Below are 46,000 nucleotides of genomic sequence, written 5' to 3'. Positions count from 1 at the left end.
CTACGATGTAACTTCTTAAAAAGCAACAATCTTCTTCAACCTATCTTGGTTAGAAGATTGCTGCTTTAGTTGATGCTCTAAGAGAGACGTATCATATTTTCTAAGATCTTTTTATTATCACGAACCTCTAATTCCTTCACGATATGTAAATAAGTCTGTTGAGTAGTGATAGTATTGGCGTGTCCTAGTCTCTTGGCCACACTTGGAATTGAAACCCCATCATAAATTAAAAGAGAGGCATGTGTGTGTCGTAATCCATGGATCGAGATTGGTTCAATCCCTGCTTTTATACAATGCGTCCTTAAACGATAGTTAACAGTTGAAATATAAACTCGCCTATCAAGAGGAACAAATATCGGTCTCTTTGGATCTTTTCCCTCTACTAATTTTTGTAACTGTTCAGAAACAATCGGGTCAATTCCAATCGTGCGATTTGATGACTTATTTTTAGTTGGTTGAAACTTTCCAACAGGTGATTTATAGTCCCAAGTCTTATTAATAGTTACTGTATGATTAGAGAAATCAAAGTCTTCTGGAGTCAATCCTAAAGCTTCAGCGCACCGCATACCTGTTTTAGCTATTAATAAGATCATCCAATCATAACTGATTTCTGGGCCGAGATTAAGTTGATTAATTAAACGTTTTAAATCCAATAGATTTAGGTACTTAGCTTTTTTCTTACGTGGTTGTTTGCCCTTTAATATAAGATGCCTAGTTGGATCATGTTCAAGCAATCCATCCTCAATGGCATCCATAATAGCTGCTTTACAGTGGTGATGAAAAACCTTAACAGTTAGATACTCATGATCCTCCGCATACTCATTAATAAACTTCTGGTAAATATAATGATTTAGCTCGTTTACTCTCACGTTAGGCAATCGACGCTGAATTTCTCGATGAGTTAAATAATACTTAGCTAAGGTAATGGGTCTGACCGAACCCTCCTTATACATGTGAATCCATTTGTAGTAATATTTCTCAAATAGCATTGAACTTGAGTACATAAAATTATCCTCTTTCATCATAGTTTACTTCGTATTGAAGCTGACCATATGAAAACAAAAAAGAGAACATCTGGCAACGTTCTCCTCTAATTTTTGCTACTCCGTAATAAATTTACTTAAAAGAGCTACTACTTCTTGATCAGGATTATTATTATATGTTTTATAAATTTGCACTATTTGATAGTTTTTTCTCTTCAATTGAACCTCAACAGTATATCTATCACCATTATTGTGTTTATAGTCAAAAATAAATGCCTTCCCATGCATAACTAAATTATAGTAAGCTGCAACACAATTATGTTGCTCCTGTCCTTCATTCACTAATTGACGATATGTTAATAATGGAGTAATGGCTAATTCAGATTCCCTAATTTTCTCTAATAGAAACTTCCACTTATTCTGATTATTACATAAAGGCTTATTGGGATTAACTCCGATCTGTTGATGCCACCATTTCAAATTTACTTTTTCTATCATTTCTTGTTCTAACTTGTGTAAGCGATTAGTGGATCTTATATTACAAGGTAAAGGCTTTACCTTAAGAATCTTAAATTGCTCATAAATATCTTCTAGCGAGCTTATAATTTGGGAAACAATAAATTGTTCATTATTGGGTTTAACATTCTTAATAATTTGACGATATAAATATGCTAAGTAAAAACTCACGAACTGACGATTTACATTATTATTGTGCCAAATAATTTTGTTAAATATAGCATAATAGTTCTTACGATTACCAAGAAAATCATTATAAATTCGATAAAAATCTTTTTCGGCGACTTTTGGTTCTAGATTCATAAAGTTAATGTTTTCCCAAAGAGATAACTTGTTATAGTTAATTTTTCTTTCTAGATATCTGTGCTTTTGCTTGTAATGATTTTTTAAAAGATCAAAGTGCTTAGAACTGCCAATTGTTAATACTTCACTATAAGTAAAAGGTACTTTAAAGGGATTATAGTCAAAAGTAGTTTCGGTTGAGCTAGTTAGGTATCTCTTTACAGAATTCTCTTTTTCACGATAAAGATCATTTGCTAATCTCAATTCCGGATAGCCTTGTAAAATATGTTCCCCATTCTCTTTAGTAAAATCAATACTACGAGAAACAGGTAAATCACAGTAACCTGATTTTGTCTCAGTTTTAACTACACCATTAGGAAACCAGATAATTGAGGGTTGATTGGAACTAATAGCAAATTGAGGGCCATCAGAAATAAAGGAAACTTTGTGATTTTTAATGGCTATATATGAATTATAGCCATTAAAAACAAATGTAATTTGAATTAACCAAAATGGTGAAGTACTAATAGCAATTTTATTTACAATTTCTTTATTATTTCTTGAATTAAAGTAAGTAATCAATTCTCTAAATTGTACATTTAAAAAATCCTCCGCTTCTTTATTGCGTAAAATCTTTTTGTTTCTTGGGTCATAGAAAAAAACATAGTTTACATCATTCTCGTATAATTCATCTACTATGCTATTCCCATCATATGAGTTAAGTGGCTTTATCCCCGAATATTGTGAATACAATACTGAGTTTAAAAGAGAACCATTACTCGGTTCCTTGATAAATTTATCTTGCTGATTTAGCCATGTTCCAACATTATCTAACTTTTCTCTTATCTCATCTTTACCTAAGCTTTCAACCAATCTTATTTATGCCTCCTGCCTAATAAATTATTAATTTATCTATCAGCTTATCTGATAATTGATTTAAGACAACTTTTGCCTTGAATAATAAAAAAGAGAACACTTAAACATGTTCTCATAATTAGGTAATATTTCATCATTACTCATGAGAGTAAATGAAGTGATCAACTATACGCTAAAATGATTTTCATTAAGGCTGAGAAGCCAATGACTATGCACCTGATTTAGTTAGAATTACAATACACCGATTTAAATAAATTTATTCATATTATTAATGTATGTAGACTCAATTTTAGTTACTATTATATAGGCATTTGTTTCCCTGGCAACAGGAAAATAAAACTTTTAAAGTCCATGGAAGTTCATAAAAGTATTTAAATTTGTTGCATTTAAAACCCGACACCTCAAATGAAGTGCCGGGTTATTTTGTCCCACTCCAAAAATCAGTATAGCATATTTTATTGGTGCAATTTATCGTGATTTTGCACTGATAGCAAAAAGTGAAAATGACAAATTAGTAAATTTCCCCTGCAAAGACTTTTATTTTATCGATTGTATCAGCAATATCTGGATATGACTGCTTCAAATCAGTCAATTCTTCCTCGGTAAAAACTTTTGGCTCTCCATATACAAATGATAGACCATCATCATCATTTTTGATGCTTTCGACGTATTTAGGCATACCATCATCACTGCCGTCCATTAGCAACCTATACTTTTCAGTAGGGTTAGTTCTATCTTTGATTTCAGTTTTTAGGTACTCAGTAATAATTTTTTCGAGAAGCTCACGCTCATAATCATCCAGAACGAATTCGGGCTGCATACAGTTCCACGTTATATCAAAAAAGCTTCTTGCATCTTTTGGAATCGTAAAAATAAGGTCGTCATGTTTACCCTCACAATTATATACTTTTACATAATCTTCAGATTCATCTACATATAAATCACTTTCACGGTTAATGTCATTAATCAATTCATTTGCTGTCATTTTCATTACCTTCCTTTGCTTCTAATTTTTGGCCAAGTTTACCATCGATTTGGGTATGAATATCCTTAATCGGACCTCCTTCACTAACATCACCATCGTGCCAAGTTACACCAAGAGAATATTGCTAGATAGAAATGGTGATACCGATGGATTCTAATAGGTTTAATTAAACTTACGCAAGCCAAGAAGTCCAGCGAAAGCTGAGACTAAACCTAAACCAACAATAGCAACAGAGTTATTATTACCAGTTTGTGGCAAGGCCTTTGCGTTAGTACTCTTCTTAGTAGAAGATTGTTGACTAGCTTCGACAGAACTATCAACACTAGTACCATTTTTACCATCTACCAAATCGTTAATTGTTGAACCATTATTAGTAGCAACTTGACCAGCTAATTGACTGTCATTACCTGGGGTTACGAATGATGCAGCATTCTTAGCAACAACCTTTACATTAGCCTTAACAATAGCTGATGAACCATCTGGGAAGGTTACCAATACATCTTCAGTGTAATTACCGGGAGTTTGAATATCAGTAAGCACTTGGGCCCGATTATTCCAAGTTACCGTAGTACCAGCTGGCAGGTCTGAAGCTAATCCATTACCAGTAGCAGCTAAAACCATCATAGTCTTATTAGCAGCACTGTGAAGGTTAACTGGAATTACAAGGCTGTTAGCCATTTGTGGTTCTGGCAATTTATCCCCTTCAGTCAGGTTAATTGGATTAATAACAACCTTGGTAGCATACTTTTCAGCATCAGACTTCAGAGCTTCCTTAGCAGCGGCTAAATTAGCTTCAGCAGTTTTTTGCTTTGTCTTTGCACTAGCAAGCTTTTGTTGAGCAGCAGCTAAAGCATCGTTAGCTGATTGAACTGCACTTGCCAATGGAGCAAGCTTTGCCTTAGCGTCTGCTAATGCTTGGTTAGCACTATCAACTTGGGATTGAGCATCCTTCACTGCTTGTTGTGCCTTTGCCAAAAGTACCGGAGCATTTTGCAAATCAAGTAAGTTTTGCTTCAAACCAGTTAGCTTATTAGTATCCTTATCAACTTGGGATTGAGCATCCTTTACTGCTTGTTGCTTAGTAGCTAAGTCAGCAGCATAGCTATCAACGTTCTTCTGTGCTTCTTCTTGAGACTTTTGGTCATTAGCCAACTTAGCTTGGTCATTAGTAAGCTTGTTTTGAGCATTAGTTAATGCAGTAGTAGCAGAGTCAAGATTATCTTGAGCGGTCTTTACGTTAGCATTAGCTTGGTCTAGTGCTGTTTGAGCATCGGTAACGGCTTGATTCTTAGCATCAAGATCACTTTGAGCTTGAGTTAAAGCAGCGGTTTCAGTAGATAACTCACCTTCAGCTTCTGAGACAGCAGTTTGAGCGTTATCTAAAGCCTTCTTTGCATTATCAACATTTACTTGCTTAGTCTTAAGATCGGCTTGGTAAGCATCAAGATTTTGCTTAGCTTGACTTTGAGTAGTCTTAGCATCATTCAACTTAGTAGTAGCTTGGTCAAGTGCTGTTTGAGCAGTACCCAAGTCATTCTGCGCATCTGTAACAGCTTGTTGAGTTGCACTAGCAGCATTTTGAGCATCAGTTAAAGTGCTCTTAGCAGTTACTAAATCTTGTTGAGCTTGATCATAAGCAGTCTTTGCTTGATCATAAGCAGATTGCTTGGCAGTTAAATCTTGTTGAGCAGTCGTCAATTGACTCTTTAATGCTTCAACATCAGGAACAGTGTAGGAATTGTCACCAAGACCATTACTTGAAGTAGCCCCAGCAAAATCAAAGTGTGAGTAACCATACTTATCAAAGCCTACACCCATTACTTCATTATCTTTAGTTGAGACAACGTTACCTGGGAAGTTAACAAAGTTTTTTGCATGTCCCCAGCCAGAATCAGCATCATCAAACATCATTTGAGTGATTGTATCATAAATAGCTTCTTTAATTGAATCCATAGTCTGAGCAGGAATTGGTTCTGAAATAAGTTTATTACTTCCATCTTCAGCAAATTGGTAATTATGAAGAGAGGATCCCATATTTTCACCAACACCGTTTGCCTGATAATCATCCATCGCTTGCTGAAGCGCATCATTATTGTGACCCTTGCCACTTACCATGTCTTCTCCAAACGCATCCCATGAAGGGTCATTGTACCCATTCTTAATAATGGAATTAGTAAGTTCAATCGCCTTTGGCGTTGCTTTAGTCTTATCTACCCCCATTTGAGATTGGATTTGGTTAACTAATCCTGTAGCAAAGATAGTCAATTCTTTTTGTTGTTCTGCAGTTAAGTGGTTATAATCAACACTCTCTTTGGCTTCCGCAGCGTTATGCTTATAGCTGTTACTTGATAGGCCAGCTTTAGCAAAACTTGAAAGTTCCTTACTAGCAGCATTAGCATCAGTCCGAGTAGTAGTATCCTTGTATTTTGTTAATGCTTCCTTATAACCGGCAGGAAGAGTAATGGTGTTGTAGTTACTAATTTGGTCATTTAAATCACTAACCTTGTTTTGAGCAACATCCTTAGCAGCAGTTGCTAAATCAAGAGCATCCTTGGCCTGGTTAGCAGCAGTTGTCTTAGCAACTACATCTGATTGAGCATCAGTAGCCGTCTTAGCAGCTGCTTTTTGGTTATTAGTAGCATCGTCCAAAGCACCTTGTTTTTGATTAACGACTTGTTGTGCAGCGTCAACAAACTTTTGGTCATTATTTACTTGATCTGTTGCATCATCGTAAGCCTTTTGCGCTTTACCAGAATTACTGCCATCAAGGATAGCCTTAGCATTGTCATAGTTACTTTGAGCATCACTCTTAGCCTTGTTCTTAGCATCAAGATCAGCCTTAGCATTATCAAGATTCTTTTGGGCTTGGTCACGAGTACCTTGAGCCTTTTGAGCATCATTTTGAGCATTCTTAACCGCATCTTCAGCAGGCTTTACCTTACCTTGCGCATTAGTTAAGGCTTGTTGTGCTTGGTTCTTTGCATTAAACTTCCCAGCAATATCTTGTTGGTCATTAGTAATAGTATTTTGGTCGGCCTTTACCTGAGCCTTAGCATTATCCAATGCTTCTTGAGCTTTGCCAGAATTGCTGTTGTTCAAAACATCCTTAGCATTATTAAGGTTAGTCTTGGCATCATTAACAGCCTTTTGTTGATCGTTAACTTTGTTCTGAGCATCGGTAACATCAGATTTAGCTTGGTCATTAGCCTTCTGAGCGTCTTCAACAGCCTTTTGTGCATCAGTAACCTTTTGGTTATCTTGATCAATGGTCTTTTGTTGATCACTGATTGCATCCTTAGCCTTTTGAATGTTTTCTGGAGTAGCGTTATCTGCATTCTTTTGTGCTTGTGACAATGTTGCATTTTCAGTATCTAATTGACTTTGCGCAGAGTTAGCGGTTGCTTGAGCACTATTAACTACTTGTTGTTGAGTATCAGCAGCTCCTTGAGCACTAGTAACATTGGCTTGAGCATTGTTAACATCGGTTTGTGCATTATTAACCTCTGCAGTTGCTTGATTAGCCTGTTGTTGTGCTTGATCAACTGCTACTTGCTTAGCTGCATGATCAGTTGCCTGTGATTGAATCGTGACACTATTGTTAGTAGTATCAGCCTTTACAGTTTCATTAGCAACAGAAACCCCAGCTACAGTAGCAAGGCCAACTCCAGTTAAACGTAAAATCTTTTTAGTATCTACTTTTTTAGTCATCATTAATACCCTCCTAATAATAAACTACCTAATTCCTATTATTTTCATTCATCTTAGTAATTATAATCCTTAATAACGTAGATTGCTTAGCTTTTATCCCTTCAGAAAAAGTATCTAATACTTCTCGAGTGTAATTAGTTACTTCTGTTTGTTTTAGTCCTTGTTTAACCACCTCTGCAATTTCATCTTGAACTATTTCAAACATTTCATCTTCAGTTCTAATGTTCCGGAGTAATTGGAGAAAGTCATCGTGAGGAGTTGGAATGTCGTCAACCCTTAGTAAAGTATCATAAAGCTCTGCCAATTTAGACTTCATAGTCTTAGGAATCTTAGAATAATCTTTTTTCCATCGGAATATCTGAAGCCTTTTAACTTCTAATAATTCTGCCAATTTATCAGCAGTTAAAACTTTTCCTTTCTCATCTAAAAAATTTCTCCAATTATTCAGTAGTTCAATAGCTTTCTCCTCTATATCGTCCGCATCGTTCTCTTCGTTAACGGCAACTCCATTGCCAGCTAAGTCATCATACAATTTAGCTAAACTAGTAATCATTGCGTCAGTCAATTCAGAAGTATGTTTTTGATAATGTGAAAGCTCTTGACCTGAAATTCCTAAATATTTTGTTAGATCCTGTTCGGTTAAAACACGAAAATCATCCTTAAAAAAACCATCAGGATATTTCAGAATTCTTCGTGCCTTACCTCCTTTAGTTAACACTTTATCACCTCGTTCCGTTTACACTTATTATAATATCACTATTTGATACTATTTCAATAGTTTTTTAGTATCATTTTATATCTTTTATTTAAAATAAAAGCAGTAAGCTTTCAAAGCTTGCTGCTTAGATGTTATGCATCTCAATAATATAACTATAAATATCATAATAAGGGCGACCTTTCGACCATTAACAGCTAATCTGAAGAAGTTATGATTCCTAATACTACTCCACCAGCTAATACCACTCGCAAGAGTATTTTGAATATTGGAATGTAAATCAGATGAATAATAAAATATACAGCAATAATTATCAAAATTAATAAGAGAATTGTTAAAACCCAATCACCCACACTTTCACCATTACTACAAGTATATTTGATTAGAAGGATAAATAGCGGAATAGCACAAATAACAAGCACTAACGCAAGCAAAAACATAATTACAGCTTCACCATTATTAGCTGCTAATATCTGTAAATCATTTAAATGATTGTCTTGTAATGACTGAACTACTTTATTATATTTATCTAGTCTAAAACAGAAAGCTAAAGAGAGAAACAGGTAGATCGCACTTATTATGTTAATCATCTTTAATTTACCTGTTTGCATCTTTATCTCTCCTATCAAATTCCTGCTTATACAAATCCAATAGTGATTTGTCATTCCTTTGCTTTCTAAAATACCATATTGAAAGTATTATTATTGCAACTAATAGAATGAAACTACCTCCCAAAGATGCAGCTAAAAAGTATTTAACTTCACCTAATTGTTCCGCATTAACTTTCCTATAGCCACTAATTATGGGAAGTGCCCTATAAAGTACATTAATTGAAAATCCTATTAACGTTATAGTTATACCAGCAAGAAATGCACCGAATAAATATGGCGTTAATTGACTCCCACTGCTAGTTTTCCCCTCTAACTTACTTTTTCTTATTGCTAAATCATCGTCATCCATCTTATGAATTTTTTCTAAGAGATTGTGTTCTCGTTCTCTCTTTTTTTCATGACGTGTTTTAGCACTCGAAATGTTAGCTAAATGTTCATACACTCTTTTTAAAAAGTTTCTCATATTCAATCACCTAAAAGCATTATATCCTAAAAAGCAATACGGTAACCAACTATTAAACCGTATTGCTAAAATCATAATTTTCAATATCAACCATTAGTTTCCAAGTTATTTAGTTGATATTGTTGAGTCACTAATTTTCTTATTTAAAATGTAAGTTATAACAACTAATATAAAAATTATATTATCAGGTTTATCTAAAGTTACAATTATTTCACGAAAAAGAGACCTATCACCCAGAAGAGATAAGAAAACTATAAGGGTAAATGTGATACCGGTAATGGTAAATTTTGATAGGCAAAATTCTAATTCCTTATGTTGCCTTTTCATATAGAAAAATAGCCCATTAAGTCCAAAACATAAAGCACACCAACATATAAATTGGGTACCGTATACAAGTAGTCGTTCCATAAATGTCATCTCCTTAACTAATACCAACCATTTGCTTGCCAGAATTGTTGAGCTGCTGTCCAAGAACCGTATCGACCTTGAACATATTGATCAGCTACTTGTTCTTGGTGAGACGGTGAATAATCACCACCTAAATAGGCAGATGACAATTGGTATTTACCAATATATTGACCATTTCGAGCATTGTAATTGCCACCTGATTCACGACCAGCAATCCATACCTTGGCTGCTGCTTCGTTGCCTGAAACTGGTGAACTGTAACTACTATTGCTACTTACACTAGCAGTTTGAGCACTCGTAGTAGCTTGATTTACTGTGGTTGAATTAGTAGTTGTCGTTGAGGTAGTTGCAGCTTGAGCATTATTAGCTGTTTGTGATGATCCAGTATTATTATTTTGTCCGTCATCTGGATTAACTTTCAATTGTTGGCCCACAATAATTGTATAGTTAGCATCTAATCCATTATCTTTTGCAATTTGCTTAATTGTCGTGTTGTACTGCTTAGCTAAAGAACTAACTGTATCACCTGCATTAACCACAACAATCTTAGTGGCTGAATCGGTATTTTGTGATTGATCACCGGTATTAATCGTTTGACCAGCAATAATCTTGTTTGGATTAGCAATATGATTCCGAGAAGCCAAGTCATTAACAGTTGTTTTGAAGCGTGGTGCTAGAGCCGATAAAGTGTCGCCTGGTTTCAGTTGAACCTGATCAGCATGTGCGACTAATGCATTACCACTTTGCGCTAATAGCATACCAGCTAAGGCAGCCGTTGATAATAAATATTTGAACTTTGACTTACTTCTTTCCATAAATTTAGTACCTTCTTTTTCTAGTAGTCTGTTTGTATTATTTCTACCGAAAAGAAAAGATCAACTTCTGCCACCCCGAAAGTTAGAACAATAAATAAAAAAAGGGCTACTTACTAATAACCCTTTTACTTCTTATGATTATTTATCATAGTGATATTTAAGTTGCACTATTTGTATTTCTGTACTTGTTACACCATATACCATACGGTGCTCACTATTTAGCTTACGAGACCAAAAACCAGACAAATTATGTTGTAAAGGTTCTGGCTTACCAATACCAGTAAATGGATGACGAATCGTGTCGCTAATAATCTTATCTATTCGCTTTACCATTTTTCTATCATCTTTTTTCCAAGCTAAATATTCCTGCCAAGCATCCTGTGTAAAATTAACATTAAGCCTAGTCATTTGTGTTAGCAATCCTTTCAAACTCCTCAGGAGTCAATAAATGATTTTTTTCAGGATCACCCAACTGATTAATTGAATGCGATAATGCTTGTTGATTAGCCTTAGTACTTAATAAATAATTAGTTTCTTGCCAAGAATTGTATTCTTTCTCTGAAATCATGACTACGTTTTTCTTTTCTGGTCGGGCAACAATAATTGCTTCGCCGTACTCTGCCACGTCGTCGGCATATTTCTTGAATGATTTTCTAAAATCTTTGGTAGTAACTGCTTGGATCATAGTATCACCTCAATAATAGTATATCAGCTCTTCTAATATTTGTACATGATTGTGTACAAATATTAATAGTATTAGTAAAGACTCACCACATCTCTTCTCCCTTTGGTCTTTCGTTCTGCCAATTAAAATAAAACAACTAGTCTCTATCAAAAAAATCTCGCCAACTCTCTAAGAGTCAACGAGAATCTTAAAATTATCCAATTGGTTTTACATTTCCAGTAGCGTAGTTAATTAAAATATTATTCTGTACGTTAGGGACGAAAACATTAAATTCTAAACTGCCATCTTTTGATTTTGCTTCAATGTGAGCACCTGAGGGAACAATATTATTACCATCATACACATCGGTTACCCGATAACGTACTTGTTTACCTTCATCTAATGCTTGACGCACTAATCCTTCGTAGTAATTCTGACCAGTTGACTTAGGATTATTTGCTTCATTGGCCCAAGCGGTTTGCGTAGCAATATTTGCCGGATTAGCTTCAGACGCATTAAACCCTTTAATACCACCGACTAGCGCATATCCTAGTAAGTGGCCACGATCATACGCATGGGAATAGCCATTGGTTAAATGGTAAACCTGCTTAAATCCAGCTGGCTTCCAATTAGTTACTCCATTACCTGTCTGATTTCGATTTTGGTATTGACGAGTGGTTTTATTTAACCAGCTATCTCCTTGCCAAGCACGACCTCGATTATCTAAATAATTAACCGCATAAGGAGCACTATTGATATTAGCGTTTAGATTAGTCTGGTTGTTATTAACAACATATGCCCCATAACCATTCTATACAATCTGATTACCAACTTGTTTTTTGACATTCTCACTCAGGACGCTATCAGCTTGCGCTCTTGCTGGGTAGCTTTGAGCTTGCGGTTGTTGATGATAGTTTCTTTCAATCCGTTTTGTATAGTAATGTAAGTCTGCTTTTGATTGCTTATAATAGACTCCCCATAATCCAATTCCTAAAATGATTGCTAGGAAGCCGCCAACTCTTTTTACAAATCTCATTTATCTTCTCGCCTAATTCAAAATTAATTGTGAATGGTCATTGCTAATACTATAGATTTCCCCAACTTTTACATTATTTTTGGGAGGAAGAATAACCTTAGTTCGTTCATTAGAAGGAAAGAGCTTTACTTGAGCGACACCATATAAGATAAACTCGACTAATGCTAAATCCTTATCTTCATCTATTCCTGTCATATTAATGCTCCTTTGGCTTATTAAAGCATAACCATAATTGTTTACCTACTTCTAAATTCTTACTAGCAACATGATTAATACCAAATTTAATTTCTTGCTGTAATTTTGGTTCATACTTTTGCGCTAATTTAAATGACTGTGCATATAGATTAGCACGTGAATGATCTCCTAAACCGTTAACTACCTTTCGTTCCTCATCTGTAAACTTGAACGGCGGTTGTTCATTTTTTAACGAGTGAGCACTTACCAGAATATACTTTGCAATTTTATTTTGAATTTGATCCTCTGAATTTTCGGGGTGTTCCTGTTCTAATTGCTTTGATACCACTTCCTCTAGCTTTTTATCATCAGCTTTAGCAAACTTTTTAGCTTTCTGTAGCTCATGAAGTGAATCTAAGTCATGATTATTATTAATCATGGCTTCTTTTAGATCAGGTACGCTATATATTTTGTCCGGGTACCAATGACCATTTTGCCGTGAGTAGGCTTGAATATGGTCTACCTCTCGATACTTCTTAATGGCAATGCCTTTAGTATGTAAAGCATGAAGACTTATCAACTCAGGTAAGTTATCTCCCCATTTATCATAAGCAATTACTCTTGTTGGGTTAGACACATTTAATTGTTTACCAGTAGTGCTTATTAGATTCTCAACTTGATGGGCATCTTGCGTCCATTTTCGTAATAAATCAATTGAGAAATTAGCTAGTTGGGTTCGATCTTTAAGAATTTCTTGGTTTTGTCGTTCATCGCTAATATGACGTTTTTGACTAATTGAAGTATCAACATTAAGCGTTTTTCGCAAGTGGTTAATTGCTGGAATATGATCAAAATATTCTGTTAGCTGTTTCCTTAGTTCCGGATCAAAAGCTGTAAATTGAACAGTCTTATAGTCGTCCTGGTTCTGATTCAAATTACCTCTTAGACCGCACTGTTCGTAAGTATATACTTCAAACGCCCGAGCAAAGGCCTCAGAAGGGGTACTGAAGTATTCTAATTTTTTGCCCGTAACCCCATCTTTTTTTAATTTCTCCGTATATTGTTTCAAAATATTAGCAAAAGCCGGTTGTAGCGATAGTGTAGGGGCTTCAACAAAATTTTGTGGTTTCTGAGAATCGAGACTTAAATTTTTCCTTGAGCCCAATTGATGATCTAAATAGTGCCCATATTCATGAATAAATGAAGAAAAACTAGCTTCTTCTTTCTTGTTTTCCTGACGATCAGCATAAATTTCACTAGGCTTTCGGAAGTCAACAATAATGGTGTTAAGCATTGGTACATACATTCCAGCCGCTTTATGATTACCCAGCTTGCGTAAGCGTAATACCGGTTGTTCCTTATTTCCTGGCATTTTAGCCATCAGCCGCATCGCTTCATCTTCAAATTTTTTAAACAGGGCCAAATCAACGTCATTATCTAATTCAATCTTATTGAAATACTGATGTAGGACTGTCTTATCCATAATTTGTTGAGTTTCCTTATTAATGTTTTTCTTGGGTTCCCATGATTTTGCATGAACCTCTTTACCTAACTCGTGCTCATATCGCTGTTGACGAACAATATTATAGGTATTTTGTAGGTATTTATTAACAAAATTTAGTACATAAGTATCTTTCCTGTGAATCCAGTAAGAACGTTCACTGAATTTACGGTCAAGTCCATATTCAGCAACGAATTCTGGATGTCTCTTAAGAAATTCATTAGCTAGCTTCCTAAAGTCATCATCTCCTGGTTTAGTAGCTTTAAGAAATTCATCATGATTTAATGTACCGATTAAATCTGGCTTAAAAAGGAATTCCCACTTTTTGCCACTGTAAGTATGCTTAACAAATTTTTGCATTTGCGAAGCAAACAAATCCCGAGGCGCATCAAATTCAGCCTTTGACATTGTGTCAAATTGCCAATTTTGATACATATCCTTCAATAACTTAGCATAACCAACGGTGTAATTTAAATTACCAGTATACCAATTCACACTATCATTATTTTTATGTTTCCATTGATCACCTTGAGTATTCCAAGATTTATTATCCATATCCAAAGCCATATATTTAGTCCTGGTCTTGCCTTGTTCATCTTTTACTTGAAGTTCAAAGATATCCTTTCCTTTGGCACTACTACCAATCATACTTTCACCGAGGGTAGTTCGTTTTACCGTAAGGACTTCATTTTCTAAGTGTGATAATTCTAAATAGTTTTTGATTGATTCAGTAATATCATTTTCTGACCAGTCACCATTTTTGTAGATGTAGTTAGCAACCTTTCTAAAGGTAGTAAATGGTGTATCATTTTCTGTAATTGTTAGCGAACTTTGACGAGTTATGCCAAACTTCTTTTTCATTAAGGTCGTTAAAGGATTTTGAACTTCGCTCATTTCTCTAGCCTACCCTTCACTTTTTTCCCTTTTCATAGAGAAAGTTTTGATGATCTTTGGTAATTCCGAGCACCATATACTTTCGCAGGGACGTACCTACTTCACTTCTAAATTTAATTTTGAATCTCTCTCGATTTTTACTCGTGAGGACCACGCCTTCAGCAACCCCACTGCTAATCTTGGTAATAATTCCCAGATCAAACTGTCTGTTTTTACCCTCCATTTACACTTTGTGCACTCCTTTCAAGTGGTTTCTTAGGCAAAATATATTAAAAGAGTACATTGGGCAACTTTCGCCATAATAAAAAAGGCTGCATTTCTGCAGTCTTTTATTCTAATTAATATTTTTTCTTACTAAATCCAAGTGAGCCGATTGCTAATAATAATCCCATAAATCCAGTAGTTAATGCCGTTTCGTTATCATTACTTCTTGAGTACTCATCTTGTTACCTCGTTTTCACTTCTTCGACAAAGTTATCTAATTGTTTCTTACTGTACCGATGCCATGAAAATTTAGGTACCAATCTAACAGCTTCTTCTAATTGCTTTAGGCTTTTTGCCGTATAGTGATTGGGAAGAAGCTGGTTTTGATTAATATACTTAGCAGCTCGCCTCCGACTATATTTTCTAACCATGTAATTGTTTTCCCTCTTTCTTCACTTTATATATTGATTTTCAAGTTCAAGATACCTAATTTATTTTTCTATGCAATCTTTGCCATAAAAAAGAGCCTGCTTTTTCTGTAGGCTCTTTTTATCTTTCTTCTCTCCGCCGTTCCTTCTCATCTTCACGTTCAAGATCATCATCTTTATCCAGACGTTCACGTAATGCTCGTTTGGAACGATATTTAGAACTTGATTTTGAAGATTCAATTAAATTACTCAGACTACGAGTAATTCCTTGTGCCAAGACAGCGGATTTCTTTGGTGGTTCTCGTTTGGTTGATTTTTTGCTTTTCGGTAATTGCTTATTAAACAAGTGTTTATCCAGGTAATCAATAACTGGTCTATTCGGATGATTTGCCGGATCTTCAATTCCTAAGTAAATCTTCTTTAATTCCTGAAACAGCGGACCATTCACTCCTTTTCTTTCATTCAGGGGTAATTTATTATTATTTTCATGAATCTGTCCTTTGATCTGCAGCACCTTTATTTCATCTTGATACTGATTTAATAGCTGTTTTAAGTCAGAAGTAATATATTTAATTCCTGGATCCTTCCGATTGCTTTTTAGCAGCTGTTGCTCCTTTTTTAGCTGCTCTAATCGTTTACTGATTCTATCAGGAGTAGCTTTTTCTATTGACAGTTTCTTAACATCTTGATATTTACCTCTAAGGACGGTTTGTAGCTCCTTCTCCTGTTGAGTCAGTCCTCTCTGCGGTTTCTTTTCAATCTTTAATAGTACTTGTTGCTCTTGATAGTAACGAATGAATGGTGATAACTTGGTTAATTCACCTAGGCTATATAATCCATCGATCCTTTTAGTTAAATCGTCTATTTGTTGATCCAAGTTATAGAGCTTCAAGTAGTACCGTCGAAGCCCTAGGCGCATCCTGATCTCCCTAGTAACATCAGAAGAGCCATCCATACTCTTTAATGCTGTTTCTTCGGCTTTCATAATTCTTTTATTTAATTCTGGCCCTTGGTCCTTAAGAATCTGTAACCGGTCTTTTTTATACAGTTTTCTCTTTGACTCATAGTCCCTGAGGTTGGTGAATAGTAAGTTCACTAATTGATCCCTTAGCTTATCGTCTCGTGGCTGAACAGTGTCCTTAATGTTATTACCGTAGCTTACTTTGGCCACCTCATCTAATTGCTGTGAACTATTAGTATAGAACTTATAAGAGCTGCTTAATTGGTGATCCAGTAGATAATCAACTAAATTATATGCTAATTCTCTTGATTCCTTAAATTCAACACTATGATTGGAAGCTCGCCATTTCCGTTTGTCCTTGTAATCAGGCAACGTTTGTTGAAGATTGACTAATAGCTTCTCTAAATGTTGATCTTGCTTTATTAACCGACTTTCCAAGTTCTTCATTACGCCCTTATGATAATCTAATGATTTCTCCAGGGCAATCGTTCTGGTCCGGCTCTCCTCGTTAGCCAATTCATGATGCAGAATTGATTTTAATTTACGAATAGATTTGGTGTGGAACATTCCCTTAGGTTCCCCATTCTCCTTTAACGGGCGGGTATTTTTCTTTTGGCTAATTGCCAAGTGAACATGGACGTGATTAGTGTTCAAGTGAATATCGCCCCACCAAAAGGTCTGAGGATTATCTAGTCCTTCTGCCCTAAGATAATCGGGCATGGCATTCATAACGGCCGTTTTAATTGCTTTCTGATTAACGGAGCCATCAGCATTTATTAGTCCTGATTTTTTAATGAACTCTGGGCTAAAACTGATAACTCCCGCCCAAAGTAACGACTTGTTTTTTTGCGCTTGTTTTAAGTTATTAATTAACTCTTGATGTTGCTTTTCACTTAACTCGTAACTTCCCTGAGTAAAAGTTGGATAATCACCTTTTTCTTCGTTTGTCAGGTCATCTTCCATCTTGGTAGCTGCTTTACGATCTGTGTAACCTAAGTATCCCTTAAAGTTTTTACCAACGTCCGGATCATTTTGAATATTTCTTTCTCTTTGTAAATCGTTCTCTTGCTCTGGTGAAACCGCATTTTCCCGTTCCATATATCCAAGATAACGAACCCCATTAGCGACCCGAAATTCTTGCGTATAGATAATATCTGGAGAATCTTCACCAGTCTTAGTAAATAGTCCCATTTATTTTTTCTCCTAATTAAGTTTTTATTACTTAATTAAAAAAGTTCTGCGCTTTACACAAGATTCGCCAAAAAAGAGCTACTCCTTATTGAAGTAACTCCTTAATTTTAGTTTTTCTAATATCAGAAATAATTTGATGCTCTCTTGTTCCATCATTAGGTAATTCACGATATTTATTAATATCCAAGTCTGAATTTAGTATCCGACTTTCACTCCATTTTGATAGTTTATCAACTGGAATATTGGAAATCTCTTGAATTGCCTTACAGTGAGTTATTCCATAGGTCTTTTTATAAACTACCATATTATCTAATTCTGATAGGTAATGCCTAGCTAGATATTTAGTGACCTTACCGCAGAAACTAATTGGTTCATACAGGTAAAGCTTATTTGCTTGGCTAACTCTTAACATCAAATTAATATGATCAAGTTGAATATCACGCTCTATATCATAAACAGAAGCTACAACCACTTGTTTATGGTCTTTATAACGATCATAAAGAATCGAATTTATCCTGATAACCACACCAATTAGTTTAATATTGCTTCCCACATATGGTGCTAATGCTAGTCGGTCTTCAAACTGATGCTCCATTAAATTTCACCTTTACTCTGGAAACCGAATATTTGATACGTAATGATTATTAACATAAACAATGACCCAATTCCGTATTAATAGCTGAATTAACTGATCATAGCAGTTATTAGCCTTTTGTATGCTACTAGGTAGCTGATACTTCTGGATTATTGGTTGTATCTTTTGCATCGTTAATGATTTACTATCTATCTCATCTCCCATTTTTAATAGTCCATCATCAAAAATAGTAGATACGATTAGGGTTTGTACAATACTTTTTTTATCCAAAATTCCTTTAGCTGCCAACTTAGGAAAGTAACGTAATACTCTTTCGTAAGTCATTTCTTTATGCCGCCAGTTAATCTTTTCTTGGTAATCAAGTTTACAAAACCAATCTTTATATGTCTTATTACGTCGTCTAATCTTTGCTTGGCGTTGCCTTCTTTCTCTTTGCTGTTTTATTAATTGTTCCCTTTTTGATCGCTGATTTTGTTCCTCTTTTATTTTCTCATTTTGACCTCTAAGATACCATTCAGCAATCTTTAGGACTTTCTCACGGTCTTTATCATAAAGCGGAAGCTTAACCTGGTAAAAGCTCTGAAGATAACGGATTTGAGATTCGCTAAAATTATCTTTCAATAAATTCTTTTGAACACATAATTCATAAGCACCTGTTGGAAATAACTCACCGTATTCAATATTCTGTAATATCTCATCAATTCCAAGGTCTATTTTATGGTAACCATTTTTAATCTCGTTAATTACTTCAGGTGATATTCCTGCCTCTTGCTTCAGATGATTAATGCCAAATTTATATTTTTTATGATTATCTTTTGAAACACAATAATATAAATACTTAACATGCTTCCCACACCCACATTTGAGTGGTGAAGCACTAGGATTGTGATTATCAAAGTCTGTGAATTCATCATATCCAATAAATTCAAAGTTACCGCCCTCTTCATTGATTTTCGTTAACAACCTTGAATTTACTTGATACTTCTTAAATTCTTCTAGTACACTCTTCTGCTCAGGCGTTAATTGATTAAGTATTTTTTGACGCTGATTTTCTGTTAGGTGCTTGTTATTATTAAAATGCTCAATGTTAGTCTGGTATCCTGTATGTGAAATTATCCTACCCATAATTACACCTTCTTATCTTACTTACCATGACTATTACATTTGCTTCATTAAATTCAACATTTGCCAAAATAAAAAGTTGATCATGAAGTGACCAACTTTTTACATTAATTGTTGCAAGCATAGATTGCAACTCCGTCTATTATATAGAAACTAAATAACGCCCGCAGTACTGGATTTTGAATAAAATAAATAATCAGTAATTTAACTTTTTCTTTCTCCTTTTAGTCATTTTATTATCCTCTCTTTCTATATTTCCATCATATCATCTTTATTGTTCTTGCATAATTGTCATATTGAATCTTGATTTAATTGATCTTTAGCCTCTATTGATTAAACTTTTGACTCAAAGTTTCTCTCACGTTCTGAGGAGTCTTCTGATATTTTCTGGAGTTTATATATTTACCCCGAACAGCTAAACGATTAGCTCCAGTTGCATCACAAGTAATTAAAGTGATTTGTCTTTTCTTAGTGTTTTTGACTAAATCAACTCGATATTTGGAAACAAACTTCTTAGAGGTAATTTTATAAGTATAGACATTCTTCATATCGGTTAAATAAATCTTTTGACCAACTTTTGCTCGATAGTATAAAGGGCTAAATAAAACCTTAGGGCCTAAATTACTCATGTTATGACCAGCTAATGCATAGTTACCCTTCCCCATCTCCATATTATTTCTAAAAGTTCCTGCTGCAAATGCCAAATTAGTATTATTAATACCCTTAGCAATTGGTAAATTAATACCATCATCAGGAATACATATTTGACCAACAATTGGAATATTTTTAGCATTAACCCTTGCTCTTGCAATCTGAGCAAGAGTTAATTTTTTTACCGAAGCATAATCATTCTTACCATTGTTTTTATTTGCATTTTGAATAGTAGAACGATTAATAATTGGTTGGTAAGAACGAACAAGATAATTAGTGATTGGCTTATTAAAAACTAAGAAGATTGCAACTAATGATAGAAAAATATAAGTAGTAATCCTAACCCATTTTTGTTTCCAAACTCTCTTCCATTTTGGATCTTCAGTTGTATTTAAAATCAAAATTACTCACCTACTTAAGAATTACTCGTCCGTGACGATCTCGCAGTTTTAGGACAAATGCAGGATGTAGTTTATCGTCTGGTTTTAACGGTGGGTAATCATGCCGTAAAGTACTCTCGGAAAAATCTAATAGTCCAGAGATTTGATTGTTATTTAAGCCAAAATTTTTGTAATAAGTTACTACCAACCTAACAGCATCTCGTTGTGATAAACTCCGGTAAGTTTTTTTAGTAATCCCAAGTATTTCTCTTACCTTGGCAAGTTGTTTTCGCTCTTTAAAGATTAACTGACCTGAGACTTCTAAAGATCCATCATCAACATAATTTCCTGGTGAAGTTTCATCGCCAACATGTTGGTACCATAACGAATCAATATCATCTAATTTATGCAGAGCTTCATAAAATCCATCGATCTTATTTATATTTTTCATAAAAGTCCCTTTCCATTTTTAGACAACTTTTTGAATAATTCTTGATTATCTTGTTTAACCAAATTAGCTAGTGCAGCATAAATATCATTTTGAGCATTCCCCACATGATACATTGAATCTAACTTCTCGTAGCTTCGCATATCACGACGAATCATACTTTGGTTAGTATCCATTAACAAGTAGAAAATCATATTAAGTAAGTCTCGATTACCATGTTCCAATCTAATTACTTCTTTATTCCGATCAGAAACTTTTTTATTAATTAACTGCTTCTTAAAATCAGAGTACATTAGTTTAGGATCATCACTCCATTTCTGAATCAGGATTGATAGATAGTCGCCTAAAAGTTGATTAACTAATGCTGCCTTGCTTTTTATTGTTTGATTAAATAGAAAAGAATTTTGACTTAAAAAATTATATAACTGATTAACCTTTTCACCATTACCTTGAGTTAATTTTATTGTTGAACGTTCACTCATTATCTCCACTCTCCTCGTTATTTAATATTTGCTTAACATCACTCGAAAATTTTTCAGCTTCTTTATTAAAGTCGTCATCCAATCCTGCCTGTTCATAAAGCAAAGATTTTATTTGATTAAGCGACAAAGAATTAGCCACTAAAAGCTCTTTAACGTCATTTAGGAAATCCGCAAGCCGATGATTTTGATCAATCATGTTTGGTAACAATTCTGAGACCCTTTGTTCATGTAAATATGATTGAATAATGTTTTGAATGAGTTCCTTTTTTGAAATTTTCTCTGACTTTGCCATGCGTTGTAAATCAAGGTTTTCATCTTCATCTAATTCAATATGTGTTGATACTTTTTTGCTCTTATTTGCCAAAATAATTAACTCCTATCTGTAACATTTTAATAAATAAAAGTAATGGTAAAGGGAAAAAGAGGAAGACTTTGTAAACCAATATTTGATTGAAATATGGATAGTTTTCCCTCCATTTTTTCTTGACATACAAAGCCCCTAAAACAATATAAAGAATCAAAATTATAAATGTAATGAAGATACCAAACGCTATAAAAAAACTCTTACTCATCATATTTTCCTCCTGTCATATTTAATATTGATGAATGGGCATAAGGGGAAACTGTCATCGGCAAGCCGACGACCCGCCAACGGCGGGGTTTCCCAAGGACCCTAAATTCTATCGGCTGTCGCCTATTTGTACAAACTTGTCCCGCTTTGTCCTTTACTTGTGTTCTTCTTTGTCCTGAAATGTTTGCATTTGTCCCATTACCTTATCACTGTATTTGAAACACAATAAATCAAATAATAGACAAAGAAGGTTACACAAAGAGGTAGAAGAAAATCAACAACAAAACTAACAAAACCAGGGACCATTAATTCATGAATAGACTGACGAATTCTTTCCTGATTTTCTTGGTCATAATCATGTTTCAAGTAACCAAATAATTCAGAACTATTGGCAAAACCAAATCGACGATTTGGTTGCTTAAATTGGCTTCTGGTAATTTTATTTGGCTTCTTAGCATGATAATTTCTTAAACTTAATTTGCAAATAATGCCACAATCAATTTTTACTTTTCCGTTCTTCTTATACTTTGAAATAGGAATATTTATTAATGCACCAACTAATCGTTTTTCATTCAGTTCAAACGTTGAGGTATGCATTGCTTTTTGTAAATCTTTTGGTAATTGAAACCACTTCTTTTTACCATTTGTTAACCTAACTTGTACCCAATAATAGGTACGTTTTTCGGTTGCTTTTGCAACTTTCAATTCATACAAGGCCCGATCTCTAAAGGAAAGTTTTCTTATATCAATTTGCGATTTACCATCCATTCATATCTCCCCCTATAGCCATTAATGAATAATCGTTTTTATCATGAAACATAAACAAAAAAGAAAGAAAATAATTAAAACCGAACCAATTACTATAAATAAATCTTCCAAAAGAATTACAGGTACTCGCTTCATTCTCTCTTTCTTTTTCTCTAATTCTCTAAAATTTTCCTGTCTGATTATCAAAACTAATTTTCTCCTTTAGTCATTATCAAATTGATAATGGCCACTCCGAATATCACGAATCTGTTTTTGATAAAGTTTGATTTGTTCTTGCTTCTTTTCGTTATCCTTATTCAGTCGAGTGATCTCATTTTCTTGTTCTTGGAAATCACTTTGATAATCTTGAATCTTACTACTATCAGTTTCTTTGTTAGTGGAATATTGACCTTGTTTGTTAATCTGATCGATAGCAACTTGATCGGCTTTGGCCTGCTTAATACCAGAATCAATACTTGAATTATTTTGTTTAATTTTCTTCTTTAACTGAGCAATCTGTGTCTCAATATTTTCAATCATGTAATCAGACTGGCTCCGTTTTGCTAGCTTATTATTAACAAATTTTTCGTCTTCATTGATAATAAAATTGAAATAATTTGGACCAGCACCGTTGGCCTTAGCTGAAGATGATTTACTACTTGCTGTACTCATTGAATCTTCATCATCAGTATCATCACCGGTATCAATTGATGAAGCTTTTGTACTAGCTTGAGTGTTAATTACTCTAAGTTGAATAGCACGATAACCAGGCTTTAAATCATTTAAAAGCAGTACATAATCATTATTAGTCAAAGCAATTTTTTGAACTGGAATTTTCTTTTTTCCATAAGCCTGAGCTTTAAATTTTACATTATCAGGATCCAATGGCTTTGAGTCAGTACTGCTTGCATGCATTTTTACAACCATGAAATCTTTTTTAGAGTTATATTCACGAGAAGTAATTGCCATTGCTGCTTGACTATTTTGTCCTAAAGTTTGTGGTTCATTTAGTCTAGTACTATCAAACCTTGAATGCATTGGTGCAGAAATTCGAGCATCAACAAAAATAAATGTCATAACAAAAAGAAAGGCTGCTACAATGAGCAACTTTGACTTTAATAAGTTTTCTTGATGCCAAGAACTAAATGGCTTAACAATGTGATAACGAATCCAATTAAACAAAAGTGAAAGGTATTTCCATAGCCATTTAATGAATTGTATTAATAGGTTCATTTGACGATCTCCTTGGTCTATTTAACAAAAGGAATAGCTTGTAAATTACGATAAATTGCTTTAACTTGCGTCTTATTATTTCCAGCATATTGATAAGATGGCACCCCATTTTCATTCTTAATAACTTGAGGCTGCCCGTTCTTTAGAATCATAAAAGTTGGTGTTTGTGTAACGTTATATTTATCAAATAATTTCTGATCATCTTTGTTCTGATATTCTACAAACATTACCTTATGTTGCTTTGAGGAGTCACCAGTGACGTTCTTTAACATTGCATCTAATTCTCCTTGCTTGGAACTTTTATTTGCTACAAAAGCTACCTTATGGCAGTCAGGACAGGTCTTAGAATAAAACATTACCACCACCGGTTCATTAGAAGCCATCATAGCTTGTTGCTGACTTGTTGAAGTCCGATGTAGGTGTGTTACATGAATCCAACCCCAAAGAGCTAATATGAGCACGAAAATGGCAATTGAGCTATTAATAATTAGTTTCTTTTGATGAATGCGTTCTGGATCATACTTTGAATTATTCATTAATTTTATTCCCCCTTAGCACTTAGATATGCCTTTATAGATTCTAATAATCGTTTCAATGTAATCGCCTTTAATCGCACTGCACTGTTCCCTAATTGAATATCACAAAAATTTCTTGAATCTTCTTTAATGGCAAGGACACAATTATCTATTGTCGTTAATGAACTATTAAATGCATTAAGCACTATAAAATACGTAGGGCCATCTTGAATAACTCCTAACGAAAATGAATCTTTAGTTTCTGGTGACGCATTTAGCAATATCACCGTTTTTTCAAGAAATGTTTTCATTGGTAACAGTGTTGAAGATGGATCATCAGAGCCTTTTATATAACGATGTAACTCCATATCCATTTGTCCTATCCATTCTGAATAAGTCTTTAAGAATCTAATAATGACTTGATTAATTTCTTTCTCATCAATTGGTCCATGACCAAAGTTTACTTTTTTCGTTCTATAAAAATCTAAATCTGTAAACCTATCAAGATTCATGCGTTCTTCTAGGCCAGGTTCATTTTCCTTACCAGTCAAGTTATTTAATTGTGCTTGTAAAATATAAAGATGATTTGTTAAGCCATCAAGATAAGTTAATAACTCATCCTGACTTTGGATTATGGATTCCTTTTCTGCTTTAGTATTTTTATTAAACATTTTTCTATTTTCTCCTTCCTATTCAATTGTCTTTTTGACTCTGACTCTGTACTAGTTTCCAAGTAGCCTGCCATAATATAGCCATAAATAGAGCTATGCAAAAGAGCAATAATGACTGGTAAGCTGCAGGTACAATCATTACTGAAAAGCAAAAAGAAATTGTTCCTAACCAAAAGAGAATACCAATTACCCTTCTCCAACTCAGAATGAATTTACTAATAAATTGCTTATTATCTTTAGCTACTCGTATCTCTTTATCTATTACACCGAGAGTATTTATGTATCTCGTTTCTGCAATGACCATTAATATAAAACCAACAATCCACATATATAGTTATTCCTCACTTATTTTTAAATAACTTTATTTCAATTATTTTGTTCATATTTAACAACATATTCTGTCATCCTGCTAATCCACCTTTCTTACTTAAAGACTCAACAGTGGCTTACAATGATTAGCATCAAAATTATTCAATAGAGAAGTTTCATCTGGAAAATATTTTCTTGATTCATTAGGCTCTTCAATCCACCTATCAAATGCTGCAACTCTGTATCTGGTTTCCACAGACTCAATTGGATAAAAAACAGCTGTATAACCCGTTAAACATTCTTCGGAATAGTGAGTAGTTGCTAATGTTGTATAGGGTACAAAAAGCACCGGTTCATAAAGAGATTCATTGTTAAAGCACTTTCCTACCCATTTATATGTTTTTATAAGTAGATTTGCATTTAACCGAACTTTTAATATTTTGGTTTTCTCCTTGTATTTGATTTTCGTACCTGAAGCGTTAGTCATATCTAAATAGTCAAGTTTCTTACCATTTTTAAATGGAATTAATATCTTGCAATCCTTTAAGTTCGGGCACAGAAGAGATTTATTAGTAAATTGTGCTTCGGTTATTTCCTCTTTTTTTAGTTTTGCTAAACTCAACCTTGGAAATAGCTCATCTTCTAATTTCTTTAATTGTTTCATATATTTTTCTTCAATCATTTTTACTCTCCCTATTTACCATCTTTCATTACTATTTGTTTATTGACTTTTTATCCTTTCCAGAGGTCTGAATTACTACGAATATCAATCTCTTGGTCCCCCACACCAACAATTAGTTCTAAATCAGCTTTTCGGTACCAATCTATGAATTGTCGTGGCGAAATCATCATGGTATTTACAGATGGCTTTCCTGCCCTGATCCCGTGTAAGTATTCCTCATTCATTTTTCTCACCTTCATTCGAAATACTATCTTTTTTGTTAATAACTATAAATATTATTGCTAAGACTACTTCCACGACAGCAGCTAATACGAAAGATAGCAAAAAGATAAGTAAAAAATCACTCACAATTGGAAACCCACTTTTGTCCATTACAACCATTGGAACATTAGCCATACGTTTTACCTCGCTAACATTCACCAAACTTGTTGTTAGTATCGCAATCATTGCTGAACCTATGGCAACAATGAAAAATTCAATAGGCGTGACCCTATCATCACTATGTTGTGCACCCGCCCAACCGAGAATACTGAATAAAAATAAAAATGAAAAAAACATACTTAAAAAGAACATTACTTACTTCCTCCCACTACCACCAAAACTTATTACGTTTCTTATTTATTACGATACTGAAGGGTATAGGATCACCTGTCGATCCTGTTTTTATGTGTCCTTTCTTTACGCGTACCATAACCGTTCCACTTTTAGCTAACGATACATGAATATCCTCTTTGGTATAAGGAGGTTCGACATCAGTATGAATTTTAATTCGCTTATTTTTAATTCTTAATTTCACTGTTTCTCCCTCTTTCCAGTAACTTTAAGTCGGTAATTTTAATATCAGGTTTAGTTATCATCGTTCCTTGGTAACCTGCTACATGGTCACTTAGCGTACAGATACCATATATGCGATCCAGAAAGAGAATGTACCAGCTTTGCCCCTGATATTCGACCAACTTGTCCTTCCATAGCAACAATTGCTTTATCAATTTCCATCACTTGCTAAGTCCTCCGGAACACTAATAATGACACCATTGTTGCTACGTTTAACCTCAACATTTTTTTCACAGAACTTTAATAAGCTTCCTGTTGGAATATTGTTCATAATTCCAACAGATTTAATCATTGCATATGCCAAGCAAACAGCCTGAATACTGCTACAATCACTGCAATCATCTTGCATTTTCTGCAGAACATTAAATAATCTTTTTTGGTTATCCATCTAAATCACCCCGCTACCGTAACTTGAGGAATCCAGATAATTGAGGTTGCTTTATCAAGCGCCACAGATTCGGGAATTTCAAACCCATATCCGGCTACTCCATCAACATACTGTGTGATGAAATTAACCATAACCGGTTCAAAGTATGGATAATCTCCTACTAGATATAACTGACTAAAGTCATGATTTAGTAATTTACTGAAATCATTCTTTCTTGATTGAGCCGGGCCCGGCAAAGGCTGCCAATAGCCGGATACGATTGAATCATAAACTTTTGGAAAACTTACAGCAGGCTCATGAACTACTAGATGCCCCTCTTTATCTCGTGTATAAGTTGTCTGATGGTACTTCTCCATTAACAAAACATCACGGGACAATGTTCTGAATGGTACTGGTTTGTTGGTTAAATTTGACATTATTTACTTCTCCTCTTTGATTATTCTTCTGTTACAATGTTTAGCCTTGAAATCTTTAACTGTCTCAATAACAGCTTTATCCCAGTCAATAGCAACCTGTGGATCCTTCTGCATTTTTTCAATCTCGTCTAACGTATATTGACCAATGAAATCACTCGTATTTTCAGGCATACCAACCAGAACTACATATTCTTCAGGTGATGCCTTGACTATTTCATAATCCTTAATTGCTTCAATTTCATGCTCAATCAAGAACGTATATATGGCTTGTAAATCCTTTACAGTGAAAACGCTAGCTCTCTCTTTTGTGGTTGTAGTAAAAAGACTATCTTTCCCATTACTATCAATATATCTAGCAATAGCAGTCTTAGTATCGCCACCAAAAGTTTTTAGATACCCAGGTTCAATGACTTTATCTTTCAAAAAGTATTTTTGAGAATCGTCATTAGAAACAAAAAGCTTAGTAGTTTCACTATTATTAACAGGATTGTCTGAGGCACTTGCCTTTTTCTTAAAACGCATCTCATAAGGCGTGTTCAGAAATGCACTAGTTACTGTTAAAACTTTAAATAGCGTTTGAGTATCTGCAGAATCTAAATACAAAGCACCAAATAATTCATCACAATTACCAAAATGAACTTGACTCATATCTTTGGCTTCCTTATCAAACTTGATGAAGCTTCCGTGATTAATGCCCCTTTCTAGTAAATCCACTGACATCTCGGCCGTCCAATGCTTACGCACCTTGAATTTCATATAATCATAAATAACAAGCCCCTCTACGTATTGCTTATATTCTCTATAATTCATCCTCATTAGCTCCTTAAATTCTTTCCTCTGCTGGGGTATTAACTACTTTCCCAATAATTACAAGTACTTTCTGTAACTAGTGAAAAACATTGCCGATTATCTTCAGGTCTTTAGCCGAATACTGATAAACCGGAACAAACTTACCATGATCGAAGTAAACTGGTCTCTCGTCACTGCTTAACCCTTTAATCTGTACAATATCGCCTTCATAGATTGGTTTACCAACGCAATCATGAACTCCGGTATATTGCATCAGTTCATGACTCTTACGAGCTCCTACCCAATTTTCAATATCGTCAGATGGTTCAAAGTCAAAGATCGTAGAAGTATCACCATCTACCCGATTGGAATAAGAAAAATCTGTCTGTAACCGATCAAATTTTCTAAATTTAATAACCTTCAAATTAAATCCCCCTCATTTATTTTTTTAAGGATTAGTCAGTGGTTGACAAAAGCCAATTATCATAACAACAAATGTAAGAATACCAACTAAGATAATCAAAAATTTAACTACTTGGTAACCCAAAATATTCTTGCGTTCATCATCAGCCGAGGTTTCTTCACTGCCCCAATTTCCTTTAATTTGCTTTTCTAAATCTCTGTGTCGTTGAACTTCCCTACTTGGTCGTGAATGAATAATCATTGGTTTGCCCTCCTATGTTTTACGATGCCCAATGACACTACCATTGTTTTCAGCTAAGTGAAGCTCAGCTAATTTAATAATTTCGGCATCAGTCACTCGTCCAGGAAGTCGCTTAATTAAAGCAACCATCTTTAACGGCATACCATTGTCCTGACGAAGAGAGTTAAAATAATTTCCTATGCTTTTTTCTGAAATACCAGCCAAATGATGATAGATCCTTGGTTCTACGCTAACTACTCGAATTAATCCTTTAGGATCACTGCAGACTGCTAAAAAACTTTGTCGATCTTGCTTGCTTTTCGCTCGCTTGGTGATCTCCATTGCTTGGTAGAAATCTGGTTGCTTACTCTTTTCGAGGAAGAAGAATAAATCATGTTCTTCCAAGCCATCTGCATTCACAAATTTACCTTTGACAAACATTCTTACCCTCTTTTCCTTAGCTCATCAAAGTTACCCTTAACAACGTTTCCTGAGCCAACTTTCACTTTCTTTCCTACTTCAGCACGAAGCTGCTTTGATTTATTTTCTAGCAAGTCCGCCACATCTAATAACCCAGCTTGGCTCAACTCTTCGTGAGATAAAAGCTGAACATCAGAAGATAACTCCTGAACATCCAATTGGTGGTTAATTGCCTGTTTCCACTGTGAAGTGATGGAAACCACTTTTTGGTATGACTTTCGATGAGTTTCATGTTGATCCCTCTTGGAAACCATTTGCTCATTCATTGAGTTAATCTGCTTAGCTAACGCTTCATTTTGTTTTTGAAGCTTGTCAATTAGCCGTTCATATTCAGCAACATCATCTTCATTAGGGGCATTGCTAATTGCTGTCTTCAGCTCCTCAATCTGCTTTTCCTTAGCAGCTAACTTACTCCGACTTTGTTGTACTTCATCGGCTAATTCGTCATAGTCATCAGGTGGAACAATTACTGCTTCAGGCTGGCTTTTATGCTCTTCCTCCAGCTTCAATTCCAGGTGATGCCGTTGACTATTAGCATCATCTAATTGAGTAGCTAAATCGGCTCGTTGCCCTTCAGAATTAGCTAATTGATTGCTTAATCGCTGGTTTTCGGCTTGTAGTAACTTAATTTTTTCGTCTTGATCTTGCTGTGTCTTTCGGTTCTTGGAGATATCGTTCAGCATTTTTTGCCAAATTGGACTCTCACGAACTTCTTCACTGGTGTGTAGCAAAATCTCTTCTTTTTCTGGTTCAAGATTACCTGTCCCAATTTTTTCTTGGACCTTTTGCGGCAAACTCATGAAATTCTCTAGCATAAGCTCTTCATCAGGAGCATTTTTCGCTTTAATTCTGAAGTAGCCGTTAGCTACATTGATAGCCCGGTAAGCCGCTGAACGAGACAAATTATGAGCATTGACCCATTTTTCAAAAGTGATTCCATCACGGACTCCCGGTCGTTTAACTAAGTCACGAACCTGACGTAATAACGCCCCAAACTTAATTACAAAATCACGTTCATAGTCTCCCCATTGTGCTTCGATTTTCAGGAAATCATTGCGATCCTGAGCAGATAAGCGGTTGTAAAAATTATCAAGTGGTTCTGAAAGTTCTTTATGTTCAGTATTATCAACTGGTACTTGATTCTTCTTCATTTCGATCCCCCCTCGTATCGTCCAAATAAGTCAAACAGTGTTTCTGCATAAATTTCTGCCAAGCTTTGTTCCCTCGTCGACTAAGTTTCTTGGGCCGTAACTGACTATCAGGAGCTTTATTAAACCGTGGTATCCAGTCATAGTTAAATCGTTCAACAATCACGATCGACTGCCACCTTGGACCGTATAGCGTCTGTCCTTCGTACTTCCAAGTTGTTCCTGGAGCCATTCGCTGAAAGGTACTTGCCGACGGAATGATTAAGTAATACGGCTTCTGGTTCACATGCTTAGCGTGAACAAAATAGAATCTAACTACTGGTACCATCTCTATTGCGCTCCTCGGCTACTATTTGTCGCAAAGAAAGCATCTAACTTAGACCAGATAAAATTCTGTAAGTCGGCTTCTGGTAAGCCACCATCAAACTCACATTGTGCTAATTTGCTTGCTTTAACCGGAACAAACAAAAATGGTTTGCCATAGTTAAAAGATAACCGGCCAATGTAAATATATTGGTCATCAGCAGAAACAATTAATTTATCGTTTTTCTTGAGAGCTTTAACTAGTTCGTTGGTTGTCATTATGCTGTTCCTAATTCCTTTCAACCTTGTGTCTAACTGAAAAAAGCCCACAACAGATATATCCGACCAAAAATGATAGAGAGATGATCGCATATAAGCCTAGCCACATCATTTTTATTCACTCTCCTTCTCAAAAATATCCAGCCATTCATCTTTAACCGGCAAAATAAACGTGCAGTCATTGCCGTAAATTTTGATTTCCCGATGCTCGCCTTGCCCATTAGCACTCAAGATAATCGCTTGATGATCAGTTAGCGGTTGAACAATCGTGAAATTGTCACGTTTAATATCAAAGTGATTCTCCTTAGCTAATCTCTTTGCAGCGGCAATAAGATTGCTATTAGCTTGATTTAAATCAATATCTTTCATGATGTACTTCCTCCAACTAATTTTTGGGTTTTGCGTTCTTCTAGCCGTTTATGAAGTGCTGCTAATTCCTCAGGACTCGATTTTTTGAACTCGGTTGGTCTCTGGTCATTTAGCCAGTCAGGCCTTGGCTCAAGTACTTTCCGCTTCTTATGCTGTTTTACTGGCTTAGTTACGCCCTGGGTTAAACAACGATTCAAAATTGAGTTTAGGAACCCCCAGGATGGTCGATCATATCGGGTCTCCCGTTTAGCAACATTAATCCCGTATAAGACAACCTCTTTGCCTAATTTATGAGCATAAAAGGCTAATTGTGTCCGATCAGCAGGGGTTAGTTTTATGCCAACTTCAACTGCTTTGGCGTAACAAGCTTGGCTTAGCGGATCAAGTTCATCTTCATCTTTGCTAGATGGGTTCTTGGTACCGCCATTAGGCAATGCTGAACCATCTTTGCTAGACGGTTCAGTAACAGTTGGCACTGTTGGCTTATTTTTACCAGTTCTTTGCGAAGACTGATTAAGATTGTCTTTGTCTGCAGTATCCGCTTGCGTGGCAGTCTTCACGTTATTTTGCCGATAATTGCTAAATACCTTTGCTAGGTAGGAGCCAGCACTGCTTGCTTGCTTCACTTTCCATTTAGCGTAATTAAAGGCGTGCAGAACAACGTCAAGTCCAAATTCAAATACCCATTGACTTATTTGCTTTTCAACGAACTCCGAAGGCTTACCCCAGGTATCGTTCCAGAGGTTATATGCTTTAGAGATGCCTTCGGGATCATCAAGAGAATGTTCCGATTGATTCTTTGCAAGAATTTTTTCGTCGGTTAGCGATGCTTTGCTAGCATACTTACTACTACTTACTGAGTAATTAGTGCTATGAGTAATTAGTAGTGGGACGTTTACCAACATTGGAAAACGTGACATAGGTTTTTGGTAAATTAAGCCTATGTTTGAAAACGTGACATAGGTTTTTGAATCAAAATAAGCCAATGTTACAAAATCAAACATAGGTTTTTGAACCCATAACCAGTAATTATTAACTTGATTTTTCTTAGATAACTTTCTTTGCTTTTTTGCTTTAACAGAGTTATCGCCAAGATTTCCGGTATCATCTAATATCCAGTCACCTGATGTTAACTGTCCTTTCTCATTACGTACTCGGTTACGTTTTAGATAGCCAAATTTTTCAAGCTGATTTAATGCTTTTCGCAGTTTGGTTCTTCCAGAAGCCGAGCGTCCAACAATATCAATTTCATTAAATGACCAATCATCAGGTAGGTGCCATAAAAGTTGAAAAGTTCCCATGGCTTCCAATTCTAATCTTCGATCATCATAAGGAATATTACTTACGGTTGAATAACCTTGATGTTTTCGATGCTTAATTTTTGGCATAAGTCACACCTGAAATCTCTTTTAGCGTTTCGTTTACTTCAATTGGTAAGCGGAGCGTTGCTTTATTTCTCTTGTTCATATCAACTACCTACAATTTCTCCGCTAGCGATAATAAAAGCTTCTTGGATTTACTTGGACTATATCCAGCAGCGATTAAAGTTGAATAAATTATTGCAACGACTGGCAATGGCTTTTTTTCAGCCTTGGTTAGGGTGTAAATAGATTTCATGATATTTAGCAATGGCAAATTACGATCGGAATTGACGGTGTATTTACCACTACTTTTTTCAGAAGCTATAAATAGATATCCATCAAAATCTGATTCAGAAATCATATTTTCAAATTCAAGCAACGCTTTTTCGTTTTTTTTAGTAAGTGCCATTTACTTTTCCTCTCTTCTTAAATTCTTGGCTGAATCCTCTTCACTACATTGTCTTAATTAACTGCCTTAAAATTTTCTTGATTTTGTCATTGGGTAAATCGGTAGCGGTAATGGCCGCCTTAATCAGTGAAGCTTCCAATATTTCTGAAGGATCAACACCGTCTACCGGTGGAATAAGACTTAAACTAGTTAAACGTTCGTTTCTAGTCACCGCTAACAACGCACCCATAACCTGCTCTACGTTCAAGAATCCTTTAACCTGTATTACAACATCTGAAAGATCTCTTTCTGTCAGAAGAAAGGTTGTGTGAAAACCTGCTTCATCTAATATTTGTCCTACCTTACCCATCGTTTCTTCTTTAGTTAATTTACTCATTTTGTTTTCCTCCTTAAATTTTTGACTTAATCTCTTTTAATGGATAGTTAGCAACTAAATGACTTGCTAACCAAATAATCAGTTCGTTGGTTGAGAAGAATGATTTGCATAAGCTTTTAATGTATTCCTCGTGCCATTTACCAGCAGGATAGACATAAGCCCAATACAAACAGTCGATTCGACTAGGATTAGCGTCTAGTTCAATCAGCCAACCATTCTCCTGATAGCTTTTTAAAATACTACTGGCTTGTTCTAACGTTAATTTCTCTGTAGTCATAGAAATCATTCCTTTCTCTTTAGAAGTGCTGGTATTATCATCGCTTAGTGAAATCGAATGCTGTTTCATGACGGTCGAGCCATTCACAGAATTCACGAGCCTTAAAATGCCACGGGCTATTCTTAGCTGGTCCTTTTTGGACAACGCCTTCTTGCTTCAAACGTTCAATTTCATTGCTGTATCTTGGATTAGCTAAGATATTATCTAAAATCCATTGGCGATTAACACCAAGTTTCGCCATGATATCTTTAATCGACCACATTTTTCCAAGAAGAGCTTGTGATTCCAATTCACTCAGGGTTGCTTTAGAGATTAAAACAACTTCTTCTGGAAACTGAACCTTAATTCCATTAGGTAATTGCATTTCTTGCATTTAGGTCACCTCATTTCGTTTCTTATCAAAATAACTAGATAAAATTTGAATCATAAGAGCATTTTTAGTTAATCCTTTTTTATCTGCTAAATCGGTTAATTTCTTATCTAAAGTAATCGGCATCCGAATTCCTGTATTCTTTCTTGGTGTTATCATAGTGTTATCACTCCTTAAAATTAACTATAAAGTGTTATCACTTTGTTGTCAACTTGCTATTTTGTTAGCACTTTATTGCTAGAATGTTGGCAGTAAGTTAATACTTGGGGTGATATAAATGGCATCTAAATTGCCAATGTTTGGACTAAGAGTGCCTGTTGATTTGATGAATAAGCTTAAATATATAGCTTCTTACAATGGACGCTCAGCTAACAAAGAAATTGAACAGTTAATTATCAAACATGTTGAATCTTTTGAGAATCATCATGGAACCATTGATACTGAGAAACATAATGATTAAATAATGAAACTGTAAAAGCATTAATACTGATGCCTTGACGCTTTGCTTCTACTTCAATCTGTTTATAAAGATTAGGTGGTAAGCGAAGCGTTGTTTGTTTACGCTGTTTTCTATTAGGTAATTGCATTTCTTGCATTTAGGTCACCCCTTAGTGTCAAAATATATTTGCTAAATTCGCCTGTTTAGAAAACTAAACAAATCATTCAAAAAAATAATGAGATATTTCTTCTAAATTGATCCCTAATACTGTAGCAATGTTAACCATATCTTTTTGTGTAAAATCAACTTTACTATTTAGTTTATCGCTTAAAGATCCCCTATCCATTCCTATTCTTGATGCTAAAGCTTTTATTGTGTATCGTTGCTCCTTCATTCTTTTTCGCAATCGAACATAATGAAATTTAGTAATAACCAAAATATCACCTCACTTGCATTGTTTAGTTGTTTAGTTTACTCAACATTAAAACTTTTGAGTAGTTTTGTCAACATTTTTTGTAGGGAAAGATCCACAAAAAAAGAAAATGTGATAAACTAGTACCAAGGAGTGAGTAATTAATGGCTACCTTTCAATCAAGACTCAATCAAGCCCTAAAAGATTCCGGACTTTCTCAATCAGAATTAGGCAGACGTTCTCATATCGATCGTTCGGTGATTAGTGGATATATTCATGGTAAATACGCAGCAAAGCAAACCAATTTATATAATCTAGCAAAAGTTCTTAATGTTGATGAAGGATGGCTAATGGGTGTTAGCTCAAAAAAAGAGCGACAACATAAGGCAACTTCTGATGAAATTGGCTCTATGAAATTTGATGACTTAAGTGATGAAGATTTAGACACTCTTATCAATCGTATGCGTTCCTTTGAAGGACATGATATTTCAGAAGCACAAAGGGCTGCATTAAGAGCCTCCATGAAAGGCATACTAAAAGGCATGGATAATTAATAAGGCGGTAATTATATGTACAACACTCAAATGAATGATGTAGTTGATTGGTTACTTAAACTCTGTAAGAATCTTAATATAAAAGTTACGTTATCCCCTTCATGGCTTAGCAATTGGCCTTCTCGTTCCCTTGCTAGTCTTAGGCTCATTTATTACAATCCAAATTGGAATCCACGTTACGAACTGCCAATATCGCTTGCCCATGAAATGGGTCATGTAATTACTGAATCACCGGATTACAATCAACTTAATTCTGAAGTATTTAATCTTAAGGTTGAAGATGCTGCTGATGTAATTGCTATTCAGTTAATACTAAAGTATATTAATCTTCATGATTTACATTTTGAAACGGAAACACAATTGGCTGAAACATTTGCTATTCCTTATTACATGCTTCATGACTTAGACTTAGTGGTGAAGCATCAAGAACAATTAAAACTACTAACTAACTCGACCGAGTTCTCTAATGAAGGTCTTTTTTCTTTGAGCATGTAATCGAACATACGTTTATTAAGGAGGCTATACTATGTCAATCAAACAATTAAAATCGGGTAAATGGCAGGTAACAGTTACCTGGTATGACAGCTCAAAAAAAAGGCACTTCAAACGTAAGTCATTCCGTCTAAAGACAGAGGCCTTACAATATGAAGCGCAAATGCAAATTGATAAATCTAAGAATATGTTATCAACCCGGGGAAATGAACCATTCCCTGATTACTTTTGGAAATGGTTTGAAACCTATAAAGAAGCTAATGTTTCTGATCGTACTTATAATACATATTTAAATGCTTACCATAATCTAAAGAAATACTTGGATGGTGTACCCATAGCCCAGATGGATCGTCGTTTATACCGTAAATTTATTGCGGATTTTGGTAAATCTCATGCTAAATCAACTGTTAGGAAATACAACACCTTGTATCATGCTTGTATTAAGGATGCAATCTATGATGGTGACGTTAAAAGAGATTTTATCAGGAATACTGATATTGTTTATGACGCATCACGTACAAAGCACATTGAATACCTAAATATTAAAGAAATGCAGCACTTAACTGATTACTTAGAGAATTCATTGAATCCACGTTATACGTCTAAGTACATGATTATAACTGCATTATTTACCGGTGCTCGTCTTGGGGAAATTCAAGGCTTGAAATGGAAAGATATAGACTTTACTCATCATACTATCACGATTAATCGTGCCTGGTTAGAAACTAAAAATATTTTCAAATCAACTAAAAACGAGTCCTCAAAAAGAATCATCCGAGTTAATGAAAAGCTTTTAGAAATTTTAAACCAACTAAAAAAAGAGAATACTCAACCCGAAGATCAAGTATTCCTTCAACAATTTAATACCATTCCCTCATCATCAGCAGTTAATAAAGTTTTACGTAAGGTATTAAAAGAATTAAATATTGAGAAAAAAGGATTCCACTTTCATAGCTTACGCCATACTCATGTAGCATTCTTACTCGCCCATCATATCGATCTATATATTATTGCTAAACGGCTCGGCCACGCTGATATAACAACCACTAGTAAGGTCTATTCATACTTAATCGACGAGTATCGAGTTCGTTCTGATGATGAAATTGAAAAAATCCTAAATAACGTTGATTCAGAATCTAAGCTATAATCTAAACACTGATCATATTGGGATAATAAGAAATTAGAATTTTTTGCTATAATCAAGATTAGATAATTTTAGCGAATAGAGGTGTCAGAAGTGGTCAGTAAAAAATGGACTAACTTAGCAAAAGAATTTCAAATGATGGGTAATGTTTCGTATGATGATTACATTAAATATTTAAAGAGTCTAAATCAAAAAGAATTAGATGAACATCTGCTGAACCTGGAAGTAAAGTATGACAAACGATCAAAAATAGCCACTAGTTTCTTTATTGTTTTAATAATTTCAGCGATAGGTGGTATTATTTCTTCTTATGTAAGCTTTGCTAAATCAGTTATAAAGGTATTTGAACCATCGTCTACATACAAGGCACATATCCTATTGAATGGTAGTTTTTGTTTTATCTTCTTAATTGTTTTGGTCCTTTTAATCTTTGTTTTATTTATATTCTCTTCACTATCGAACAATAAAAAGAAACTTTTAATGACTAAAAAGTATATTGATACCCAAAAAAATAATAAGAAGAAAGGGAAAAAAATAAACAATGAAAGAATTCTTTAAAAAAACAAGAGAACTATCTTGGGAATACATCGTATTTTCAATTTATCTCGTTTGCTCTATTATATTTTGTAGTCTTCTTAATTCATATAACAAAAAGCTCACTGGAAAGAACCCGTTAGAAGTAATGTTATATGATAATGGTTCTTCTTGGAATTACTTAATCTGGGCTTTCGTACTAATTATTGCTGGTTGTGTTATATTAAGTGTCTTTTGGAAATTTAGAAACAAAGTTAGCAATACAGAATCAGTACTAACATTATTAGGATTAATGATCCTTACAGCAGTAATTATCATCATGTTGATCTATTTTATTCAAAATCCTATTTTAAGGGCTGTTGCTATCTTATTCTTAGGTGGTAGTAGTTTTATGGCAGCATTAAACGACTAAGATTCAGAGGTAATGTAATGAATAACATTCAGTTAAATCGACTAATTAATGAAACTAATACCAAAATCAAACACTATTATGAACACTATTCTTCTGCCATTAACTTATGGGTTACCAAGTCTGTAATTGATCCGCACTATATTATCTGTGTAGAACTTGTTCATGATTTTGGTGGTGCAATTACTTCTTTTGAAATTTTATCTAGAAATACTAATGAACTAGAATCCAAAGAGTTTTTAAAGATTATTAATCAACTTCATCAGTCATGGCCACATATGCCAATTCTTTTTCATGATTTTCCAAAAAAGGTAATTAATAGCTTGCGAGACAAGTTTGGCAGCTTCATCATTAGAGATGATGTTGTAATTAATAAGAACTACTAACTAATACATAACAACCAACAATTGTAAATCACATATTTGTATGATACTATAATTACGTATTAAGTATTGATTGACAGGGAGCATCACCGATGTTCCCTGTTTTTTGTACTATCAATAGTTCTTAATTACTAGGCTAAAATTATTAATTTAATGTAATTCACAATTACTAAAAAACATATTGTGTTATACAGCATAATATGTTTTAGCATAATTTATATATTATATAACATATTATAAAATGATAAATTAATTACCATTCTACAGAATACATTCATATTGCATTATATAATGTAACGTAGAAATATATATTCAATTCATATTATGTTATATAACTTATTTTAAATTCAATTAATCTTGATTTATATTATTTAATGTAATTTGACTTTACATAAATCGAGTTTAGCTTTGATAATATGTTATTTAACATATTTAAATAATATATAATTTAAAATCATTACAGGAACTTCATATTAATTAATGTATTCTGTAAAGCAAATATGGTTATTTTATGTTAATTAAAACAATCTAGTAATCAGTTTTTATTTGAACCACAACAGAATATGTTGTCATTACGATTATTATAAACTGATAGATATTAACATGATTGAACTGAATCATAAGGTCTAAACAAATTGAAATCACAAGTAAATTAGAAATCATGCTTATCTTTATTATTACTATTTTAATGCCTTCTTATTTATTGATTGTTTTATAAAGTTTATGAGTTAGTAAACACGTAAATAAGATTACTAACGAAAGGAATAGCCCAGAACTGGGAAAACTGCTAATGGAATACCTAGATATTATTATTAAGCATCCAAATGCTAACCCAGCTCCAAATCCAAATAATGATATTGTTAGTTCCAGTTCTTTTATTGAAGGAACTGGAAGACAAGTAATAATTAGAATAAGTCCAGTTATCATAAATGAAAAACTGCCTGAAAACAATAGTGATAGTATAATCTGCAATTGATAATCCTGCTCCTTCCTAACTAGTGATGTATTCCTCGAGAATGATTAAATAATGAGTTGTCTAAATCAGAGTAATCAGCTTTCTGTGTTTTAACTTTTTTATCCCTGAACAAGGGTTTTGTTTTAACATTTTTTAATGATTTTGCCTTTTCAATACTTTTATTATAATTAAGCTCATTAAACCCAGGTAAAAATGAATTCATTCGCTTCAAGTATTCATTTTCTTTATCGGGAGTTTTTGCATCATAATACCGCATTAGGTTAATCGAAAATTCAGCTTTATCTAAATCATTAAATGGTAATACTAAATAATGTTCATCGGACCATATATCTAATGCAGCATTAGCAGCAATTAACGCAGTACGTTTATTGCCGTCCTGAAAAGGCTGTAATTTTGATAATTGTGCAAATACTCTTAATCCATCAAATCTAGTTTGCTTAGAATTTTTGAAATTATCCACAATCTTTTTAAGATCTTCACGGGTAACAATTCCCTTAGGAATATATGCTTTTTGACTATGCTCATCTACTGTAATAGCAATATTATCATCTGTATTATAAAGAGTATTTCTTAAATGCCCAGGTAGTATTGGGTCTTCTTCCTCGCTATTAACAAATGCCTTATTTACAGCAATAATTCCATCTTCATTAAAGCCAATTTCTTTAATTGCATCTATTCCCGCAACTGCATCCTTAAATATATTACTATCTTCCGTACCTTGTTTTAGATATTGGACGTTGCCTGTATCTAAGGCTTTTTTTGTTTGAGCGATAGAACTACCGTACCCATTAAGGCTCCCAATAGATGCAACTAAGTGGGCTAATCTGGTATTGTCCATTAGCTTACCTCCTTGCCCTGTTTCTTAATGAGACTTTCCGAAACCATGATTTAAGAAATTATCAGGGAGTTCCTGTCCTTTTGCCTGCCTCTTTGGTTTAGGTAGCCTTTCAAAATTAGGTCCATAAACTTGTTGTACAGCACTTGTATATTCATCCATAGACTGACCAAAAGTACCAATCAGGTACCCCGGTTGCCGCTTATATTCGTTAAGTCCTCTAATATAAAACAATCTATTTTCATCGCGGATAATAAACGGCATGAGTCGATTACGACATCGCTCTTTGAATAACAAAATTCTCCCTACACGACCGTTTCCATCGCTAAAAGGGTGAATTGTTTCAAATTGATAATGAAATTTAGCATAATCTTCCATTTTTAAATGCTTTGAGGATTCCCAAGTATCAATAAGTCTTTGAAGATCCTGTTTAACATTATCTGCAGTTGAGGTCTCTGTATCACCAACTCGATCATTACGAATAATATTATCAATCTTCTTAAATCCACCAACAACCTTTAATGGGTTATCTTCATCAGAGGTACCCTTTTTTAAGATTCCCTGTAGTTTAGCAATATAGTCTAACGTCAATGGCTCATCAACCGTATTCAACATATAGTTAAATAGTTTAAAATGATTTTCCGTCTCAATTTGATCATCTTTGCGAATGATTTGATCCTTTTCAGCTAAAAAAGCATTCTCATGGTAAATTTGATCGGTCTGCGCTTCTGTAATCGTTGAACCTTCCATATGGTTACTATTATAAGAAAATTGCACCTGTGACCAATCATAAAGAGTTGATGAGGTTCTGGAATCTCTTTCTAACTGTAATGCATAAGCAATATTAAGCCTGTTAGAATCCATATAAATCTCCTTTTTACATTGTTCTATACTTCTTTGCTAGATAATAAATATTTTTCCAAAATTCAGCATCAGATTTTTCTTTAGTAGCATCAACTTTTTTCTTAATCACTTCAAGTGAAACTTTGGTAATGATACTTTTTGCATTTTCTAAAAGTAAATCTTCTTTTTCCATAACAAACCACCTTGAATAATTTAGTGACCAATTATTTTTGGCTTAGTAGTGAATTTATATTAAATAATATAAATTACCAATGCAATACTATTTAATTTATATAACATAAATCATTAGTAATAAGTGGAGTAATTATATTTATCTTATATTATATAAAGTATTTACTCGTTCATCCGACATTTACAATATATTAAATAATACAAGATACGTATATATACATTTGCTTTAATTTATTTAATATAATTTGTATTAAATAAATTGTTGCTAACATATATTATTTAATTTAATTATTATTAAAAAAGCTTTTATCGTGAAGAATTGATAAGTCGATCTTGTCTTCATCGTTGTCTGATTTTTCTGAGTTTACTTTTTCAGATCCTAATGATTTTTCATTACCTTCTTCTTGCGTTGATTCGGATTGTCGCTCTACTTCTTCATCGCTCAAAGGAACATCATCGTCATCCTTTTCTGGAATGTTTGCAGTTGAAAGTTCATTTAAGCATTTATTTCTTCTACCGCTGAGCCACGCTAGCTTTAGGGGTAAATCACTAGTACCATATTGAGCTATTAAGTCAGTGATCAATAAACCAATTGAGCTGCTTAGATTACTTTGGGATTCAATCCACTCCAAGACCGGCCCTTCATTGTAGAGTGCGCTTGATCGTTGTTGCTTTTCTGTTGTTTGAACCTTTGAATAGCTTTCCTGAGTACCAATATTAGTTTTGTCTTTTAATTTTTTATCTGTAGTGGCATAACTTTCAGCGATAGCTAATGGATAATCCTTAATTCCGTATTCTTCAATTTTTAAGATAATCCCATTATTAATGGATACTCCAGCATTATCTTGATTGTTAAACCATTCATCCATGACTTTATTTTTAGGTAAGTAGAGTGATCTTGATCTAGTTTTTATAGTTTTTCTTTTCTTTGCCATTTTATTACTCCTAACAACAATAGGTTATCTCTATTATTGTAGCAGATAACCTATTGTTCTTATATATTAAGCTAGTTTAAGGCTTTCTGAACGATAGAAAGTCCGCCAAGATTCATTACCTGAGCATAGGGCTTTGGAATCCAAATAACTGGTACTTCAGCACCACCCTTAAATAATTTTAGCTTATTACTTAAATCATCTAACAGTGAAGTATCAGCAAGTGAAATTGAACCGCCCCCATATACAAATACTAGGTTTAATTGCGAACCAATTTGCCGAACAACCGAAGAGGTCTGTTTAACAATTTGTTCATTAAATGAAATAGCGTTATCCGTAATTGCTTGCTTAACAACCTCTTTATTATTACTAAAGAAGTCATCCGTATCAGAGCTCAAATATTCTTGGATTTGAGAAATGTTTTCAAAATTAAGGTTTTTCGTTTGTAGATATAATCTTGCCTTCTCTAAAACATTATCAAATCCTTGCATCAGCGAAGTAGAAACGTTTAGGTTAGTAGTTCCATTAACAATAGCTGTCCATTCAGTAGTTCCTCCACCAATATCAATTCCAAGTGAGTTTTGAATCAACTTTTCCAGAATTTCTGGGGTTAATGAGTTAGCTACCTTTGGATAGCGCTTTTTAAGTTGATTAATAATCATTTGACCTAATTGCTTATTGATACTATTGCTAATCATTAATTGAGCCATTTCACCTTCTAGTCCAACATACACGTGATTAAATTTAATCTGCACAACAATAGGATCCTTAAAGTTATGGAAAGTAACCACGTGAGTAGCATTCAGATACCGATCACGGTATTTATCAATTTTACCTGGTTGTTTTCCTTCTAAAATCGGTAAAGCAGTAGTCATATTGACATTAACTTTTAATGGATCGTTTAATCCTTCACCCTTTTTATAAGCTTTTTTTACCCGGTTACCAGCAATTAGACTCAGGGTCAATAAGGCCGTCAAATCAACATCAGACTTCCCTGATAAGTCGTTTAAATCGAATGAAGTTAGGTGAAGACCACTAGCAGCAGCATTACTTCCTACAAGGAAACGCCGATTTTCACTAACTGCATTACTTGAAATTGAAACGTCCATATGATTAAGGAAGTCATTCATATATTTTCCTTTATCTTCTTCATTCTCAAATGAGATTGGAGCAGTAGAGTCCTGTGGTCCCTTAAAAGCAATAACAGATGGCATCTTGAAGGGTTCACCATCAAGGTAAGTCTTCATACTGTCATTTCCTGCATCATTTGAAAAATGCAAAATTTCATTAGCGCTATAATCCTCTGTCATTATAATTACCTCTTTTTTTAAATTAAATATTATCAGTTATATTCTTTAACTATGAGAAATTTAAATAAATGTACTTTTCGTCATCAGATACCTCAAAATGCATGTTTGAATATTTTTGATTCAAAGCATTTACAAGGGTCTTAAGCAAAAAACGAATTACGCTATGATCCCAATCAGACAGCTCCTTAATATAATAATTTAAGTTTTCCTGATTAATATAAATTCTCTTGGCGATATCTGACCAAGGAACTATAAAACCAATATTATTGTCAAGATATGATTTCTTCTGAAGATCAGAAAGAAAGTCACGCAATGAGGATTTGGTGAAAAAGAGAAACTTTGTTTTAGTGTTATCATCAAAATTCATCACTGCATTAAAGATTTCTTTTCTTTCTTTATTAAGATAATTCTTATTAAAATCAAGCTCATTCGAATACATTAAATTACCCTCTTTCTAGTACTTTCAATAGATATTTAGCACAAGTAACATCAACGCCCAAGAAATACCAACGATAAAAGTATATAGAAAAACGTAAAAAATGAAGTCAATGAAAGTATTAAGTATTGATTGAATCATCAGAATCGCTCCTTTTTATATATATATTATATTAATTAATTTAATTTACAATTATATTCTAACATCTAATTTTACTTTGTCAATGTATCTTATATTATTTAATGCATTTTACATATAGAGAATTATAAAAATGGTGCTGACTGAAAACTATCATCGCCCAACCCTAACATTCAGCAAATAAAAAAGCACTGAACTAAGTCAGTGCCATAAAATATGGATATTTTAATAAAAAGAAAGCAATCTTCTTCAAATTATCTTGGTGAGAAAACTGCTACTTTTATTAACTCCAGTAGTCATCTGGTTTATTGTTAGGATCAATCCACGTGAATGATAACTCAACGGCATCTTGCTTTTTGGTTAATCGAATAGCATTAATACCCATTTCATCTAGTTTTGATTGAGTTAACTGCTCATATGGTTTTAATTGAAAAATATTACGATGAATCCACTGTCCCAAAATGGTTTGTTTACCAGTTGATTCAATAGCTTTCCCACTTGATTGATTGATATAAGCCTCTATTTCATCACCAGATGGAACAAATCGTAGTTTAAAAGTCCTATCTTCCTTGCTCTCAACACACTTCTTTGTTCCATTCTTAAATATCGGTTTATCTGTAAAGAAGTCAGGATATGCCTGGTGAAATTCCCAAGCATTAGGTATTCTTAGCTCAAGTTCGTCACTCGGACGATATACCACCTTTTGAATCTCAGCTAGTAAGTCACTATTGCCTAAAGACTTAACGTAATCAATCAAATTTTGTCTAATAGCAATCATCTCAGGCTTATCTGCATCTTTACTCCAATTAGGTAGCAGTAGCGAATTAAGTTTATCGCCTAACTCCATCAATTGCTCATCAGACAAAGCCTTAGCATACTTCTCTTTAATGCGTTGAATTCTACGTTCACGAGCATTATTCTTACGTGCCAGTTTAGGCTGTCCCATAAACGCATTAAATCCAGAATAAGGTTCTACTTTCAGAACCCATGAATGAGAAATAGTCTTCTCCACAGTTTCAGAACCCATATTCTCAAAGAACGCAAAAGCATCGTCAACGTAATGAACTGGCCAAGTTTCCAAAGAAATATCCTTATTATGGAATTTCATAAACAACTGGCTATCAGTAGCAGACCATTTATACTCATGAATTCCATCAGTAAACACAAAGTTCTGAGGTTTCTTAACGGTGGTACACTTCAACCCATGAATATTATCAACGTTAATAGAGCTATAGCTAATTTCACCAACTGAAATCTCAGGAGTTTCATTCTTGGAGGATGGCATTAATTAGCATACAACACTCTGAGCTTGCCGGTTTGCTCAAAACCTAGCTCAATTCCACCGACACCAGCAAAAAATGCATCTGCAGTGAACTTAGCAGAACTTACAGAATCTGTCATAATAATTCCTCTTTTCAATTTTAAGATAACTAAAGGTTAACACACTTTACAAAAAAAAGCTGCCCAAATCTTTTTAATTAAAATTAAAATATGAAAAGTATTTGTTTTATAACACTTTAGTGCACATTGTGCACTTTTCTGATATTATAAGTGCACATTAAGTGCACCATTAATGTGTCAACTTAGTATAACATAGTACAATCAATTATAATAAAAAAGCTCCCCGAACATTGATTTATCAACATTCAGGGAGATAAAGTCCTTAACTGAGAACCAGAATCAAATAGGCATTAAACGGAGAAGGAGG

At 34.2% G+C, this 46,000-nt stretch carries 63 protein-coding genes and 1 pseudogene; 8 read left to right on the top strand and 56 right to left on the bottom strand.

Features of this window, described 5'->3' with window-relative positions; translation table 11 throughout:
- Positions 1–77 precede the first annotated feature (77 nt).
- From H5R64_RS05450 to H5R64_RS05220, 47 genes and pseudogenes are all read right to left on the bottom strand, one after another.
- Positions 78–1,004 (bottom strand): site-specific integrase, encoded by a 927-nt coding sequence (locus H5R64_RS05450; RefSeq protein ID WP_182580278.1) that lies wholly within the window; start codon positions 1,002–1,004, stop codon positions 78–80.
- Between the two features lie 96 nt (positions 1,005–1,100).
- A complete protein-coding gene (locus H5R64_RS05445; protein ID WP_182580164.1) occupies positions 1,101–2,654 on the bottom strand; it encodes a PcfJ domain-containing protein in 1,554 nt (517 codons plus the stop codon).
- Positions 2,655–3,168: 514 nt separating this feature from the next.
- Positions 3,169–3,642, bottom strand: coding sequence for a hypothetical protein (locus H5R64_RS05440; RefSeq protein WP_182580165.1), 474 nt, complete (start codon positions 3,640–3,642; stop codon positions 3,169–3,171).
- Between the two features lie 162 nt (positions 3,643–3,804).
- Positions 3,805–7,353: an SEC10/PgrA surface exclusion domain-containing protein gene (locus tag H5R64_RS05435; protein WP_182580167.1), complete on the bottom strand. Its 3,549-nt coding sequence runs from the start codon at positions 7,351–7,353 to the stop codon at positions 3,805–3,807.
- A gap of 25 nt (positions 7,354–7,378) precedes the next feature.
- A complete protein-coding gene (locus tag H5R64_RS05430; protein WP_182580169.1) occupies positions 7,379–8,068 on the bottom strand; it encodes a hypothetical protein in 690 nt (229 codons plus the stop codon).
- A gap of 194 nt (positions 8,069–8,262) precedes the next feature.
- Positions 8,263–8,676 (bottom strand): hypothetical protein, encoded by a 414-nt coding sequence (locus tag H5R64_RS05425; RefSeq protein ID WP_182580171.1) that lies wholly within the window; start codon positions 8,674–8,676, stop codon positions 8,263–8,265.
- The gene (locus H5R64_RS05420; RefSeq protein WP_182580173.1) at positions 8,663–9,139 is read right to left on the bottom strand and encodes a hypothetical protein; all 477 of its coding nucleotides are present in this window, start codon (positions 9,137–9,139) and stop codon (positions 8,663–8,665) included. The genes H5R64_RS05425 and H5R64_RS05420 overlap by 14 nt, the downstream gene beginning before the upstream one ends.
- Positions 9,140–9,244: 105 nt before the next feature.
- On the bottom strand, positions 9,245–9,547 hold the full coding sequence (locus H5R64_RS05415; protein WP_182580175.1) for a hypothetical protein: 303 nt from the start codon (positions 9,545–9,547) through the stop codon (positions 9,245–9,247).
- Between the two features lie 17 nt (positions 9,548–9,564).
- A complete protein-coding gene (gene apf, locus H5R64_RS05410; RefSeq protein WP_182580177.1) occupies positions 9,565–10,362 on the bottom strand; it encodes an aggregation-promoting factor in 798 nt (265 codons plus the stop codon).
- A gap of 138 nt (positions 10,363–10,500) precedes the next feature.
- Positions 10,501–10,770, bottom strand: a complete 270-nt coding sequence (locus H5R64_RS05405; protein ID WP_182580279.1) for a Txe/YoeB family addiction module toxin — start codon at positions 10,768–10,770, stop codon at positions 10,501–10,503.
- Positions 10,763–11,047: a type II toxin-antitoxin system Phd/YefM family antitoxin gene (locus H5R64_RS05400; protein ID WP_182580179.1), complete on the bottom strand. Its 285-nt coding sequence runs from the start codon at positions 11,045–11,047 to the stop codon at positions 10,763–10,765. The genes H5R64_RS05405 and H5R64_RS05400 overlap by 8 nt, the downstream gene beginning before the upstream one ends.
- Before the next feature lie 193 nt (positions 11,048–11,240).
- Positions 11,241–12,062, bottom strand: a pseudogene (locus H5R64_RS05395) (DNA/RNA non-specific endonuclease).
- A 12-nt stretch (positions 12,063–12,074) separates the two neighbouring features.
- The gene (locus tag H5R64_RS05390) at positions 12,075–12,257 is read right to left on the bottom strand and encodes a hypothetical protein (RefSeq protein ID WP_182580181.1); all 183 of its coding nucleotides are present in this window, start codon (positions 12,255–12,257) and stop codon (positions 12,075–12,077) included.
- A gap of 1 nt (position 12,258) precedes the next feature.
- Positions 12,259–14,631 carry a hypothetical protein gene (locus H5R64_RS05385; RefSeq protein WP_182580182.1) on the bottom strand — a complete coding sequence of 791 codons (2,373 nt, stop codon included), beginning with the start codon at positions 14,629–14,631 and terminating at the stop codon, positions 12,259–12,261.
- 446 nt (positions 14,632–15,077) lie between these two features.
- Positions 15,078–15,266 carry a hypothetical protein gene (locus H5R64_RS05380; protein ID WP_182580184.1) on the bottom strand — a complete coding sequence of 63 codons (189 nt, stop codon included), beginning with the start codon at positions 15,264–15,266 and terminating at the stop codon, positions 15,078–15,080.
- Positions 15,267–15,384: 118 nt separating this feature from the next.
- The gene (gene mobL, locus H5R64_RS05375; RefSeq protein WP_182580186.1) at positions 15,385–17,415 is read right to left on the bottom strand and encodes a relaxase MobL; all 2,031 of its coding nucleotides are present in this window, start codon (positions 17,413–17,415) and stop codon (positions 15,385–15,387) included.
- 85 nt (positions 17,416–17,500) lie between these two features.
- Positions 17,501–18,010 (bottom strand): hypothetical protein, encoded by a 510-nt coding sequence (locus H5R64_RS05370; protein ID WP_182580188.1) that lies wholly within the window; start codon positions 18,008–18,010, stop codon positions 17,501–17,503.
- A 12-nt stretch (positions 18,011–18,022) separates the two neighbouring features.
- Positions 18,023–19,135 carry a hypothetical protein gene (locus tag H5R64_RS05365; protein ID WP_182580190.1) on the bottom strand — a complete coding sequence of 371 codons (1,113 nt, stop codon included), beginning with the start codon at positions 19,133–19,135 and terminating at the stop codon, positions 18,023–18,025.
- Positions 19,136–19,458: 323 nt separating this feature from the next.
- Complete coding sequence (locus H5R64_RS05360) at positions 19,459–20,184, bottom strand: class A sortase (protein ID WP_220476750.1); 726 nt, start codon at positions 20,182–20,184, stop codon at positions 19,459–19,461.
- Positions 20,185–20,194: 10 nt separating this feature from the next.
- Positions 20,195–20,614, bottom strand: a complete 420-nt coding sequence (locus tag H5R64_RS05355) for a hypothetical protein (protein ID WP_182580192.1) — start codon at positions 20,612–20,614, stop codon at positions 20,195–20,197.
- Complete coding sequence (locus tag H5R64_RS05350; RefSeq protein ID WP_182580195.1) at positions 20,611–21,093, bottom strand: hypothetical protein; 483 nt, start codon at positions 21,091–21,093, stop codon at positions 20,611–20,613. Before H5R64_RS05350 ends, H5R64_RS05355 begins: the two co-directional genes overlap by 4 nt.
- Positions 21,086–21,457, bottom strand: coding sequence for a hypothetical protein (locus tag H5R64_RS05345; RefSeq protein WP_182580198.1), 372 nt, complete (start codon positions 21,455–21,457; stop codon positions 21,086–21,088). Before H5R64_RS05345 ends, H5R64_RS05350 begins: the two co-directional genes overlap by 8 nt.
- A gap of 405 nt (positions 21,458–21,862) precedes the next feature.
- Positions 21,863–22,432 carry a DUF7679 family protein gene (locus H5R64_RS05340; RefSeq protein WP_182580199.1) on the bottom strand — a complete coding sequence of 190 codons (570 nt, stop codon included), beginning with the start codon at positions 22,430–22,432 and terminating at the stop codon, positions 21,863–21,865.
- A gap of 201 nt (positions 22,433–22,633) precedes the next feature.
- Positions 22,634–23,644 (bottom strand): hypothetical protein, encoded by a 1,011-nt coding sequence (locus tag H5R64_RS05335; protein ID WP_182580201.1) that lies wholly within the window; start codon positions 23,642–23,644, stop codon positions 22,634–22,636.
- 17 nt (positions 23,645–23,661) lie between these two features.
- The gene (locus tag H5R64_RS05330) at positions 23,662–24,180 is read right to left on the bottom strand and encodes a thioredoxin family protein (protein ID WP_182580203.1); all 519 of its coding nucleotides are present in this window, start codon (positions 24,178–24,180) and stop codon (positions 23,662–23,664) included.
- A gap of 5 nt (positions 24,181–24,185) precedes the next feature.
- Positions 24,186–24,830 carry a hypothetical protein gene (locus H5R64_RS05325; RefSeq protein WP_182580204.1) on the bottom strand — a complete coding sequence of 215 codons (645 nt, stop codon included), beginning with the start codon at positions 24,828–24,830 and terminating at the stop codon, positions 24,186–24,188.
- 22 nt (positions 24,831–24,852) lie between these two features.
- Complete coding sequence (locus tag H5R64_RS05320) at positions 24,853–25,158, bottom strand: hypothetical protein (protein WP_182580206.1); 306 nt, start codon at positions 25,156–25,158, stop codon at positions 24,853–24,855.
- Positions 25,159–25,257: 99 nt separating this feature from the next.
- Positions 25,258–25,821, bottom strand: coding sequence for a hypothetical protein (locus H5R64_RS05315; RefSeq protein WP_182580208.1), 564 nt, complete (start codon positions 25,819–25,821; stop codon positions 25,258–25,260).
- 50 nt (positions 25,822–25,871) lie between these two features.
- Positions 25,872–26,045: a hypothetical protein gene (locus H5R64_RS05310; protein WP_182580210.1), complete on the bottom strand. Its 174-nt coding sequence runs from the start codon at positions 26,043–26,045 to the stop codon at positions 25,872–25,874.
- Positions 26,038–26,394 carry a hypothetical protein gene (locus H5R64_RS05305; protein ID WP_182580212.1) on the bottom strand — a complete coding sequence of 119 codons (357 nt, stop codon included), beginning with the start codon at positions 26,392–26,394 and terminating at the stop codon, positions 26,038–26,040. Before H5R64_RS05305 ends, H5R64_RS05310 begins: the two co-directional genes overlap by 8 nt.
- 16 nt (positions 26,395–26,410) lie before the next feature.
- On the bottom strand, positions 26,411–26,617 hold the full coding sequence (locus tag H5R64_RS05300; protein ID WP_182580214.1) for a hypothetical protein: 207 nt from the start codon (positions 26,615–26,617) through the stop codon (positions 26,411–26,413).
- 189 nt (positions 26,618–26,806) lie between these two features.
- A complete protein-coding gene (locus tag H5R64_RS05295; RefSeq protein ID WP_182580216.1) occupies positions 26,807–27,043 on the bottom strand; it encodes a hypothetical protein in 237 nt (78 codons plus the stop codon).
- 5 nt (positions 27,044–27,048) lie between these two features.
- Positions 27,049–27,459 (bottom strand): hypothetical protein, encoded by a 411-nt coding sequence (locus tag H5R64_RS05290; protein ID WP_182580218.1) that lies wholly within the window; start codon positions 27,457–27,459, stop codon positions 27,049–27,051.
- Positions 27,460–27,462: 3 nt separating this feature from the next.
- Positions 27,463–28,269 (bottom strand): hypothetical protein, encoded by an 807-nt coding sequence (locus H5R64_RS05285; protein WP_182580220.1) that lies wholly within the window; start codon positions 28,267–28,269, stop codon positions 27,463–27,465.
- A 76-nt stretch (positions 28,270–28,345) separates the two neighbouring features.
- A complete protein-coding gene (locus H5R64_RS05280) occupies positions 28,346–28,672 on the bottom strand; it encodes a YopX family protein (protein WP_182580222.1) in 327 nt (108 codons plus the stop codon).
- Between the two features lie 24 nt (positions 28,673–28,696).
- Complete coding sequence (locus H5R64_RS05275) at positions 28,697–28,912, bottom strand: hypothetical protein (RefSeq protein WP_182580224.1); 216 nt, start codon at positions 28,910–28,912, stop codon at positions 28,697–28,699.
- A 12-nt stretch (positions 28,913–28,924) separates the two neighbouring features.
- Entirely contained in the window at positions 28,925–29,332 is a 408-nt protein-coding gene (locus tag H5R64_RS05270) for a hypothetical protein (RefSeq protein WP_182580226.1), read from the bottom strand.
- A 2-nt stretch (positions 29,333–29,334) separates the two neighbouring features.
- On the bottom strand, positions 29,335–30,522 hold the full coding sequence (locus H5R64_RS05265; RefSeq protein ID WP_182580228.1) for a hypothetical protein: 1,188 nt from the start codon (positions 30,520–30,522) through the stop codon (positions 29,335–29,337).
- Entirely contained in the window at positions 30,497–30,847 is a 351-nt protein-coding gene (locus H5R64_RS05260; protein ID WP_182580230.1) for a hypothetical protein, read from the bottom strand. Before H5R64_RS05260 ends, H5R64_RS05265 begins: the two co-directional genes overlap by 26 nt.
- A 2-nt stretch (positions 30,848–30,849) precedes the next feature.
- Positions 30,850–31,101, bottom strand: coding sequence for a hypothetical protein (locus H5R64_RS05255; RefSeq protein WP_182580232.1), 252 nt, complete (start codon positions 31,099–31,101; stop codon positions 30,850–30,852).
- 114 nt (positions 31,102–31,215) lie between these two features.
- Positions 31,216–31,470, bottom strand: coding sequence for a hypothetical protein (locus tag H5R64_RS05250; RefSeq protein WP_182580233.1), 255 nt, complete (start codon positions 31,468–31,470; stop codon positions 31,216–31,218).
- Entirely contained in the window at positions 31,467–32,858 is a 1,392-nt protein-coding gene (locus H5R64_RS05245) for a DnaD domain protein (RefSeq protein WP_182580235.1), read from the bottom strand. Before H5R64_RS05245 ends, H5R64_RS05250 begins: the two co-directional genes overlap by 4 nt.
- Positions 32,859–32,946: 88 nt before the next feature.
- A complete protein-coding gene (locus tag H5R64_RS05240) occupies positions 32,947–33,240 on the bottom strand; it encodes a hypothetical protein (protein WP_182580236.1) in 294 nt (97 codons plus the stop codon).
- A gap of 43 nt (positions 33,241–33,283) precedes the next feature.
- Positions 33,284–33,616, bottom strand: coding sequence for a hypothetical protein (locus H5R64_RS05235; RefSeq protein ID WP_182580238.1), 333 nt, complete (start codon positions 33,614–33,616; stop codon positions 33,284–33,286).
- Between the two features lie 13 nt (positions 33,617–33,629).
- Positions 33,630–33,893 (bottom strand): hypothetical protein, encoded by a 264-nt coding sequence (locus H5R64_RS05230; protein WP_182580240.1) that lies wholly within the window; start codon positions 33,891–33,893, stop codon positions 33,630–33,632.
- A 37-nt stretch (positions 33,894–33,930) separates the two neighbouring features.
- Positions 33,931–34,266 carry a DUF771 domain-containing protein gene (locus tag H5R64_RS05225; RefSeq protein WP_182580242.1) on the bottom strand — a complete coding sequence of 112 codons (336 nt, stop codon included), beginning with the start codon at positions 34,264–34,266 and terminating at the stop codon, positions 33,931–33,933.
- Complete coding sequence (locus H5R64_RS05220; RefSeq protein ID WP_182580244.1) at positions 34,267–34,422, bottom strand: hypothetical protein; 156 nt, start codon at positions 34,420–34,422, stop codon at positions 34,267–34,269. It abuts the gene before it with no gap.
- Positions 34,423–34,540: 118 nt separating this feature from the next.
- On the opposite strand from H5R64_RS05220, the gene H5R64_RS05215 reads away from it, so the two are divergent.
- On the top strand, positions 34,541–34,723 hold the full coding sequence (locus H5R64_RS05215) for an Arc family DNA-binding protein (RefSeq protein WP_182580245.1): 183 nt from the start codon (positions 34,541–34,543) through the stop codon (positions 34,721–34,723).
- Here the strand turns inward: H5R64_RS05215 and H5R64_RS05210 are convergent.
- The gene (locus tag H5R64_RS05210) at positions 34,659–34,859 is read right to left on the bottom strand and encodes a toxin-antitoxin system HicB family antitoxin (protein WP_182580247.1); all 201 of its coding nucleotides are present in this window, start codon (positions 34,857–34,859) and stop codon (positions 34,659–34,661) included. The two genes, H5R64_RS05215 and H5R64_RS05210, sit on opposite strands and share 65 nt — an antisense overlap.
- 63 nt (positions 34,860–34,922) lie before the next feature.
- On the bottom strand, positions 34,923–35,138 hold the full coding sequence (locus tag H5R64_RS05205) for a helix-turn-helix domain-containing protein (protein ID WP_182580249.1): 216 nt from the start codon (positions 35,136–35,138) through the stop codon (positions 34,923–34,925).
- Positions 35,139–35,278: 140 nt separating this feature from the next.
- Here H5R64_RS05205 and H5R64_RS05200 point away from each other — a divergent pair, with 140 nt between their 5' ends.
- The 7 genes from H5R64_RS05200 to H5R64_RS05170 all read left to right on the top strand — a co-directional run bounded on the left by H5R64_RS05200 (position 35,279) and on the right by H5R64_RS05170 (position 39,606).
- The gene (locus H5R64_RS05200) at positions 35,279–35,668 is read left to right on the top strand and encodes a helix-turn-helix domain-containing protein (protein ID WP_182580251.1); all 390 of its coding nucleotides are present in this window, start codon (positions 35,279–35,281) and stop codon (positions 35,666–35,668) included.
- A gap of 15 nt (positions 35,669–35,683) precedes the next feature.
- The gene (locus H5R64_RS05195; protein WP_182580253.1) at positions 35,684–36,163 is read left to right on the top strand and encodes an ImmA/IrrE family metallo-endopeptidase; all 480 of its coding nucleotides are present in this window, start codon (positions 35,684–35,686) and stop codon (positions 36,161–36,163) included.
- 31 nt (positions 36,164–36,194) lie between these two features.
- Positions 36,195–37,307: a site-specific integrase gene (locus H5R64_RS05190; RefSeq protein WP_182580255.1), complete on the top strand. Its 1,113-nt coding sequence runs from the start codon at positions 36,195–36,197 to the stop codon at positions 37,305–37,307.
- Between the two features lie 90 nt (positions 37,308–37,397).
- The gene (locus H5R64_RS05185) at positions 37,398–37,862 is read left to right on the top strand and encodes a hypothetical protein (protein ID WP_182580257.1); all 465 of its coding nucleotides are present in this window, start codon (positions 37,398–37,400) and stop codon (positions 37,860–37,862) included.
- Positions 37,846–38,250, top strand: coding sequence for a hypothetical protein (locus H5R64_RS05180; protein ID WP_182580259.1), 405 nt, complete (start codon positions 37,846–37,848; stop codon positions 38,248–38,250). Before H5R64_RS05185 ends, H5R64_RS05180 begins: the two co-directional genes overlap by 17 nt.
- 17 nt (positions 38,251–38,267) lie before the next feature.
- A complete protein-coding gene (locus tag H5R64_RS05175) occupies positions 38,268–38,633 on the top strand; it encodes a PX domain-containing protein (RefSeq protein ID WP_182580261.1) in 366 nt (121 codons plus the stop codon).
- A gap of 787 nt (positions 38,634–39,420) precedes the next feature.
- The gene (locus H5R64_RS05170; RefSeq protein WP_182580263.1) at positions 39,421–39,606 is read left to right on the top strand and encodes a hypothetical protein; all 186 of its coding nucleotides are present in this window, start codon (positions 39,421–39,423) and stop codon (positions 39,604–39,606) included.
- A gap of 19 nt (positions 39,607–39,625) precedes the next feature.
- Here the strand turns inward: H5R64_RS05170 and H5R64_RS05165 are convergent, their stop codons facing one another.
- The 7 genes from H5R64_RS05165 to H5R64_RS05135 form a co-directional block, all read right to left on the bottom strand.
- On the bottom strand, positions 39,626–40,444 hold the full coding sequence (locus H5R64_RS05165) for a Fic family protein (protein ID WP_182580264.1): 819 nt from the start codon (positions 40,442–40,444) through the stop codon (positions 39,626–39,628).
- A 24-nt stretch (positions 40,445–40,468) separates the two neighbouring features.
- Complete coding sequence (locus H5R64_RS05160; RefSeq protein WP_182580266.1) at positions 40,469–41,305, bottom strand: Fic family protein; 837 nt, start codon at positions 41,303–41,305, stop codon at positions 40,469–40,471.
- A 13-nt stretch (positions 41,306–41,318) separates the two neighbouring features.
- A complete protein-coding gene (locus H5R64_RS05155; RefSeq protein ID WP_182580268.1) occupies positions 41,319–41,477 on the bottom strand; it encodes a hypothetical protein in 159 nt (52 codons plus the stop codon).
- A gap of 283 nt (positions 41,478–41,760) precedes the next feature.
- Positions 41,761–42,411, bottom strand: coding sequence for a hypothetical protein (locus tag H5R64_RS05150; RefSeq protein WP_182580270.1), 651 nt, complete (start codon positions 42,409–42,411; stop codon positions 41,761–41,763).
- A 71-nt stretch (positions 42,412–42,482) separates the two neighbouring features.
- Entirely contained in the window at positions 42,483–43,718 is a 1,236-nt protein-coding gene (locus H5R64_RS05145; protein WP_182580272.1) for a ParM/StbA family protein, read from the bottom strand.
- Positions 43,719–43,767: 49 nt separating this feature from the next.
- On the bottom strand, positions 43,768–44,157 hold the full coding sequence (locus tag H5R64_RS05140; RefSeq protein WP_182580274.1) for a hypothetical protein: 390 nt from the start codon (positions 44,155–44,157) through the stop codon (positions 43,768–43,770).
- A gap of 418 nt (positions 44,158–44,575) precedes the next feature.
- Complete coding sequence (locus tag H5R64_RS05135) at positions 44,576–45,577, bottom strand: hypothetical protein (RefSeq protein WP_182580276.1); 1,002 nt, start codon at positions 45,575–45,577, stop codon at positions 44,576–44,578.
- Between the last annotated feature and the right edge of the window lie 423 nt (positions 45,578–46,000).

Source organism: Limosilactobacillus fastidiosus (genome assembly GCF_014145505.1).
In the GTDB taxonomy this organism is placed as follows: Bacteria; Bacillota; Bacilli; order Lactobacillales; family Lactobacillaceae; genus Limosilactobacillus; species Limosilactobacillus fastidiosus.
Note: the sequence above shows the minus strand (reverse complement) of the source record. Positions and strands in the feature narration are given on the sequence as shown.

Excerpts from the sequence above, each read along its gene's own strand:
- H5R64_RS05385 (WP_182580182.1), bottom strand. The coding sequence starts at position 14,631 with ATGAGCGAAGTTCAAAATCCTTTAACGACCTTAATGAAAAAGAAGTTT.
- mobL (WP_182580186.1), bottom strand. The coding sequence starts at position 17,415 with ATGGGACTATTTACTAAGACTGGTGAAGATTCTCCAGATATTATCTAT.
- H5R64_RS05195 (WP_182580253.1), top strand. The coding sequence starts at position 35,684 with ATGTACAACACTCAAATGAATGATGTAGTTGATTGGTTACTTAAACTC.
- H5R64_RS05215 (WP_182580245.1), top strand. The coding sequence starts at position 34,541 with ATGGCATCTAAATTGCCAATGTTTGGACTAAGAGTGCCTGTTGATTTG.
- H5R64_RS05400 (WP_182580179.1), bottom strand. The coding sequence starts at position 11,047 with ATGATCCAAGCAGTTACTACCAAAGATTTTAGAAAATCATTCAAGAAA.
- H5R64_RS05155 (WP_182580268.1), bottom strand. The coding sequence starts at position 41,477 with ATGGAAAAAGAAGATTTACTTTTAGAAAATGCAAAAAGTATCATTACC.
- H5R64_RS05190 (WP_182580255.1), top strand. The coding sequence starts at position 36,195 with ATGTCAATCAAACAATTAAAATCGGGTAAATGGCAGGTAACAGTTACC.
- H5R64_RS05290 (WP_182580218.1), bottom strand. The coding sequence starts at position 27,459 with ATGTCAAATTTAACCAACAAACCAGTACCATTCAGAACATTGTCCCGT.
- H5R64_RS05250 (WP_182580233.1), bottom strand. The coding sequence starts at position 31,470 with ATGAAAGATATTGATTTAAATCAAGCTAATAGCAATCTTATTGCCGCT.
- H5R64_RS05210 (WP_182580247.1), bottom strand. The coding sequence starts at position 34,859 with ATGCAAGAAATGCAATTACCTAATAGAAAACAGCGTAAACAAACAACG.
- H5R64_RS05225 (WP_182580242.1), bottom strand. The coding sequence starts at position 34,266 with ATGCAAGAAATGCAATTACCTAATGGAATTAAGGTTCAGTTTCCAGAA.
- H5R64_RS05270 (WP_182580226.1), bottom strand. The coding sequence starts at position 29,332 with ATGTTTGTCAAAGGTAAATTTGTGAATGCAGATGGCTTGGAAGAACAT.
- H5R64_RS05230 (WP_182580240.1), bottom strand. The coding sequence starts at position 33,893 with ATGACTACAGAGAAATTAACGTTAGAACAAGCCAGTAGTATTTTAAAA.
- H5R64_RS05325 (WP_182580204.1), bottom strand. The coding sequence starts at position 24,830 with ATGTTTAATAAAAATACTAAAGCAGAAAAGGAATCCATAATCCAAAGT.
- H5R64_RS05220 (WP_182580244.1), bottom strand. The coding sequence starts at position 34,422 with ATGATAACACCAAGAAAGAATACAGGAATTCGGATGCCGATTACTTTA.
- H5R64_RS05310 (WP_182580210.1), bottom strand. The coding sequence starts at position 26,045 with ATGAATGAGGAATACTTACACGGGATCAGGGCAGGAAAGCCATCTGTA.
- H5R64_RS05255 (WP_182580232.1), bottom strand. The coding sequence starts at position 31,101 with ATGACAACCAACGAACTAGTTAAAGCTCTCAAGAAAAACGATAAATTA.
- H5R64_RS05415 (WP_182580175.1), bottom strand. The coding sequence starts at position 9,547 with ATGGAACGACTACTTGTATACGGTACCCAATTTATATGTTGGTGTGCT.
- apf (WP_182580177.1), bottom strand. The coding sequence starts at position 10,362 with ATGGAAAGAAGTAAGTCAAAGTTCAAATATTTATTATCAACGGCTGCC.
- H5R64_RS05405 (WP_182580279.1), bottom strand. The coding sequence starts at position 10,770 with ATGACTAGGCTTAATGTTAATTTTACACAGGATGCTTGGCAGGAATAT.
- H5R64_RS05160 (WP_182580266.1), bottom strand. The coding sequence starts at position 41,305 with ATGGATTCTAACAGGCTTAATATTGCTTATGCATTACAGTTAGAAAGA.
- H5R64_RS05140 (WP_182580274.1), bottom strand. The coding sequence starts at position 44,157 with ATGTATTCGAATGAGCTTGATTTTAATAAGAATTATCTTAATAAAGAA.
- H5R64_RS05370 (WP_182580188.1), bottom strand. The coding sequence starts at position 18,010 with ATGGAGCATCAGTTTGAAGACCGACTAGCATTAGCACCATATGTGGGA.
- H5R64_RS05145 (WP_182580272.1), bottom strand. The coding sequence starts at position 43,718 with ATGACAGAGGATTATAGCGCTAATGAAATTTTGCATTTTTCAAATGAT.
- H5R64_RS05235 (WP_182580238.1), bottom strand. The coding sequence starts at position 33,616 with ATGAGTAAATTAACTAAAGAAGAAACGATGGGTAAGGTAGGACAAATA.
- H5R64_RS05390 (WP_182580181.1), bottom strand. The coding sequence starts at position 12,257 with ATGACAGGAATAGATGAAGATAAGGATTTAGCATTAGTCGAGTTTATC.
- H5R64_RS05355 (WP_182580192.1), bottom strand. The coding sequence starts at position 20,614 with ATGAAAAATATAAATAAGATCGATGGATTTTATGAAGCTCTGCATAAA.
- H5R64_RS05435 (WP_182580167.1), bottom strand. The coding sequence starts at position 7,353 with ATGATGACTAAAAAAGTAGATACTAAAAAGATTTTACGTTTAACTGGA.
- H5R64_RS05260 (WP_182580230.1), bottom strand. The coding sequence starts at position 30,847 with ATGGTACCAGTAGTTAGATTCTATTTTGTTCACGCTAAGCATGTGAAC.
- H5R64_RS05275 (WP_182580224.1), bottom strand. The coding sequence starts at position 28,912 with ATGATTATTCATTCACGACCAAGTAGGGAAGTTCAACGACACAGAGAT.
- H5R64_RS05200 (WP_182580251.1), top strand. The coding sequence starts at position 35,279 with ATGGCTACCTTTCAATCAAGACTCAATCAAGCCCTAAAAGATTCCGGA.
- H5R64_RS05150 (WP_182580270.1), bottom strand. The coding sequence starts at position 42,411 with ATGGCAAAGAAAAGAAAAACTATAAAAACTAGATCAAGATCACTCTAC.
- H5R64_RS05245 (WP_182580235.1), bottom strand. The coding sequence starts at position 32,858 with ATGCCAAAAATTAAGCATCGAAAACATCAAGGTTATTCAACCGTAAGT.
- H5R64_RS05340 (WP_182580199.1), bottom strand. The coding sequence starts at position 22,432 with ATGGATGGTAAATCGCAAATTGATATAAGAAAACTTTCCTTTAGAGAT.
- H5R64_RS05420 (WP_182580173.1), bottom strand. The coding sequence starts at position 9,139 with ATGAGAAACTTTTTAAAAAGAGTGTATGAACATTTAGCTAACATTTCG.
- H5R64_RS05285 (WP_182580220.1), bottom strand. The coding sequence starts at position 28,269 with ATGAATTATAGAGAATATAAGCAATACGTAGAGGGGCTTGTTATTTAT.
- H5R64_RS05350 (WP_182580195.1), bottom strand. The coding sequence starts at position 21,093 with ATGAGTGAACGTTCAACAATAAAATTAACTCAAGGTAATGGTGAAAAG.
- H5R64_RS05365 (WP_182580190.1), bottom strand. The coding sequence starts at position 19,135 with ATGGGTAGGATAATTTCACATACAGGATACCAGACTAACATTGAGCAT.
- H5R64_RS05135 (WP_182580276.1), bottom strand. The coding sequence starts at position 45,577 with ATGCCATCCTCCAAGAATGAAACTCCTGAGATTTCAGTTGGTGAAATT.
- H5R64_RS05450 (WP_182580278.1), bottom strand. The coding sequence starts at position 1,004 with ATGTACTCAAGTTCAATGCTATTTGAGAAATATTACTACAAATGGATT.
- H5R64_RS05295 (WP_182580216.1), bottom strand. The coding sequence starts at position 27,043 with ATGGATAACCAAAAAAGATTATTTAATGTTCTGCAGAAAATGCAAGAT.
- H5R64_RS05180 (WP_182580259.1), top strand. The coding sequence starts at position 37,846 with ATGAAAGAATTCTTTAAAAAAACAAGAGAACTATCTTGGGAATACATC.
- H5R64_RS05175 (WP_182580261.1), top strand. The coding sequence starts at position 38,268 with ATGAATAACATTCAGTTAAATCGACTAATTAATGAAACTAATACCAAA.
- H5R64_RS05440 (WP_182580165.1), bottom strand. The coding sequence starts at position 3,642 with ATGACAGCAAATGAATTGATTAATGACATTAACCGTGAAAGTGATTTA.
- H5R64_RS05170 (WP_182580263.1), top strand. The coding sequence starts at position 39,421 with ATGGAATACCTAGATATTATTATTAAGCATCCAAATGCTAACCCAGCT.
- H5R64_RS05320 (WP_182580206.1), bottom strand. The coding sequence starts at position 25,158 with ATGTGGATTGTTGGTTTTATATTAATGGTCATTGCAGAAACGAGATAC.
- H5R64_RS05335 (WP_182580201.1), bottom strand. The coding sequence starts at position 23,644 with ATGAACCTATTAATACAATTCATTAAATGGCTATGGAAATACCTTTCA.
- H5R64_RS05380 (WP_182580184.1), bottom strand. The coding sequence starts at position 15,266 with ATGGTTAGAAAATATAGTCGGAGGCGAGCTGCTAAGTATATTAATCAA.
- H5R64_RS05265 (WP_182580228.1), bottom strand. The coding sequence starts at position 30,522 with ATGAAGAAGAATCAAGTACCAGTTGATAATACTGAACATAAAGAACTT.
- H5R64_RS05165 (WP_182580264.1), bottom strand. The coding sequence starts at position 40,444 with ATGGACAATACCAGATTAGCCCACTTAGTTGCATCTATTGGGAGCCTT.
- H5R64_RS05315 (WP_182580208.1), bottom strand. The coding sequence starts at position 25,821 with ATGATTGAAGAAAAATATATGAAACAATTAAAGAAATTAGAAGATGAG.
- H5R64_RS05240 (WP_182580236.1), bottom strand. The coding sequence starts at position 33,240 with ATGGCACTTACTAAAAAAAACGAAAAAGCGTTGCTTGAATTTGAAAAT.
- H5R64_RS05305 (WP_182580212.1), bottom strand. The coding sequence starts at position 26,394 with ATGTTCTTTTTAAGTATGTTTTTTTCATTTTTATTTTTATTCAGTATT.
- H5R64_RS05425 (WP_182580171.1), bottom strand. The coding sequence starts at position 8,676 with ATGCAAACAGGTAAATTAAAGATGATTAACATAATAAGTGCGATCTAC.
- H5R64_RS05330 (WP_182580203.1), bottom strand. The coding sequence starts at position 24,180 with ATGAATAATTCAAAGTATGATCCAGAACGCATTCATCAAAAGAAACTA.